This is a genomic window from Cytobacillus praedii (assembly GCF_001439605.1).
In the GTDB taxonomy this organism is placed as follows: Bacteria; Bacillota; Bacilli; order Bacillales; family Cytobacillaceae; genus Cytobacillus; species Cytobacillus praedii.
The window spans coordinates 348,825-406,495 of the sequence record NZ_LMBX01000001.1 but is presented as its reverse complement, the minus strand read 5'-3'; the positions used below and the strand labels follow the sequence as shown (position 1 = coordinate 406,495).

Annotated in this window: 52 protein-coding genes (2 of these 52 cut by a window edge); 12 read left to right on the top strand and 40 right to left on the bottom strand. The window is 39.4% G+C overall.

All coding sequences use genetic code 11. The features are described from left to right. The 14 genes from ASU02_RS01905 to ASU02_RS01840 all read right to left on the bottom strand — a co-directional run. On the bottom strand, positions 1 to 2,190 hold the 5' portion of the coding sequence (locus ASU02_RS01905; protein WP_057760390.1) for a M14 family metallopeptidase. It extends 756 nt beyond the left edge of the window; 2,190 of the gene's 2,946 nt are visible here — the first part of the coding sequence; the start codon lies at positions 2,188 to 2,190; its stop codon lies off the left edge, out of view. A 10-nt stretch (positions 2,191 to 2,200) separates the two neighbouring features. Then, positions 2,201 to 3,112 (bottom strand): ABC transporter permease, encoded by a 912-nt coding sequence (locus tag ASU02_RS01900; protein WP_057760388.1) that lies wholly within the window; start codon positions 3,110 to 3,112, stop codon positions 2,201 to 2,203. Next, positions 3,109 to 4,041: a nickel ABC transporter permease gene (gene nikB, locus ASU02_RS01895; RefSeq protein ID WP_057760386.1), complete on the bottom strand. Its 933-nt coding sequence runs from the start codon at positions 4,039 to 4,041 to the stop codon at positions 3,109 to 3,111. Before nikB ends, ASU02_RS01900 begins: the two co-directional genes overlap by 4 nt. Before the next feature lie 130 nt (positions 4,042 to 4,171). Continuing rightward, positions 4,172 to 5,752 (bottom strand): ABC transporter substrate-binding protein, encoded by a 1,581-nt coding sequence (locus tag ASU02_RS01890; protein WP_057760459.1) that lies wholly within the window; start codon positions 5,750 to 5,752, stop codon positions 4,172 to 4,174. A gap of 18 nt (positions 5,753 to 5,770) precedes the next feature. Continuing rightward, positions 5,771 to 6,580: an IclR family transcriptional regulator gene (locus ASU02_RS01885; RefSeq protein WP_057760384.1), complete on the bottom strand. Its 810-nt coding sequence runs from the start codon at positions 6,578 to 6,580 to the stop codon at positions 5,771 to 5,773. After that, positions 6,577 to 7,596 carry an ABC transporter ATP-binding protein gene (locus ASU02_RS01880; protein WP_057760382.1) on the bottom strand — a complete coding sequence of 340 codons (1,020 nt, stop codon included), beginning with the start codon at positions 7,594 to 7,596 and terminating at the stop codon, positions 6,577 to 6,579. Before ASU02_RS01880 ends, ASU02_RS01885 begins: the two co-directional genes overlap by 4 nt. Continuing rightward, positions 7,593 to 8,585 (bottom strand): ABC transporter ATP-binding protein, encoded by a 993-nt coding sequence (locus ASU02_RS01875; protein ID WP_057760380.1) that lies wholly within the window; start codon positions 8,583 to 8,585, stop codon positions 7,593 to 7,595. The genes ASU02_RS01880 and ASU02_RS01875 overlap by 4 nt, the downstream gene beginning before the upstream one ends. Positions 8,586 to 9,000: 415 nt before the next feature. Further along, positions 9,001 to 10,110, bottom strand: a complete 1,110-nt coding sequence (menC, locus tag ASU02_RS01870; protein ID WP_057760377.1) for an o-succinylbenzoate synthase — start codon at positions 10,108 to 10,110, stop codon at positions 9,001 to 9,003. Between the two features lie 38 nt (positions 10,111 to 10,148). Continuing rightward, a complete protein-coding gene (locus tag ASU02_RS01865; RefSeq protein ID WP_057760375.1) occupies positions 10,149 to 11,300 on the bottom strand; it encodes a M20 peptidase aminoacylase family protein in 1,152 nt (383 codons plus the stop codon). 73 nt (positions 11,301 to 11,373) lie between these two features. Next, on the bottom strand, positions 11,374 to 12,360 hold the full coding sequence (locus ASU02_RS01860; RefSeq protein ID WP_057760373.1) for an ABC transporter ATP-binding protein: 987 nt from the start codon (positions 12,358 to 12,360) through the stop codon (positions 11,374 to 11,376). After that, on the bottom strand, positions 12,335 to 13,360 hold the full coding sequence (locus ASU02_RS01855; RefSeq protein ID WP_057760371.1) for an ABC transporter ATP-binding protein: 1,026 nt from the start codon (positions 13,358 to 13,360) through the stop codon (positions 12,335 to 12,337). The genes ASU02_RS01860 and ASU02_RS01855 overlap by 26 nt, the downstream gene beginning before the upstream one ends. An 18-nt stretch (positions 13,361 to 13,378) precedes the next feature. Beyond that, complete coding sequence (locus ASU02_RS01850; RefSeq protein WP_057760369.1) at positions 13,379 to 14,281, bottom strand: ABC transporter permease; 903 nt, start codon at positions 14,279 to 14,281, stop codon at positions 13,379 to 13,381. Between the two features lie 16 nt (positions 14,282 to 14,297). Continuing rightward, positions 14,298 to 15,248: an ABC transporter permease gene (locus ASU02_RS01845; RefSeq protein ID WP_057760366.1), complete on the bottom strand. Its 951-nt coding sequence runs from the start codon at positions 15,246 to 15,248 to the stop codon at positions 14,298 to 14,300. 27 nt (positions 15,249 to 15,275) lie between these two features. Continuing rightward, the gene (locus tag ASU02_RS01840; protein ID WP_057760363.1) at positions 15,276 to 16,841 is read right to left on the bottom strand and encodes an ABC transporter substrate-binding protein; all 1,566 of its coding nucleotides are present in this window, start codon (positions 16,839 to 16,841) and stop codon (positions 15,276 to 15,278) included. 306 nt (positions 16,842 to 17,147) lie between these two features. On the opposite strand from ASU02_RS01840, the gene ASU02_RS01835 reads away from it, so the two are divergent. Continuing rightward, entirely contained in the window at positions 17,148 to 17,993 is an 846-nt protein-coding gene (locus ASU02_RS01835) for a MurR/RpiR family transcriptional regulator (RefSeq protein ID WP_057760362.1), read from the top strand. Between the two features lie 311 nt (positions 17,994 to 18,304). On the opposite strand, the gene ASU02_RS01830 is transcribed toward ASU02_RS01835, so the two are convergent. Then, on the bottom strand, positions 18,305 to 21,082 hold the full coding sequence (locus ASU02_RS01830) for a discoidin domain-containing protein (protein ID WP_057760360.1): 2,778 nt from the start codon (positions 21,080 to 21,082) through the stop codon (positions 18,305 to 18,307). Continuing rightward, positions 21,083 to 21,826: a phage tail protein gene (locus ASU02_RS26295; RefSeq protein ID WP_057760358.1), complete on the bottom strand. Its 744-nt coding sequence runs from the start codon at positions 21,824 to 21,826 to the stop codon at positions 21,083 to 21,085. Between the two features lie 222 nt (positions 21,827 to 22,048). On the opposite strand from ASU02_RS26295, the gene ASU02_RS01820 reads away from it, so the two are divergent. Then, complete coding sequence (locus tag ASU02_RS01820; protein ID WP_057760356.1) at positions 22,049 to 22,414, top strand: general stress protein; 366 nt, start codon at positions 22,049 to 22,051, stop codon at positions 22,412 to 22,414. A gap of 184 nt (positions 22,415 to 22,598) precedes the next feature. On the opposite strand, the gene ASU02_RS01815 is transcribed toward ASU02_RS01820, so the two are convergent. The 3 genes from ASU02_RS01815 to ASU02_RS01805 are packed head-to-tail and all read right to left on the bottom strand — an operon-like array spanning position 22,599 to position 26,042. Next, on the bottom strand, positions 22,599 to 24,206 hold the full coding sequence (locus tag ASU02_RS01815) for an N-acyl-D-amino-acid deacylase family protein (RefSeq protein ID WP_057760354.1): 1,608 nt from the start codon (positions 24,204 to 24,206) through the stop codon (positions 22,599 to 22,601). Between the two features lie 46 nt (positions 24,207 to 24,252). Continuing rightward, complete coding sequence (gene panF, locus ASU02_RS01810; RefSeq protein WP_057760352.1) at positions 24,253 to 25,746, bottom strand: sodium/pantothenate symporter; 1,494 nt, start codon at positions 25,744 to 25,746, stop codon at positions 24,253 to 24,255. A gap of 11 nt (positions 25,747 to 25,757) precedes the next feature. After that, complete coding sequence (locus tag ASU02_RS01805) at positions 25,758 to 26,042, bottom strand: YhdT family protein (RefSeq protein ID WP_057760350.1); 285 nt, start codon at positions 26,040 to 26,042, stop codon at positions 25,758 to 25,760. Positions 26,043 to 26,330: 288 nt separating this feature from the next. Between ASU02_RS01805 and ASU02_RS01800 the strand changes: the two genes are divergently transcribed. Together ASU02_RS01800 and ASU02_RS25610 are read left to right on the top strand one after the other, a co-directional pair. Continuing rightward, positions 26,331 to 27,173 carry an SPFH domain-containing protein gene (locus ASU02_RS01800; protein WP_057760348.1) on the top strand — a complete coding sequence of 281 codons (843 nt, stop codon included), beginning with the start codon at positions 26,331 to 26,333 and terminating at the stop codon, positions 27,171 to 27,173. Between the two features lie 12 nt (positions 27,174 to 27,185). Continuing rightward, on the top strand, positions 27,186 to 27,347 hold the full coding sequence (locus tag ASU02_RS25610; RefSeq protein WP_075209255.1) for an Arc family DNA-binding protein: 162 nt from the start codon (positions 27,186 to 27,188) through the stop codon (positions 27,345 to 27,347). A gap of 169 nt (positions 27,348 to 27,516) precedes the next feature. On the opposite strand, the gene ASU02_RS01795 is transcribed toward ASU02_RS25610, so the two are convergent. Next, positions 27,517 to 27,882, bottom strand: coding sequence for a hypothetical protein (locus tag ASU02_RS01795; RefSeq protein ID WP_057760346.1), 366 nt, complete (start codon positions 27,880 to 27,882; stop codon positions 27,517 to 27,519). Positions 27,883 to 28,212: 330 nt separating this feature from the next. Between ASU02_RS01795 and ASU02_RS01790 the strand changes: the two genes are divergently transcribed. Continuing rightward, complete coding sequence (locus tag ASU02_RS01790) at positions 28,213 to 29,283, top strand: C40 family peptidase (protein WP_057760344.1); 1,071 nt, start codon at positions 28,213 to 28,215, stop codon at positions 29,281 to 29,283. Positions 29,284 to 29,355: 72 nt separating this feature from the next. Here the strand turns inward: ASU02_RS01790 and ASU02_RS01785 are convergent, their stop codons facing one another. From ASU02_RS01785 to ASU02_RS01765, 5 genes are all read right to left on the bottom strand, one after another. Continuing rightward, positions 29,356 to 29,634, bottom strand: coding sequence for a hypothetical protein (locus ASU02_RS01785; RefSeq protein ID WP_057760342.1), 279 nt, complete (start codon positions 29,632 to 29,634; stop codon positions 29,356 to 29,358). After that, positions 29,631 to 30,422 (bottom strand): hypothetical protein, encoded by a 792-nt coding sequence (locus ASU02_RS01780; RefSeq protein WP_057760339.1) that lies wholly within the window; start codon positions 30,420 to 30,422, stop codon positions 29,631 to 29,633. Before ASU02_RS01780 ends, ASU02_RS01785 begins: the two co-directional genes overlap by 4 nt. A 123-nt stretch (positions 30,423 to 30,545) precedes the next feature. After that, positions 30,546 to 30,971 (bottom strand): hypothetical protein, encoded by a 426-nt coding sequence (locus tag ASU02_RS01775; RefSeq protein ID WP_057760337.1) that lies wholly within the window; start codon positions 30,969 to 30,971, stop codon positions 30,546 to 30,548. 80 nt (positions 30,972 to 31,051) lie between these two features. Further along, positions 31,052 to 31,603, bottom strand: a complete 552-nt coding sequence (locus ASU02_RS01770) for a cysteine hydrolase family protein (RefSeq protein ID WP_057760335.1) — start codon at positions 31,601 to 31,603, stop codon at positions 31,052 to 31,054. 164 nt (positions 31,604 to 31,767) lie between these two features. Continuing rightward, a complete protein-coding gene (locus ASU02_RS01765) occupies positions 31,768 to 32,325 on the bottom strand; it encodes a YitT family protein (RefSeq protein ID WP_082631661.1) in 558 nt (185 codons plus the stop codon). A 510-nt stretch (positions 32,326 to 32,835) separates the two neighbouring features. On the opposite strand from ASU02_RS01765, the gene ASU02_RS01760 reads away from it, so the two are divergent. After that, complete coding sequence (locus ASU02_RS01760) at positions 32,836 to 33,357, top strand: hypothetical protein (protein WP_057760331.1); 522 nt, start codon at positions 32,836 to 32,838, stop codon at positions 33,355 to 33,357. A 647-nt stretch (positions 33,358 to 34,004) separates the two neighbouring features. After that, positions 34,005 to 34,178, top strand: coding sequence for a helix-turn-helix domain-containing protein (locus tag ASU02_RS27320; RefSeq protein WP_157684472.1), 174 nt, complete (start codon positions 34,005 to 34,007; stop codon positions 34,176 to 34,178). A gap of 94 nt (positions 34,179 to 34,272) precedes the next feature. On the opposite strand, the gene ASU02_RS01755 is transcribed toward ASU02_RS27320, so the two are convergent. From ASU02_RS01755 to ASU02_RS01720, 8 genes are all read right to left on the bottom strand, one after another. Beyond that, positions 34,273 to 35,124 (bottom strand): alpha/beta fold hydrolase, encoded by an 852-nt coding sequence (locus tag ASU02_RS01755; RefSeq protein WP_057760329.1) that lies wholly within the window; start codon positions 35,122 to 35,124, stop codon positions 34,273 to 34,275. A gap of 17 nt (positions 35,125 to 35,141) precedes the next feature. Continuing rightward, entirely contained in the window at positions 35,142 to 36,035 is an 894-nt protein-coding gene (locus ASU02_RS01750) for an ABC transporter permease (RefSeq protein ID WP_057760328.1), read from the bottom strand. Between the two features lie 24 nt (positions 36,036 to 36,059). Further along, positions 36,060 to 37,007 (bottom strand): ABC transporter permease, encoded by a 948-nt coding sequence (locus ASU02_RS01745; protein WP_057760325.1) that lies wholly within the window; start codon positions 37,005 to 37,007, stop codon positions 36,060 to 36,062. Between the two features lie 71 nt (positions 37,008 to 37,078). Continuing rightward, positions 37,079 to 38,713 carry an ABC transporter substrate-binding protein gene (locus ASU02_RS01740; protein ID WP_057760323.1) on the bottom strand — a complete coding sequence of 545 codons (1,635 nt, stop codon included), beginning with the start codon at positions 38,711 to 38,713 and terminating at the stop codon, positions 37,079 to 37,081. Positions 38,714 to 38,737: 24 nt separating this feature from the next. Continuing rightward, positions 38,738 to 39,958, bottom strand: coding sequence for a dipeptidase (locus ASU02_RS01735; RefSeq protein WP_057760322.1), 1,221 nt, complete (start codon positions 39,956 to 39,958; stop codon positions 38,738 to 38,740). A 63-nt stretch (positions 39,959 to 40,021) separates the two neighbouring features. Next, positions 40,022 to 41,086: an ABC transporter ATP-binding protein gene (locus tag ASU02_RS01730; protein ID WP_057760320.1), complete on the bottom strand. Its 1,065-nt coding sequence runs from the start codon at positions 41,084 to 41,086 to the stop codon at positions 40,022 to 40,024. After that, entirely contained in the window at positions 41,076 to 42,101 is a 1,026-nt protein-coding gene (locus ASU02_RS01725; RefSeq protein ID WP_057760317.1) for an ABC transporter ATP-binding protein, read from the bottom strand. The genes ASU02_RS01730 and ASU02_RS01725 overlap by 11 nt, the downstream gene beginning before the upstream one ends. An 18-nt stretch (positions 42,102 to 42,119) precedes the next feature. Continuing rightward, positions 42,120 to 42,908, bottom strand: a complete 789-nt coding sequence (locus ASU02_RS01720) for an IclR family transcriptional regulator (protein ID WP_057760315.1) — start codon at positions 42,906 to 42,908, stop codon at positions 42,120 to 42,122. Between the two features lie 667 nt (positions 42,909 to 43,575). On the opposite strand from ASU02_RS01720, the gene ASU02_RS01715 reads away from it, so the two are divergent. Beyond that, positions 43,576 to 44,016, top strand: a complete 441-nt coding sequence (locus tag ASU02_RS01715) for a YtoQ family protein (RefSeq protein WP_057760313.1) — start codon at positions 43,576 to 43,578, stop codon at positions 44,014 to 44,016. Between the two features lie 382 nt (positions 44,017 to 44,398). Here the strand turns inward: ASU02_RS01715 and ASU02_RS01705 are convergent, their stop codons facing one another. Next, positions 44,399 to 49,114 (bottom strand): pectate lyase-like adhesive domain-containing protein, encoded by a 4,716-nt coding sequence (locus ASU02_RS01705; protein WP_057760309.1) that lies wholly within the window; start codon positions 49,112 to 49,114, stop codon positions 44,399 to 44,401. A gap of 245 nt (positions 49,115 to 49,359) precedes the next feature. Here ASU02_RS01705 and ASU02_RS01700 point away from each other — a divergent pair, with 245 nt between their 5' ends. From ASU02_RS01700 to ASU02_RS01685, 4 genes are all read left to right on the top strand, one after another. Beyond that, positions 49,360 to 50,172 (top strand): hypothetical protein, encoded by an 813-nt coding sequence (locus ASU02_RS01700; RefSeq protein WP_057760308.1) that lies wholly within the window; start codon positions 49,360 to 49,362, stop codon positions 50,170 to 50,172. A gap of 185 nt (positions 50,173 to 50,357) precedes the next feature. Beyond that, complete coding sequence (locus ASU02_RS01695) at positions 50,358 to 50,822, top strand: sigma-70 family RNA polymerase sigma factor (protein ID WP_332307605.1); 465 nt, start codon at positions 50,358 to 50,360, stop codon at positions 50,820 to 50,822. Positions 50,823 to 51,238: 416 nt separating this feature from the next. Next, positions 51,239 to 51,520: a helix-turn-helix domain-containing protein gene (locus tag ASU02_RS01690; protein WP_057760306.1), complete on the top strand. Its 282-nt coding sequence runs from the start codon at positions 51,239 to 51,241 to the stop codon at positions 51,518 to 51,520. 36 nt (positions 51,521 to 51,556) lie between these two features. Then, positions 51,557 to 52,006 carry a competence protein ComK gene (locus ASU02_RS01685; RefSeq protein WP_232426120.1) on the top strand — a complete coding sequence of 150 codons (450 nt, stop codon included), beginning with the start codon at positions 51,557 to 51,559 and terminating at the stop codon, positions 52,004 to 52,006. A gap of 227 nt (positions 52,007 to 52,233) precedes the next feature. Here the strand turns inward: ASU02_RS01685 and ASU02_RS01680 are convergent, their stop codons facing one another. From ASU02_RS01680 to ASU02_RS01655, 6 genes are all read right to left on the bottom strand, one after another. After that, positions 52,234 to 52,683, bottom strand: a complete 450-nt coding sequence (locus ASU02_RS01680) for a hypothetical protein (protein WP_057760301.1) — start codon at positions 52,681 to 52,683, stop codon at positions 52,234 to 52,236. A 51-nt stretch (positions 52,684 to 52,734) separates the two neighbouring features. After that, the gene (locus tag ASU02_RS01675; RefSeq protein WP_057760299.1) at positions 52,735 to 53,145 is read right to left on the bottom strand and encodes a hypothetical protein; all 411 of its coding nucleotides are present in this window, start codon (positions 53,143 to 53,145) and stop codon (positions 52,735 to 52,737) included. A 59-nt stretch (positions 53,146 to 53,204) separates the two neighbouring features. Then, positions 53,205 to 54,059, bottom strand: coding sequence for an HNH endonuclease (locus tag ASU02_RS01670; protein WP_057760297.1), 855 nt, complete (start codon positions 54,057 to 54,059; stop codon positions 53,205 to 53,207). A gap of 160 nt (positions 54,060 to 54,219) precedes the next feature. Further along, positions 54,220 to 54,537, bottom strand: coding sequence for a hypothetical protein (locus ASU02_RS01665; RefSeq protein ID WP_057760295.1), 318 nt, complete (start codon positions 54,535 to 54,537; stop codon positions 54,220 to 54,222). 261 nt (positions 54,538 to 54,798) lie between these two features. Next, a complete protein-coding gene (locus ASU02_RS01660) occupies positions 54,799 to 57,390 on the bottom strand; it encodes a hypothetical protein (protein WP_057760293.1) in 2,592 nt (863 codons plus the stop codon). Between the two features lie 245 nt (positions 57,391 to 57,635). Continuing rightward, positions 57,636 to 57,671, bottom strand: partial view of a PQQ-binding-like beta-propeller repeat protein gene (locus tag ASU02_RS01655; RefSeq protein ID WP_157684471.1) — the final stretch only. 2,064 nt of this gene lie beyond the right edge of the window; the window shows 36 of its 2,100 coding nt (coding positions 2,065-2,100); the start codon falls outside the window, past its right edge — the gene reads right to left on this strand; the stop codon is at positions 57,636 to 57,638.

Genomic DNA, 57,671 nt, shown 5'->3' with positions numbered 1-57,671 from the left:
AAGGACAAGATTCATTTCCTTCAGCAAATGATCAGAGCGTTCACAAGCTCGCTCCAGCAGCTGCAGAATAGCAGGCGTACTTGACACTTCGTTTGAATGATGTCCCGCCTCTATGAAAATCGTTTTCTTAAACAAGGTCATTTTTAAAGGAGAATCATATTCTTCACCTGTATCTAGGAAGCATTCAATAATCGGTATCGCGTGTCCCCGATAAGAATGATCTGGATATAACACCCGATGGGAAGGATGATTATTTAGCCACTCATTCACATCTGGATGGAGATGCCGGTCAGGCTTTTCAAATGCTTTTATTGGAAGAGTGATTTCCTCCGTGCCATTTGTCAGCGCTGCTTTAGAAAAATCCCCTGCCTCATTAAACGAAATAGCGGTTGTTACCCACTTCTCACTTTGTTTATCTTCCCATCCATAGACTCGAATTCGTGCTTCCGGCTTTTCCCCCACCCTCACATGCATAAAAGGGTGGACGCCGCCAGGTGCATCAAATGGCTTGCCTTCAAGCTTTTCACCTAAATAAGCAAAATAATCCAATGTATTAAAGTATAAATCTTCATGCAAAGCCTCTAGTGCAGAAACCCGTTCCTCATCTACTTGAAGCTTTACTTCCTCCTCACTCATCCACACATCCATTTCGATGCGGTCAAATAACGGTCTTGTATGCCCCTGTCCTGGTTGGTAATCAGATACAGTGTCTCTAAGCTTCGGCAGTACCTTATCCACATAAAAACGGTAAAATCGTTCTCTATCCGTTTGAATCAAGTGCTCTTCTGCCACTCCATTTTTCCAGATGCGAACAGCACTTGAAACCGGATAAACATCATGCTTCCCGTCAATATATGGCAGTCTTGATACAGGGACATCTAAAGAGCTAATAAAGTGCTTTTCCCCTTGTCCATTCAGTCCATACACTTCATATGTATGGGGGAGATTCCCCTCTAATTTGTATGTAACCAAACCTGCCTTCAAACCTATTTCCTTTTCGATCAATCGATCAGCAGGATATAGCTCCTGAATCCAGCGAATCGGCAGCTCAAGTCCCTTTTCACCTGCATCTTCTTGTACATTTATTTCAATTCCTTTAAAGGCCTGCATACTAGGAATCATTTCTTCCATCAGCCAGTGCAAGCCTGTTTTAAATGCGGAGCGAATGGTCAAGGAATGGACTTGCGGAAAGATTTCTCGCCATTTCCTTTCAAGTCTTCTCCGAACCTCCATTGGTTCCGATAAAAAGATTTCTACATCCGTACCGGCAAGATGTTCTTCCCTTTTTAAAAGATCAAAAGCCAAGTCTACTTCCCGCTCATCCGTCCATTCCATATCAAATAGAAGCGGTGGTTCCTTTTTTTGCGATAAGTGATGCTTCTGATCCCAATACCCAAATACCCCGCCTTCACTCCAGTGCTTAGCCCTTGCAAGCTGATAGGCGGCAGTTGTTATATTTTCTTTTCTTCCTCTAAGCTGCAAGATATTTGGTTTCACAAGCTCCAAAATAAGATCATCGGCTTCTATCACTTCCAACAGCAGACTCGCTTCCTTATTCCCTGTAACCGGAAATACCATTTCCGTCGAATACATAGCACTTCTTGCAGCGAAATAACATAGCTCCCGCAGAAGTTCTGCAGACAGGCATGACTTTTCTGCGTCTATATTCATATGAAGAAGCTTAGCTGGAGAGGCTTCGTTGTTTTTTCCCATCCCTGAAAAACTCCATAAATCACTTAAGCTATTGATTTCAGGTGCAGCAGCATGATTACTTTGGTAAACAATCGTTGAAATGGACGTTTGCCCCGCATATAGCCTTCCATTCCTTAATACAATTACATCGCTTTCTTTGCCCATCTGTTCAGGGTCCATCGCAGCTAGAAGCTTTAGCAGATTCGATAGCTCCTGCTCACTTTGATAACGGATAATTAGCTGATCCTTTTCCAAGCTAATATCCGTAGCTGTTTCCGAATACACAAAACTTAACTTTACCGCTTGCTCACACGGTTCAAAGAAATGAAAGGATAAAGCAGTCGTTTCAAATCCTAGACGGGCACAAAAATCGATAAGCCCTTCAGGTGCAAGGTTATCCGGCAGATCAATCCATACATTTGTGCCATCGATGACACCGTCCCCATTTTTATCACGCAGAAGGCCCTCTTTCGTCCAAATCGAGAAAATGTTTTCCACCTGTATTCACCTACAATTTCATATTTGGATCAAATTTATCCCGCAGCCAATCACCTAGTAAATTAAATCCTAATACCGTCAGCATAATGGCAATCCCAGGGAACGTTGCTGTCCACCACGCAGTTGTCACATAGTTGCGGCTATCTGCAAGCATGCCTCCCCATGATGGAATCGTTGGATCCACCCCTAAACCCAGGAAGGTTAATGAAGCTTCTAACAGAATAAATTCAGCAATATACATGGTGCCAAGAACAAGAATGGAAGACATCACATTCGGTAAAATGTGTTTCCTAATAATCGTAAAGGTGGTGCCGCCAATTGCTTTTGCTGCATGAATGTATTCCTGTTCTTTCAGAGAAATGACTTCCCCACGAATCAGCCGGGCAAAACCAACCCAATACGTTAAGCCGAGAATAATAATAATCTTCCATATCCCCGTACCGAGCACACTCATAATCACAATCGCAAATAAGATAAATGGAAAGGCTAATTGAATATCAGCTACACGCATGATAAAATCATCGAGCCATTTCCCAAAATAACCAGCTACTAGGCCAAGTATGGTCCCGATAACTAATGAGATTAAAACGCCAAAAAAACCAACCATTAATGAAATTTTTGCCCCATATATGATTCGGCTGAATAAATCACGCCCTACCTGATCAGCACCAAGGAAGAATACGGATTCACCCGTTTCATCTGCCCAGGATGGAGGTGCGAGCCGAGAGGTTAGACTCGCCTTTGAAGGATCAAATGGAGCAATCCATTGGGAAAAAAGAGCGGCAGAAATACTCAACAAGACGAGAATCATCCCCGCAACACCTGCGGGATTTTTCTTAATAAAACGCCAGATTCTCTTAAGAAGAGAAGGCTTTGGCTGGCTTATTTGCTGTGGTGTTTGTTCAAGCTGTAAAGATGTCATGAGCGACTCCCCCCGATTTTGATTCTCGGATCAATAAGCGTATAGCTTAAATCAATGACTAGGTTGACGGCTACCATGATCACGGCAAGGAAAATAACGCCCCCCTGAATCACTGGATAATCCCGCTGATTGATCGCATCAATAATCAAACGCCCAATCCCAGGCCAAGAAAAGATCTGTTCAACAATAACCGTCCCGCCAAGCAGCGCACCAAACTGCAACCCAAGGAATGTAACAGTAGGCAATAACGCATTTCGGAATGCATGCTTGATTATCACGGCAAAATCACTAATTCCTTTTGACTTCGCTGTTGAAATATATTGCTGATTCATAACCTCAAGCATCGAAGATCGAACAAGCCTTGCCAATATCCCAGATAAAATCATCCCGAGCGTGATGGATGGGAGTATTAGATGCTTGAAGCTTTCAAAACCCGAAGATGGCAGCCATTTCAAATTGACAGCGAAAATTAGAATAAGCATAATCCCTAGCCAAAAGTTAGGAAAGGAAATGCCAATTAATGAAAAAATCCGCCCAAAGAAGTCTACTCCTGTTCCTCGCTTAACCGCTGATACAATCCCTACCGGAAAGGCAATCATGATTGCAACCGCCATTCCCCCAAAGGCTAGAGCTAATGTGGCTCCTAGTTTTTCTTTGATTAAGTCAATGACAGGCATTCCGCTTCTGAACGATTCTCCGAAATCAAAGGTTACGAGACCCTTTAGAAAGATGCCGTATTGTACATACAATGGTTCATCTAATCCGAGATTTTTTCTTACCTCTGCTATCGCTTCCTTCGTTGGTTCCCCTGCCTGAAACATAACAGACACAGGATCTCCCGTTAACCGGACAGAAAAGAAGATGATTAATGAAATAGCAAAAACAACTAAAATAGTATGTAGCAGTCTACGAATAATATAAGCAATCATTTGGTTCCCCCCTTAGAAAAGCGCAAGGCTCTTTATCCTGTAAACATAAGCCCTCTGCGCAATAGAGAGCAGTTATATTTAAAAGAAAGAGATAGCATGAGGATCATACTATCTCTTTATGCCGATGTCTTTACTTCACCGTCACTTCTTCTAGTCGCATACGGTCTTCATGTGGCGGCTGGAAGTTTTGAACTCGTTTATTGACTGCGTATATATCAACAGCGGAATAGAGATTCAACTCAGGAGCCAAGTCATACAGCAATTCAGTCAGCTCCTTGAAGATCGCTTTACGCTCTTCTGGATCAACACTTGCCCGCTGTTTCTCAAGAAGCTCTTCAACCTTTTCATTTTTAAATGAAGGATTCCATTGTTCGCCTTCGTAATACATTAAGTAAGCCGTATTATCAAAGTCCAGTGTCCATCCGCCCCAGCCCTGACGATACATATGGCCAGCTTTTGCATTTGGAATTAAGTCTGAAGTTAATGTTGTACTGTCTGCCGTGTTAATGTTCACCTTGATGCCTACTTCCTCTAAATAGAAGGAAACTGCCTGTGCAATTTCTTTAAAGTTGCCATCATTCCCAGGAATGAATAGGTCAACTGCTGTTCCCTCTTTCACACCAGCCTTTTTCAATAATTCCTTCGCTTTTTCCGGATCATACGGATACGGCTCTAAGTCCGGATTGTTCCCGAAAGAAAGCTCACTTTGGAATGTGCTAATTGGCTTCCCATAACCGCCAAGAATTTCGTTAATAATTGCTTCCTTATCAACTGCATAGTTGATTGCTTGTCTTACTTCCTTGCTATCAAATGGCTTCTTGGCAACATCAAAGCGTAAAGAGAAGGCTGTTGGTGTTCCTACTTCCTGTAATTCAAGGAAGCCAGTTTCTTTTACTGTTTCCGCCTGTGATACTTCTACACGCTTCATAATATCAATTTTGCCAGTTTGTAATTCTGCCAATCTTGTAGATGCTTCAGGGATGATTTTATAGACAACCTTATCAAGCTTTGGCAATCCTTCTTTCCAGTAATCAGGATTTTTCTCTAAGACGATTTCCTGGTCACGTTTATAGCTAGTCATTTTGAACGGACCGGTACCAACAGGGTTGTTGTTAAAATGCTCATCCCCTTTTTCCGCTACATACTTAGGCGGTACGATTACAGCTCCGTACCCTGCAAGCTTCGTTAAAAGGACCGGATCCGGTGTATTTAATTTCATGTTTATCGTAAATTCATCTACAACTTCAACACTTTCAATGGACGTATAATTGGAATATTGCGGACCCTTTTGCCCTTCTGCACCTAGAAGACGGTCAAATGTGAATTTTACTGCCTCCGCATTAAACGGCTCTCCATTATGGAAGGTAACCCCTTGGCGAAGTTTAAATTGCAATGTTTTATCATCTAAATACTCCCAGCTTTCCGCTAGACCAGGCTGCAGTTCCAAATCAATTGTACGATCGACGAGCCCTTCAAATACAGAGGTTGCGACCGTACTCCAATCTAATAGGAACGTATCAATCGGATCCCAGTTTTGCGGATCACCTGAAACACCGATAACTATTTCATTTCCGCGGTCCTTCACCGGGTTCTCCTCACCGCCTTTGCTTGAATCTGTACTCGCTTTTTCTTTCCCGCCCCCTGAGCATGCGGATAATATGAGTGTAAAGATCACTAGAAGTGCGAATAATGACGATAGCTTCTTTTTCATCAACTTGTTTCCCCCCTGTTATTGTTTCGTTTCTATTTTTTCTCCATATGGATATGGCTGGCTGAAGCCAATTTCTTTTGAAATGCCTGAAGCCGCCTCCCAAAGCGCTCCTACTATATGATGGACTTTGTCCCTTGGCAAGGAGGTTGAAAATCCCGCGATGCTAATCGAATAAGGAACCGCTCCAAACCGATCATAAATAGGGACAGCAATTGAAACCGTACCTTCCTCAAGTTCAGAGTCGCTATAAGCAAACCCTTCTTTTCTTGTTTGTTCAATTAATGTTAGAACTTCCTCTTTCAGCTTTGGCGTTTGACTCGCATAAATGGTTAGGGGCGCTTTTAGGACTTCCTGCACCATCTCATCCGGCAAAAAGGAGAGAAGCGTCCGTGTACATGCTCCCGCATATAAGGGTGCATGGCGGCCAACCTTTGTATAAAGACGAACAGGTCTTGTACTTTCAACCTTTTCAATATAAACGCCTTCATGCTGATCGCGAATAACAAGCTGCACAGCTTCATTAAAGGTTTCCTGAAGCTTTTTCATAAATGGAAGAGCAACCCGGCGAATCTCGAATCTCGCAGCCACCCGTTCCCCCATTTCAAGAAATTTAAGACCCAATCCATAACTCTCTCCATCCACAACTAATCCATCCTGCTGAAATGTCATACGCTGCAAATAACCCATCTCAACAAATCCTCTTAATAAGCGGAATGCCGTTGCTTTTGGAATGCCTGAATGCTTTGAAATTTCATCTAATCGCCAGTAAGGCTTTTCTTCTGTAAAATAATCTAGTAAACTTAATGCTTTTTCTAATGTTTTACTCATTTCAATTCTCCCGCTGCGACTGCAAGTTTTTCCGTACTCTCATATAGGTGACAAGAGACGGCATGGTTATCTCGGAATACTTGTAAAGATGGCCTTTCGGTTTTACAAATATCCATGCAAGAAGGGCATCGAGGATGGAATGTACATCCGCTTGGCGGGTTAGAGGGACTTGGGACATCCCCTTTTAATATGATTCGATTCTTCATTTGCAATGGATGAGGACTTGGCAGTGCGGAAAGCAAGGCCTCGGCATATGGATGCAGCGGGTCATCATATAAACTATGTTTCTCCGCAATTTCCACCATTTTCCCTAAATACATAACCCCGATCCGATCACAGAAATGCTTTACTACACTTAAATCATGGGAAATGAATATATATGTAAGTCCAAATTCCTTTTGTAAATCTCTCATTAAATTTAGTACTTGCGACTGAATGGATACATCGAGAGCGGATACAGGCTCATCCGCAATAATTAATTTTGGCTTTGAAATGAGTGCTCTAGCGATGCCAATCCGCTGCCGCTGTCCACCCGAAAACTCATGCGGGAAACGTGAAAGCTGTGCAGCCGTTAAACCAACCTGGTCGGCTACTTCAAGCACTCTTTTCTCCCTCTCTCTTCGATCACTTACACCAAAGTTGATGAGCGGCTCTTCGATAATATCTCTAACTTTCATTCGAGGATTTAATGAAGCAAACGGATCCTGAAAGACGATTTGGATATCCTTTCTTAACCTTCTCATCTCATTTGGATTTAGTTCAGCTATATTTTTGCCTTGAAAGTAGATGCTTCCTTCTGTTGGCTCAAGCAATCTAAGAATCGTTCTGCCTGCCGTACTCTTTCCACAGCCCGACTCCCCCACGATCCCAAATGTCTCTCCCTCCATTACTTCAAAGGAAACGCCATCCACTGCTTTAACTTGCTTCATTGTTTTATTGCCAAAAATTCCACCTTTGATAGGAAAATATTTTTTAAGATTATCAACCTTTAGCAATACGTTTTCACTTTCCGTCACGTCGCAGCCACCTCCGCCTCACCATCTTCATAAAGCCAGCATTTTACTTTAGAGCCATTTTCCATTTCAAATAGAGGAGGAACTTCCTTGCAACGTTCATGTGCAAAGGAGCAGCGAGGGGCAAAACGGCAGCCTGCAGGCATTTTTCCTGGAGCTGGAACAACCCCCAATATGGAAGAAAGATATTCCTTTTGCTCATGAATGTCTGGCAATGAAGCTAATAAACCTTTTGTATACGGATGGCTTGGCTGATCAAAAAGATCAACAACCAGCGACTCTTCTACAATCTCCCCTGCATACATGACAATCACCCGGTCACACATTTCTGCAACAACCCCAAGATCATGGGTGATCAGCACAATGGACATATGAAGCTGATCCTGGATCTTCTTCATCAATTCCAGAATTTGCGCCTGAATTGTTACATCAAGAGCAGTGGTAGGCTCGTCCGCAATAAGAACCTCTGGATTACAAGATAGAGCGATCGCAATCATGACCCTTTGCCGCATTCCGCCTGACAGCTGATGGGGATATTCATTCAATACTTGTTCCGGTCTAGGAATTCCTACAAGCTTTAGCATTTCTAGTGCGCGGTTTCTAGCTTCCTTCTTCGAAACTCTTTCATGGTTCAGAATCATTTCATTTATTTGAGCACCGACTGTATAGACCGGATTAAGAGAGCTCATCGGTTCCTGAAAGATCATCGCAATCTTTTTCCCGCGGATTTGCCGCCAATCCTTCTTGTTAAAGCTATTAAAATTTAAATTTCCTAATCGAATATCCCCGCCATGTCTCTCTACACCAGCAGGCAGCAAGCCCATTAACGATAGAGACGTCATACTCTTCCCACAGCCTGATTCTCCAACAATTCCGAGCGTTTCCCCCTTATGGAGGTGAAAGTTTATTCCATTCACGATAGCGATCCTTCCGCCATCCTCGTCCTTAATCCCAACCTTCAATTCTTCCACTTCTAAAACTTTTTGAACCATTATGACACTCCTAACGGTTTCATATTGTGAAATGCAATTTCATTTTTTGAATTATTTTAATTTTAATTAAATATCTGAAAGTTTGCAATAGTTTTTTAGATAAAAACGTGATAAATATCACGATTATTATTCATTGTTGATTTTTGTGTAGATACGAGCAAAGCATTCATAGGCGAAGATTTTCCGATTAACTTTTCAACTTCAGACAAAATCCAACGATTTAGATACTATAACCGGAAAAACTCCCCTTATTTTTAAGGAAATATAGGTATTTCCCTATTTAAGCGGAATTTTTCCGTTTATTTTTCAAACACAGTATAATCAACATTCTGTAACAGAGCCTAAATAAAAAAACTGCTCGCAATGCGGCAGTTTTTTTTTTTGATATTAGTAATAAAAGTCATTCACAATCTTCTTATTTATAAACTTTAACATCTAACAAATACTTATCTACTTTCTCTTGAACAATTGAATAGCCAATACCGGCTTCTTTTGGAACGGCAACAATTCCTGGTTTGCTTAAGGTAACTTCTGGTTCAACAATGTCTTCGGCCCAATATCTTTTAGAGGCAGACGTATCTCCTGGAATGGTGAAGTTTGATAAGGAAGCTATCGCGATATTATGCGCTCGTCCTACTCCGGCCTCAAGCATTCCACCACACCATACCGGTATCCCGTGTGATTGACAAAGGTCATGAATTTTCTTTGCTTCCGTCAGACCGCCTACACGCCCAATTTTGATATTAATAATTTTACAGCTGCCAAGCTCGATTGCTTTTCTGGCATCCTCTACAGAATGGATGCTCTCATCTAAACAAATTGGGGTTTGTAATTCCCTTTGAAGTTTAGCATGATCCACAATATCATCATGTGCAAGCGGCTGTTCAATCATGATAAGCCCATACTGATCTAATTCTTTTAACGTATCGATGTGATCAAGTGTATAAGCAGAGTTTGCATCAGCCATTAGAGGGATTTCATAGCCAAAGGTTTCCCGGATTGCTTTGATCCGTTCAACATCTATACCAGGCTTGATTTTCACTTTAATTTTCTTATAGCCTTCCGCTAAGAAGTTTTCCACTTTCTTCAATAGACCTTCCACCGTCGGCTCAATTCCAATGCTTACCCCTACTTCAATTTCTTCTTTTTCTCCTCCGAGTGCTTTTGAGAGTGAAACTCCTTTTTGTTTGGCATACAAATCCCAAAGAGCGCCCTCAATCGCTGATTTAGCCATGTTATTTCTTCGGATCCAAGAGAACATCTTGGAAAAATCAGCTGGGGATTCAAGCTCTTCCTTTAGAATCTGCGGGATGATAAACTGTTCTGCCACATGCCAGACGGTATCAATGGTCTCCTCATTATAAGCAGGAGACTCCATTGCCACACTTTCAGCGTATCCAACATGGCCATCTCCATAGACACTTATAAGAATAAATTCCCTTTCTGTTTCCGTGCCAAAGCTTGTTTGAAATGGAGACAGCAAGGGCATCCTTAATCGTTCTAATTTCACCTTATCAATTTTCATAATAGATCCTCCTTCTATCCTATGAATCTAGTGTATTTTTAATTATCTTTAATCGTTAGGCCATTATCTTCAAATGTTTTAAGAATGGTTCGGGTTAAAATTTCAATTCCAGTCAATAAAGCGTCGTGATCAAAGGTCATATGTGGGTGATGCAATCCTGGTTTCAGTCCACAGCCAAGGCCCAGCATTGTTGCTTTCACTTCAGGACGCTTTACACTATAAAAGTGAAAATCCTCCCCGCCAGATGTGACACTAGGCGGCACTATATTCTCATCTCCGATTACTCCCTTAATTGCTTCAGCCATGATGGTTTGGGCGTCCTCACTGACTTGGGCTGCCACGATTTTCCCCTCGGTCTGATATGTAATTCTAACTTGGTAAAAATCTGAAAGGTTCCCGATAATTTTCTCCACTCTTTCCACTAGCTGATCCATCACTGCATTAGACTGTGCGCGCAAGTCAAGACCAAACTGAGCAGAACCCGGTATAATATTGCCATTATCTCCACCAGCGATAAACTTGGTCATCTTGATTGAATACGGAACCATCGGATCAAGATAAATCCCTTTCATCTGCTCAACTAAAGCGGAACCAACCTCAATGGCATTCACTCCTAAATGAGGACGGCCGCCATGAGTGTCTTCCCCGATAATTTCACCTGTAATGAATTGCCCTGCCCCATGGACAATAGCTGGTGCGGCCTTCCCATTTGGAACTTCCAATTCTGGTCTTAAATGTACGCCGAATAAGTAATCCACATCATCAATTACTTTTTTCTCAAGCATTTTTAATGCGCCATTCCCTTTTTCTTCAGCTGGCTGAAAGATAAACTTCACTTTGCCTGGAAGCTTGACATTCATTTTCTTCAGCGTCATCATGACACCCAATCCCATTGTCATGTGGGCATCATGTCCACATGAATGATTTGCCTGCCAGATCCCGTCTACCTCCTGCCATAAGGCATCCATATCGGTACGAAGACCAACCGTAAAGTTTCCTTCTCCGATTTCGGCTACAACCCCTGTACAGTCTTCAAATGTAGTCACCTTACATCCGAGTGCTTCTAGCAAATTAGCAAGATATTGAGTCGTCTTATACTCTTTCCAGCTAACCTCTGGATGTTGATGGAGATAATCAAAAATCTCATAGATTTGGTCTTGCAGTTTGCTATCATCTAAAGTTTCTAGCATGCTACTTCCTCCTTAGCGATGCTATTCTATATTCTTTATTCATTTCATAATTTTCCCTTGACCTGCCGCTGGCTCATTCATAAAGATGACATGCGACAGCATGGTTTGGTGCCACATTCCTTTTTACAGGGACATTCTTCTTACAAATCTCGGTTGCATGCGGACACCTAGTATGAAATACGCACCCTGAAGGCGGATTAATCGGGGATGGCACTTCCCCTTTTAGTGTAATCCGCTCCCTCTTAATCATTGGATTTGGCAGTGGAACAGCTGATAATAAAGCCTTTGTATATGGGTGCAGCGGTTGAGCAAATAACTCATCTGTCGGAGCTTCTTCCACCATTTGCCCTAAATACATTACTCCTATGCGATCGGCTATATGGCGAACAACACTTAAATCATGGGAAACAAACAGATAGGCTAAATTAAATTCATCCTGAATTTCTTCTAAAAGATTCAGCACTTGTGACTGAATGGAAACATCTAGTGCCGATACAGGCTCATCACAAATAATCAAACTCGGGTCAACCATCAATGCCCTCGCAATTCCAATTCGCTGTCTTTGACCACCGGAAAATTCATGCGGATAGCGGAAATATTGCTCAGATTGGAAGCCAACCTTATTTAACATGTCCATCACTCGGTCCATCCTCTCTTGTTTACTGCCGATGCGATGGATTTTCAATGTTTCTTCTAAAATATGGCCGATTCTTTTTCTTGGATTAAGAGAAGAGTAGGGGTCCTGAAAGACCATTTGTAATTCCCGGCGCATGTCCATAAGCTTTCTTCCCTTAAGCTGATAGATATTCTCTCCTTTATATATCGTTTCTCCCTCTGTAGGTTCAATCAAGCGCAGAACTGTCCGTCCAGTTGTACTTTTCCCACATCCGGATTCACCTACAAGGCCATAGGTTTCGCCCTTTTTCATATTGAAAGAAACATCATTTACCGCTTGTACATGTCCTGTCACCTTGCCAAGCGAATTCGTTACAGGGAAATATTTCTTTAGATTTCTTACCTCTAAAAGCGGCTGTTCAATAGGAATCTGCTGCACTGACATATGGACTCTCCTCCCCCGCCTGGAATATTTCCTTGTAATGCCAGCACCTAACTTTACGGCTAGTATCTGCTTGTACAAGTTCAGGCATCTCATCATGGCATTTTTCATTTGCAAATGCGCATCGAGGAGCAAATCGGCAGCCTTTTGGGACTTGATGCAGAGTAGGAACCTTCCCCTCGATGACATGCAGTTTTTTAGAACGATCCCCAGTTAATTGCGGGATTGATTTAAGAAGCCCATCCGTATAGGGATGATAAGGGGAAGAAAACAATGATCGAACATCTGATTCTTCAATGACTTGCCCTAAATACATCACAACTACCTTTGTACAAACTTCTGCAACTACCCCTAAATCGTGGGTTATCATGACTGTACCCATGTTAAACTTCACTTTTAATTCATTTATCAAATCCAGAATTTGTGATTGTGTCGTTACATCCAGAGCTGTTGTTGGTTCATCAGCAATAAGCAGCTTGGGCTGGCAGGAAAGGGCCATCGCGATCATTACCCGCTGTCTCATCCCTCCAGATAACTCGTGCGGGTACTCATGAATTCTTTTCTCTGGTGAGGGAATTCCCGTTAACCTCAGCATTTCTATTGCCTTTTCATATGCCTCTTTCTTATTTACATTCTGGTGAAGCATAATGGATTCAACAATCTGATTCCCGACAGTGTATACAGGATTTAATGAGCTCATCGGATCCTGAAAGATCATTGAGATATCATTTCCCCTTACTGCCTGCATTTCATTAATAGTAGAGGTTAACAAATTCTTTCCTTTATATAGGATTTCCCCTTCGTACTCTGTTGATTTCTCATCAAGCAAGCGAAGAATAGACTCTGCTGTTACACTCTTTCCGCACCCGGATTCCCCTACCACACCAACTGTTTCTCCAGCATGTACAGTGAAGAATACCCCATCCACTGCAGTGACACGTCCTCGTTCGGTATTGAAATGGGTTTTTAAATTTTTCACTTCTAAAAGTTTTGTTTCCACAATTGCTCCCCTCCTCTCCCGTTATTTTTTCGCTTTATTATTATGAGGGTCTAATAAGTCACGAAGACCATCTCCAAACAAGTTAAGCCCAAATACAGTAAGCATGATGGCAATTCCAGGGAAAACGGTCATCCACCACGCATTAAAAATCACCATTTTTCCATCATATAAAAGATTCCCCCAGCTTGGCGCAGGTGCTGGGATTCCTGCACCCAGAAAGCTCAAAGCAGCTTCCGTAATGATTGAATCTGCGAAGATAAATGTGGCTTGAACAACTAAGGGAGAAATGACATTTGGAGCAATATTCACCCAAATAATTCTTGTTGCTCCTGCCCCCTGTGCCTTTAATGCTTCGATATATGTTTGTTCTTTAATGACAAGCGCGGAGGAGCGGACCGTCCGGGCAACGTATGGTGTAAACACGATGCTTAGAGCAATAATGACATTCTCCACTCTTGGCCCTAAAGCAGCCATAATGGCAATCGCTAATAAGATGGCAGGAAAAGCCATGAGGCCATCACAAAGCCTCATTAAAATATTATCCAGCGAGCGATAGTAGGCTGCATAAAGACCAATGATCATTCCCAGGATTGAGGTAATAATGGCAACAAAAAAACCTACGCCTATTGATACTTTCGCACCATGTGCAACCCTGCTGAATAAATCGCGTCCGTAATTATCTGTACCAAAAATATGTGCAGCACTAGGCTCTAATAGCCGCTGCTTTGCCTCCAGTTCATATGGATCATGAGAGGCAAACAATGGACCGGCAAAAGTGAATAACAATATAATGACAATAATGATACTTCCAGTTACCGCTAGTTTATTGGAAAGGAAACGCCTAATTAGCAACTGCCTGCGTTCTTTCTTTATATGACTTTTCACATTCGATAGTTCTTGTTCCCTCACCACTGTTGTTTGCATAATGAGCGCCTCCTTTCTATTTTCGATTTAGACGAACGCGTGGGTCTATCACCCCGTATAGCAAGTCAACAACAAGATTAATCAATACATAACTAATTGCCACAAGAAGGATGGTCCCCTGAATAACCGCAAAATCACGCCGTTCAACAGAATTGACAATTAGCTGGCCGATGCCTGGAATATTGAAAACTGTTTCAACAACCGCCGCTCCTGCTACGAGCGTTCCAAACGTTTGGCCGATGACTGTTAAGATTGGAATAAACGCATTTCTCAATGCATGCTTATAAATGATGATTTTTTCCCTTAAACCTTTTGAACGCGCTGTTTTTATGTAATTAGCGTTAAGGATATCTAGCATCGATGATCTCGTCATGCGGGCAATAAGTGCAGCCTGCATAGCCCCTAAGGCAATCGCAGGCAGGATTAAATACCGTATATGCAGGAAAAAGCCAGCATTTAACGGTTTATAGCCTGCTACAGGCAGCCATCGCAATTGAACGGCAAAGAGGAGAATTAATAAAAGTCCTAATAAAAAACTTGGGACAGAAATGCCGATTAGTGATCCGCCCATAAACGTCTGGTCAATAATCGTGCCCCTTCTTTTTGCCGCTATGACACCAAATGGAATAGCGAGCATTACCGCAAGCAATTGTGCAAAGATTGCTAGAGACAGTGTTGGGCCTAAATGGGAGAAAAACGATTGAAGCACAGGCTCGTTCATAAATATGGACCATCCAAAGTCACCCTGCACGACTCCAGCAAGCCAACTCGTAAATTGCTGGTACAGAGGGAGGTTGAGGCCGAGCTCCTCGCGCAGCTCGGCTACCTCACGTGGACTTGCTTCCGGACCCAGCATAACCGAAGCCGGATCACCAGGAGTGATATGGATTATCAGAAACACAACAACAGCTACTACAAAAAGCACTGGTATTAGTGATAATAGCCGTTTTAGAATATATCCTTTCACAGGTAACTCACCCCTCTATCAATCTAGTTACTTTTTCTGCACATTCCACAAGGTAATGCCTTGCAAGAAGCCCATCCCTTCGATGTTCGAACGAGTAGAAGTAATCGTTGTTTTATTGCCGAATTTAATCATTGGCAAGTAGTTGTAAAATTCCTCTTGAAGCTGTGCAAAATATTCTTGCGCTTCCTCTTGTGAAGAGGCTGTATTAATTTGATCTAGCAATTGATCCATTTCGGGACTATTCGTCCATCCCGGCCATTGGTTAGCAGAATCTAAGAAAACGTACTTGGCAGGAATAGGCTCTGTCGGAAAGCCCGTTACGAAAATATCATAGGCTTTTTCATCTGCACGTCTTTGCAGGACTGTCGCCCAATCATAAACATCCAGCTTCGTTTTCATCCCTACTTTCTCAAGCTGCTGCTGAACGACAACGGCTGCATTGTAGTGATCCTCATAATCTCTGCTTGCCAGAATGACAATCTCTTCTCCGTTATAGCCAGCCTTTTCTAATAATTGCTTTGCTTTCTCTGGATCATTTTGGTTGTATTGATCTTTTCCCGCTTCGCTGTACCATTCAACTTGGTCCTTAATCATTAACCCATGCTCTAATTCATAGAAGTTTTCATTTGTAAAAGAAGCCATTAAAATCTCTTCTTCATCTAAAGCAGCATTCACCGCTTGACGTGCATTTACATCTGCAAAGAAGCCTGTTTTCTTATTAAATACCACTCCATTAAATCCATTGTGGTCAATGTGGTTAACAACATCTTCATTCGCTTCCAATTGCTCCGCATTATCAAATGGGATCGCATTCGCAATGTCATATTCTCCTGTTTGGATTCCTGATAAACGAGTGGATGCATCGGCTACAAATTGGAAATAAATATCATCGACAAAGCCTTCCTTTTTCCCAGCCAAACCACTGCTCTCTGAATCTAGCGATTGGTACTCTGTGAATTTATCCAAATGAACATATTGATCTGTTTTCCATTCTACAAACTTATATGGGCCAGTCCCTATATACTCGGTAATGCCCTGCTCAGTAGCTGCTTCATTGATTTCCTTTGGCGTAATAATTGCTGCTTGGCCTGGATCAGCAAGCATCGCTAAGGCTGTAGACAAGGGCTGCTTCATTTCTAAAACGATTGTTTTTTCACCTGAAGAGGAGAAGACTGCATCAGCAAAATACGATTTGCCAAGTGTTGTCGACTCCTTCCATCGGTTCATGGAGGCTACAACATCCTCAGGCAGCATCTCTTCCCCGTTATGAAATTTGATTCCGTCTCTTAATTCAAAAGTAATTGTCTTCCCATCCTCACTTACTTCATAAGACTTTGCCAGCATCGGCTTCACTTCAAATTTTTGATTAACCGTTACCAGCGTCTCATAGACATGTCTCATCACATCTCTTGTTGCTACAGCTGTCGTTAACAATGGATCAAGTGTGGGAGGCTGAGCATTATAAGCAACCTGCAATTCTCCTCCTACCGCAGTCTCCCCATCTTTATTATCTGTCCCTGACTCCTCTGAGGAACATGCAGCTAAGGATACTGCCAAAATTAACATTAAAAAGAATAAACCAACTTTCTTCATTTCTAGACCCCCTTATTAATATTCCAGCTCTCAAACAACCAGTGAAAAAATACAGAAAAACATGGCTCTTAACCCCAAGAAATAAAGCCTATACTTCTAATTTAAACACTATGAAGTTTATACTTTGGACAAATTTATCATATATTCTGTCTATTTGCAATAATTATTATTTTAAAAATCTTGATTGCCAGCTATCCCCTAAAAATGATAATGTTAAGGAAAAGCGGCCTATGCTTAAATAGGGCTTATTCTATTAAAAGGCATCGAATATTTTATTTAATGAATCGTTTTAAAGGAGTCATATATATGATTAATTTTAAAGAGAGAATAAAAAACAAGTATTCTTCTTTATCAGCAGGGATGAAAAAAGTAGGGAAATATGTACTAGATAACCCGCAAGCTCTCGCCATGAAATCTGCGAGCCAGCTAGGACAAGAAGTTGGCGTAAGTGAAACAACCGTTATTCGGTTCTGTTACTCATTAGAGTATAGCGGCTATAGTGAATTACAAAATGAGGTTCGAAGCTTTTTAATTTTCCATAAGAGCAGCCTGCATGAATATCAAGCAGGCAAAGAAGAATTAGTCAATAAGCCTAATTTTTTTGCACAAAACTTTCAGCAGCATCAAGAACATATTCAGAAAATGAAAGAAAATATAAAAGAGGAGGACCTTCAGCTCACGGTAGATAGAATCTATCAATCCAACAAGGTTTTAGTCACTGGTATGAGAACCTCATTTGCCGTTGCTCACTGGCTGTCCTTCACACTCAATATTGTTCGAGGGAATGCCCAGCTTATTCAGCCAGGCATTGATGATATTAACCATTTGATCACAAAGCTCAATAGTGAGAGCACACTAATTGCGATCGCCTTTCACCGCTATACTCCCTCTACCCTAAGGTTAGCTGAGGCAGCAAAGAAACAGGGTGCTTTCGTCATTGGCATTACAGACTCCGACCTTTCACCACTCTCGGAATACGCAGATGTCCTATTTCCCATCGGTCTCTCACCAAGGTCGACGATTGATTCAGCACCCGCTGTTTTCTCACTAGTCAATACCATTGTTGCGGGGGTATCTGTCATTGATATAACAGAGTTTAAGAAAAGACGAGATGACTATGACAGATTTAACTCGGAGAACTTTTTTATTTAGNNNATAATTGGGTAGAAGTTGATTTGCGCTCCAGGATGGCAGCGACCCGCGGGGTGGGCGCTGAGCCTCCTCGTCGCTAACGCTCCTGTGGGGTCTCATCTGTCCCACTCCTCCCGCAGGAGTCTCGCACCTTCCGCTCCAATCAACTAGTCTTTTTGGTAAACGGAAAATTTCTCTAAAGCAACAATCTTTTAGAAACAGCCTTTATTTAATATAAGATAAAAAAAAGGAGAGTGATCTTGGGATCCACTCTCCTTTTCTATTCAAATTCTTCTGCTTCATACAGAGCCCATTTTAATGTTAACGGAGCATTACTGTACTGTAAATATCATCCTTACCGGAACTTTTAATGGTTTGCCTGAAGGTGTTTTTAACTCTTTGCTTAATGTTAAGAGGTATATTTCCCCGCTTTTATATAAATCATTTGGGATAAGTGTGATTTTTTTATTATCCTCACTGACTCTATACCGTAATTGAACAGCTTCTCCCTTTGAACTTACAACCGATAGACTGTCACTATTCACTAATTTAGGATCAATCGGAATATTCATTTCAATCATCCATTGTCGATCTTGAGAAACATTGAAGCTAGACTGAAAATATTCATATGGCTGATCATCATAGAGAACAACCACTTTTTTCACTTGTTCTTTCAGCTCTATGATTATTGGGGCATCTGTTTCATTTGCAGCTTTTTCAGCAAGTGCATAACGAATGATAAATACTTCCCCATTAGCAATAGAGTTTTCAATAACAATTTTTTTGTTTTTTAATGCGGGTAGATCGCTTTTATTTAAAAGCAGCTTATTTCCATTTATCTCAATCGATACTCCTCTGCTGCCTTCGATCGGTGAGACAATATTTATGAAAGTATCGTCTGGAGCTGGAACAGGATCTGGCTTAGGGCCAGGATCAGGCTTTGGATCGGGATCTGGTTTCGGATCAGGGTCAGGCTTTGGATCGGGATCTGGCTTCGGATCAGGATCTGGTTTCGGATCAGGGTCCGGCTTCGGATCGGGATCTGGTTTCGGATCAGGGTCTGGCTTTGGATCGGGATCTGGCTTTGGATCGGGATCTGGCTTCGGATCAGGATCAGGCTTCGGATCAGGGTCTGGCTTCGGATCAGGATCTGGCTTCGGATCAGGATCTGGAATCAGTTCAGTCACTTCCACATCAATAGTGGCTGACTGTATACCAAACGCTGCGACGATCTTGGCTTTCCCAGCAGTTATCCCTTTTAGCAATCCATTAGAATCAACCAATACCTTTCCCCCATCGACCGGTTGAACAAGATATTTCACAAATCTTGTGATATCTTTCTTATCACCAGTTTGTGTCACTGCAAACACATGCAGCTGAATGGTTTGATCCTTTAAAAGCTTGTATGCTGTCTGTTCGAATGCAATTTTTTCAATTTGCATAGAGTAGTCAATGATACTTCTAAGCAAAATCCCACTACTTGCGGTAAGTTTATCTCCGGCAATCGGATGAATAAATTCCTGACCTGCTATACTCACACTTACATTTCCAATATCAGCATCATAGGCTTGAACGGCCTGCCCTTTAAGAACTACCTCAACAGAATGGGAACCCGTTCTGACAATTTGATCAACAGAAACGCCCGAAGGCAAATTTAGAACCTCCCAATTTGAAGCATTTAAATCATCCACAAATAAATTGCCATCTACAGTGACAATAATGCTTTTTCCGTTTTCCTCCCCCTCCCATATCTCTTCATCTTGGGATAACATTATGGAACTCGATACTTGGAAAGCAGTAATTGTCAGGGAGTTACCTGAGAGTAACTCTTGACCGGATATTGTCGCTGTCCCTAAAACTTTTACTTTTAATTGATAGTCTTGACTAAAATCAGTTCCATTAAAGGACAACAGCAGCTTTACTGTCTTATTATCAATCCTCTGAATACTTTCTACTTTTAAACCAGCAGGGCCATTAACCAGTTCAAAATCATCTCTGCTTAGCCCTTGGCTTTTAAAAGAAGAATGAAGTAATTGTACAGTCATTTCACTTTGATCAAGTGTATTTTCTGCTAATGGAAGAGTAGATGAAATGGATGCCCTTCCTGATGGAAATAATAGATTGGTTTTAGAAGCTAGTGTCTTTTCAGTTGCCGCTACTCTTACCATGACTCCTTCTGAATCCGAAGACAGCTTGATTTTTTCAATACCGGAAGCTAATTCTGCTGTCACTTTAATCCAGCTTTGTCCTTGATCAAGACTATATTCCATCCGCTCAGTTACATTTTTCAGTTCATATTCATCTTCTCCGCCACCTTCTTCTAAGATAACGTTTGGCGGACTGACTGTCTCAGGTATATCTAAAAGAAGCTTGTATGATTGAGGATTTGCCTTTTCACGGATATACACTTTACCTGGTGTAAAGACGATCCCAGACGTTTCTCCATCCTCTGCATCAATCCACTCCCCATCTAGCCCATTAGAAGAATTCAGGCTATATTGGAATCTTTGTGAAGTATTTAATATTTTCCCTTTCCCTACATCTATCTTAGGCGAATCAATCTCCTGCGTTCCGAATATCTTTAATTCTTTAATCGATGTCCATAAATGATTCACATTATTCCCTTTGGTGATCGTTAGCTTTACATATCGTGCTTTAGCCGCCGGAAATGTTTTGGTATGCGTCGACATCGTATTGCCATTCATCCGGTCAATTTCCAGCCAGTTCACTCCGTCTGTGCTTGCTTCAAGCTTAAAGTCAGCTGGGCTTACAATGACACCATTATTCATAAGATCATCGGTCATTAAATTAGTTAGCTCCCAGCCAGTTATTATGGAAGAGTATTGTAAATCCACCTTAATCCAGTAGGTTTTTTCTCCTGAGGCGTACCACCGGCTTGTATAATTCGTTTGATCATCTACAACTCTTTCAGGACTGTAAGGAGCCACAAAACTACTCGCCTCAACTGGTTTTCCCTTAGCAATATTTTCTGTGCTTGCCATTGCTGCTGGCAAATGGACAGCAAGAAGAATACTTATTAAAAATAGTCCTAGAAATACTACTTTAGCTGTTAATTTTTCTATTAAATTATTCCTTTCTCGTGTCTCCATTTATTTAGCTCCCGGAAATTTCCCATTTATTGAGATGTAATAAGAAACATCTGCTGAGGGTTCTGCATCTATTAAATTAGGAATATTCATGTATTGCCCGTTCCTTTCGCCAAATCTATTCCCTATAAGTGAAAATAATGCTTTATGCTCTGATATCTTTAGTTCTGCTCCATCACATCGCAGCCAGCCTGTTGTGTCTTTCATATCTTCCTTCTTAAATAGTCGAATTTCTCCTATATACACATTCGAGTCATTTGGACTATCTGAGTAATAATAGTTTATCCCTGGGAAAGGGCTGGCGTTACGGAGGTCAGGTGTACGGCCATTCCCATTTGCTTCCATGAACTCATTATTTAGTATTCCAGGATAGAGCATCATCCCTGCATGGGACTTAATATCAGCTGAACCAGGCAATGAGCCCTTCACCGAAATCATATAATTTATATTTGGCAACGGATTTGCCCCTCTTAAATCAGGCAAAGAAAAGGAGAAATCATCACCGCCAAATGCTGTTCCAATAACTGAATATAAATCTGAGTTAAATTCCTGCACCTTCTGCATGCCATTTAACTCTTCCCAGCCATCTTCAATAATCCGAAAGTCTCTATATGGAAATAGCCGAATTTCCCCCACATACCGTTCAATCGTTGAACTTCCATCTGCTGCAGCGATATGCTTCAGTTCATTTCCGTTTAAAAATAATAAAATTCCCATTACGGCTGCTAATAATAGTTTCCTTTTCAACCTTTCACATCCTCTCGTTTATTTCACCTTCCATTTGCCGTTTTATACAAATTACGACATTATTACTCTAATTATATTGTTAATTATATTACTTTCAAGTATTATATTATATTTTTATGTAAATTTTCTTTATTCTATTAAAAAATGTTTCAAGTCTATCAAAAAAGGTAAGTACATAGAAGACAACTGAATAATAAAAAATAATTTCGGAGGATGATCGTTATGCGTAAAGTACTTGTTGCCAATAATGTTCTAGATGTACAGGAAAAAATATCTCAACTAGCTGCTGATGGATATTCTAAGGAACAAATATATGTTTTTGCACATGATAAAGATTTCTCCAAAGAATTAACGGATGATACACTTACTCAAAGCATGGATATAGAGGAAAAAGGAGTTATGGACACCGTTGCAAACATATTTAAGTCACGGGGAAATGAGCTTCGCAGCCATTTTGAAAATCTCGGTTTAACTTCAGCAGAAGCGGAGCAATACGAAGAAGAACTTGATAGAGGAAAAATCGTTATCGTTGCTACGTTGAATAAGTTGTCAGAATCTGAATACGTATCGAATACTAGAACTATTTGAAGAAATAAAAAATAAGGCTCTGCGGGGATTTTCCCTGCAGAGCCTTTATACAATCAATACTCTATTCCTTTTATGTGTTTAACGCTTTTCACACAGAGTTTTTTGACTCTTATTTATCCGCACATAACAAAATAATGATTTTAATAGCGTAACCACTTGCTAGACAATCTAGGTATGGTAGCTATTATATTGAAGCATTTGTAGTATATTCATGCTCTCTTCTTATCACTTGACCAGCTGTTACTCCTAAAAACTTCCCATCTTCAACAGCCAATTGGCCGTTAACAAATACATAATGAATGCCTGATGGTTCCTGCAGCGGCTCCTCATATGTGGCGTTATCTTTAATCGTTAGCGGATCGAATATAACAATATCTGCTGCAAATCCTTCTTTCAGCAATCCTCGATTCTTTAGACGAAGCAATTGTGCAGGGGCCCCTGTCATTTTTCGAATAGCCTGTTCAAGCGTAAGGGCTTGTTTGTCTCTTACAAAATAACCTAATACTCGTGGATACGTGCCATATAGACGTGGATGTGGCTTCCCTCCAAAAATCCCATCAGAACCTACAATTTGTAAAGGATGCTGCATTCCTCCAGTAATTACCTCTTCCTCTCCCCAGTGGATTAGCATGGTGATCCCAGCGTTTTCCTCTAGAAGAAGCTGAAATGCTGCATCAGCCGGTTCAACTTCTAGTAAATTTGCAATCTCACCCATATTCTTTCCTTCAACCCAGCGATTTTTTTCAGTCGATACAGAGGTAAGCGTAATATTTTCCCATCCACAGTTTAGCACCCAGTTTTCATAATCAGTGTTATTCCTAAAATCTTCTTTAATACGTGCCTGTGTATCAGTATCCTTTAACTTCTCCAGAAGTTCGGCTGTTCCGCCAGAATGCATCCAAGGAGGTAAGATCGCATGAAAAATAGTAGAGCCTGCAGTATATGGATATTGATCAAAGGTTACTTCGATTCCTTCTTTTCTCGCCTCGTCCATTCTGTCTAGTGCTTTTTCGTATTTTGAACGATTGATCTTTCCTGCTACTTTAAAATGGGACACATGTAACCGTACCCCAGATTGTCTAGCCACATCAATCACTTCCTCTAACGCCTCAAGTGATTGATTGCTCTCATTACGAATGTGAACAACAAAACATCCATCATATTTTGCTGCTCCTTTGCAAATCTCTATTAATTCCTCTTTGCATGAGAAAACGTTAGGCGGATAGACAAGACCTGATGATAACCCAACAGCCCCTTGTTTCATGCCTTCTTCTACAAGCTCTCTCATTTTTGCCATTTCTTCTTTCGTGGCATTTCGCCCATCAAACCCCATCACCAATGTCCGGACAGCTCCATGTGGGACAAGATAGGCAGCATTTCCCGCTATATCTGAATCTTCCAGAAACTCAAGATACTCTTCAATTGTATTCCACGGCCAATCGCCAATATCTCCATTCAATCCTTTTAATTGCTTCTGCCATAGCGGTTTTGTTGTTTCTGATACGGGGGCAACCGAGATTCCATCCTGCCCGAACAATTCTGTTGTGACTCCCTGTAAAACTTTAATTTTATGAATCTCTGGTTTAATGCAAAGCAGATCAGAATGCACATGGGTATCAATAAACCCTGGACTTACAGCTAGTTTATCTGCATAAATGACTTGCTTTGCCTCTTGTCGGCTTAAATCGCCAATTTTACTTATCACACCCTCTTTAATGCCAATATCCGATTTCGTCCAAGGATTTTCCGTTCCATCATAGATTTGTCCACCTTTAATAATCGTATCAAACATGAGGCATCCTCCTAATAAGTTGATTTTTCTCTTAAGAAAATAAGAACTAGCTTATAGATCTATCCCCACGATTTGCTGCAGCACTTTGCGACCCCCAAAATTTAATAATGACTTCCTGTGATGGTCTTTTTGACAAGTAACTGACAGCAATCATTAAAAAGATTGAAACAGCTGTCGAGGTAACGATCGTTTGCATCCCAAATGGGTTTGGAAATAATTCTCCCAGCAGGATATAGCTTATTAAGCCTGCGTACATTGAAATAATCGCACCCCATGTGGTCGCTCTCTTCCAATAAAGGCCAAAGACAATTGGAGCAAAGAAAGTTGCTTCAAGCCCGCCTATTGCATACACTACAATAAATTGCAGATAATCCGGAGGCGTTAAAGCGAATAAGACAACGCCAACCCCAATAATAAGAGTCGTAAAATATGATAGTTTAGCAATCTTTCTTTCACTGGCTTTCGGGTTAATATAATTCAAATAAATATCCTTCACAACAGAGGCGCTAGTTACAAGCAGCATGGAGTTAACCGTCGACATAATAGCAGCGAGCGGAGCTGATAATACGATGCCCGCCACCCAGCCAGGCATGATATCCAGGATAAGTGTCGGCAACGCCATATCAGGTACGGATAAATTCGGATATAGTACTTTTACAAATGGTCCAAGAGTCGCAAAGAAAATGGTAAACAGCGCCATGATCAGCCCGCTGTAAATAATTGATTTATGCATGGATTCCGTATTTTTAAAGGTCATTCCTCTGACAGATGCATGCGGCAGCCCAATAGCAGCAATCCCAAAGAGCATAAAATAAGAAAACAGCATTAATGGGGTTGCCCCTGAAGGTCCAGGCAGCTCTACCATTTCTGGATGCTCTGTTACGAGTTGTCCGATTAACCCGCTAAAACCCTCTGTCTTAATAAAAAAGAAGATCCAAAGCAAGACTCCGCCTAAAATCATAATGATCCCCTGAATAGCGTCCGTTATTGCAACAGCCCTAAACCCGCCATATACTGTATAAAGAACAACAGCCAGACCAAATATGATTAACCCCGTTTTATAAGGCAATCCTGTAATGGATTCTAAAATCCGCGCTCCCCCTACAAATTGGGCTACCATGTATGCACTAATAAAAATAATAATCCCAATCGAGCTTCCCAGCACGACAGCTTTACTTTGATACCTTTCTTTAAAAAAGTCTGTTAATGTAACTGCATTAATTTTTCTTGCTACAATGGCAAACTTTTTCCCGAGTATTCCTAAAATATATACACCCATCCCTACTTGTGTCAGAAGAATAAGAATCCAGCTAAAACCTGAATTATAAGCAACACCTGGCGAACCAATAAATGTACCCGCACTTGCTGCCGATGCTAGGAGAGTAAATGTTAATACTAATGGACCGAGAGATCTGCCGCCGATGAAGTAATCCTCCTGAAAGTTTGCATTCTTAACCTTTAAACGCTTATGCAGTAAAATCCCGATTGCAAAGGTAACAATTAAAGCAAGACATATCGGTATGAGAACATCCCATTTCATTAAACTGTCACCTACCCTTCATCCTCTGCTTCAATAGACATATCCTTGTAAAAAAACTTCACCATGAAATAAGGAAGAATACAGAAAATCACATTCCCTACAAGTCCACCCCAGAAGAACCAAGCAGGAAAGCCAAGAATATAATTCATGGACGCTGCTGGTTTGTTTAGGCCAATCCATAGGGATACCCCACCTACAAGAAAAATGTTAATCACAAATAACCACATCGTCACCCGCATTTCCTTATCACATTGAGCAAACCTGCTATCCTCGATGAAATCCACTTGATCCTTCAATAAACTCTGCCTCCTTTGATTGATGTTTCAACTTCTCCATTGATTTTTTTGCAGTCAACACTTCTTTTAAAAGTATAGGTCTTGCCTTCGTTAGAAGTCAATAGAATATTATGAATTTTTGTACTATTATAAAAAATAGTCAAAAGGATAGATCGATCCCCTTTTTAATCCCTCTTAATGACCTAGTTATCCTTACTTAACATCATTTTTTCAGAAATATCATTTTACAATTTTTCCTAAAAGTGATATCATAATAATATAAATTAGATATTGTGAGGAGTGATTAGAATGAAAGAAAACAACGTCTTTCAGGTGAATGGATTTATTGGAATTTTATCAATCATCGTACTGCTCGGACTTGGTGTATGGCTTTTAATCAGTGAGCTATTTGCCGTTGCTATTCCCCTGCTTGCTATAGCCGTCCTTTTGGCAAGCGGAATTACAATCGTTCAGCCCAATCAGGCTGCCGTCGTTACTTTCTTCGGTAAGTATTTAGGTTCGATTCGTACCAATGGGCTATACTTGACTGTCCCGCTTTCACTAAGACGCAATGTATCACTAAGGGTTCGAAACTTTAATAGCAAGCGCTTGAAGGTAAATGATGTGGAAGGGAATCCGATTGAGATTGCAGCGGTCATTGTTTTTAAAGTAGTGGATTCTGCTAAGGCTGTGTTTGATGTAGACAATTATGAGGAATTTGTTGAGATTCAAAGTGAAACAGCGATTCGCCACGTGGCAACAAAGTATCCTTATGATACGTTTGAGAATGCAGATCTTACATTAAGAGGGAATGCAGAAGAGGTTTCCAATGAATTGACAGCTGATTTACAAGATAGACTGAATGTAGCAGGAGTTGAAGTAATAGAAGCAAGACTAACTCACCTTGCTTATTCAACAGAGATTGCCCAAGCGATGCTGCAGCGTCAACAAGCAACTGCCATCATCTCTGCCCGTCAAAAAATTGTTGAAGGTGCGGTTGGAATGGCACAAATGGCGATTAGACAGTTAGAAGCGGATAAAACGATTGAATTAGATGATGAACGCAAAGTGCAAATGGTTAATAATTTATTAGTAGCCATTGTAGCAGAGAAGCCAGCCCAGCCTGTTATTAATACGGGGACACTATATTAATGAGTGGGCAATATGTCTAAGAAAAAAAGTTTTCCATTACGATTAGACCCTGAACTGTATGAGATCTTACAAAAGTGGGCGGCTGATGATTTTAGAAGTGTAAATAGCCATATAGAATTTCTTCTTCGTGATGCCGCTAAGAAAGCTGGAAGGCTGAAGAAGTCGCAGGAGTAAATTCAATATGATTAATGAAATGACAAAGGAGAGAGATCGTGACAGGATCGACTCTCCTTTTATGTTTTATGAATTTTTCACCGGAGAGTGATTGGCATTTAGGTAGATACTAGATTTACATAAGAAGAAAAATCATTCTGTGGAAAACGATGAGGATACAAAATGGAGTTTATTGATTTATTTGCCTCTTAATATTTGCTAGGTCCCGTTCATTCCTTGCAGTTTTCTCCCATATAAAGTCATGATCATTTTCCAGTGCTTTGAAACGGGCTACTATTTCTTGATGACGGTCTTCGCTTTTCGTCTCCAGCTTTTCTATTTTTAAATGAAGTTCTTTTTGGTCTTGTTTCATTTCTTGCATGTCCTGTCTCATCTCTCGTTGATCCTGTTTCATGTCCAGCATGTCTTGTTTCATCTCTTGATAATCCTGTTTCATGTCTTGCATGTCTTGTTTCATCTCTTGCTGATCTGAACGCATGGTTCCTACCATTTTTATTAATTGAGATAACATATTTTCTATTTTTTCTTCGTTCATTTTTTCTCACCTCCTCTATACTCATTATTATACATCAATGACTTCCTTGTCGAATCAGTCGTTATGTAAAAAATACAAAAGTAGTTCACATTTACTGAATGCTTACTTTATAGGCCATACATACGAACACATCTGCTAATCAAACGTTTGATTAATAGGTATGTTCGTTTTTAATAAGGGATTTTCTATCATTTTCCACGAAAAAAGTAGGGCGACTTTCGTCTCCCGAACCTTTCTTACCAGTAAATTTTGTCTAGAGATGGTGCCAGATGTCGTTTTGTATGATAGAATATGCATAAAATAGATTATTTTAGGAGGGTTGAGAGAAGAATGAAGAAAAAAGTCGTGACTTTAGCCACAGCTGCTCTTTTATCAGCGAGCTTTACAACGAGTGCCTTTGCTTCTACCTACACGGTACAAAAAGGAGATACCCTCTCTAGCATTGCTAAAAAGCACAATACGACAATTGGTGAGCTTAGGTCATTAAACAATTTAACATCTGATTTCTTAGCTAATAACCAAACGCTAAAGGTTGCAGCCGTACAAACCGTTGCCCCTATTGCTCAGAAAACAGCAGCAGCCGCTTTGACTCAAAATGTAAAAGCCTACACAGTCGTTCAAGGTGACAATCTTAGCAAAATTGCTGCTAAGCATGGAATCAAATTGGCTGATCTCATCGCTTGGAATAGCTTAAAATCAGATATTATTTATCCAGGGCAAAGCTTGAAAGTATCTGCTTCATCTGCAGCACCACCAAAAGCACCTGTAGTGGAGGAATCCTTACCTGCTCCCACTCCTGCCCCTTCGGTAAATAGCAATCAATCAGCATACATAGTAAAAAACGGTGATAGCCTATCAAAAATCGCTTCTCAATTCGGAACAACGGTTCAGCAGCTCCAGAATATAAATAATTTAAAATCTGATTTAATTTACGTCGGGCAAAAATTACTCGTTAACGAGAATGGAAAGCCTGCTGGCAATGGCCAGGGGAATTCCGTAACCGAGACAAAGCCTGATAGCAGTGACCAGGTTACGAATACAGATATGCCTTTATTAAGTGAAGCAATCAAACTAATCGGTACACCTTACGTATATGGCGGTACTAGCGTGAGTGGCTTCGATTGCAGCGGATTTATTTATTATGCTTTTAACAAAGCCGGAAAAACGATTAATCGCCTTTCCTCTGAGGGCTATTATAGCCGTTCCTATTATGTGGATACCCCTCAGCCTGGAGATCTGGTCTTTTTTGAAAATACGTATAAGCCAGGAATCTCCCATATGGGTATTTACTTAGGCGACAACCAGTTTATTCATGCCAGCTCGTCAAAAGGGGTAATGATTACGAAGCTAAGTGATGCTTACTACCAGAAGCATTTTGATGGGTTTAAGAGATTCTATTAATCTGCCTACATGAAAAAGGATCAATCTTCCTGAAGGAAAGGTTGATCCTTTTTTTGTAACATGCACCCCTATTTAAAAGTCATCATTCCAAATATATTCTTCATTTTCATCCGTATAAATCATTAAAACAGCTGCATGTTCAAGTTTTATCTCATCTTTTAAATAAGTAACCAAATTAGAAAAAACTTCCCTGTCACTTTTCTTTTTCTCTTTACCCAGACGAACATTGATAGCTGCTTTTCTTTCACTGATTGAGTACTGAATGGAAGCTTCGGCTGTATCACCAAACTGTTCGTGAATGTAAGGCAATAATGCCGGTCTAACCTCATTATTTATCCCCTTAGCCGTCATTTTGAAGTATTTTTTTTACCCACATAAAGATAAAGACTTCCCTCTAGGTCATTAGCAGTAGCCTTTACGCTTCTTCCATTTGCAGTGAAATGATCGGGAATGTTACCTGTATTAAAGTACTTCCAAACACGAGTCGCATCATTACCAAAATATAATTTAAACAGTTCTTTAGCAACAACTGGAATTCGATAACCCTGTTCCATGGAAGGCGCATTCCACATATAGAACTTAATGGTTACCTCATTTCCCTCTGAACCACCATTAACTACGATTGCCTGCGGCTTTTCCTGAATATCGAAGAAATGTCCATCACCTGTAAATCCAAGTTCATTTTGAAGGGTTTCAAAGTTTGTTGCTTGATTTTGACTCCAAGCAGATTTCAATACGGGTGCTGCCCATCCGTCTGGATAGACCTTCCCTGCTGATTCTGGATGTGATTGTTGCTCTAATAAGGTCAATTTATATTTAGAAGGCGTTTCATATTTTACAGCATTTGATTTTTCCACGAACAAACCGCCGCCTAGACCATAATATCCGGCATCAAACTCTTTCATACTGTAAACTCTATATTCCTCACTCTTGTTAAGCGTTCTATCCAATTTACTTAAGAGGTGATCTGGATTATATTGGTAGATTGGTGTTGGACTTAATACGGTTACCTTGCCAATTTGGCCCTGCTTTAATTCCGTCTTCCCCCACATCACTTTCTGAGTAACTGCAGAAGTGGATACGGTCGATAAAAGTAATACAGGAATCGTTAATACTGTAATAAGCATTTTTCCCTTCATGCCTAAGCCTCCGATGTTCTTCTTTGAAACATGATATATATATCGGAGGAAAACGGGGCATGTTAACTGGATAATTTTACGTAAAATATATCCGTTCTATCATTTTCATGTCCCCACTGACACTTAGACTCCAACCGTTTGGATATGTGTCTCTTTGCCATTTTTAAATACGCGAAGGAACTCGTAGTCTTTCAGTCTGTTAATTTCGTATAATTTATACGATACTTGATCTTCCTGTCCTATATCGGAGCTCTCATTCAAGTAAATAGTAAGTGTATTCTCTTCTTCTTTCACATCGATTGAACCAAAGCTCTTCCCTTTATCAAGAAATTCCTGGCTTAAGAATAAGTAAAACTTATCCTTCTTACCATTTAGAACATATATCCCATTCCCTGTTCCATCTTCATTTATTTCCATCTGCGTAATAAAGTCTTTCACTTTGGCACTTGCCTTTTCCAGATGAATCTCTGAAAATGTCAATTTGCTATCGTTGCCGTTACAGCCCACTAGCAGCAAAAGCATAAATGACAAGAGCATTAATTTCTTCACTGCTTCACCCCGTTATGGTTTTGGAATTCAGGAATCACTTTTTTCTGATATTCATAAATTTTAATTAGCACGCTACACAATTAAATAACCGTTGCTCCAAGTGATCCTTCAAAATGGCTTAATGCCCACTCATGCCCTGCTTGATTAAAGGATGCTACTGCCTCTTGATGAACAACAATTTTAAACCCTTTGTTATAAGCATCCACCGCAGTGTGAAGCACACAAATATCGGTGCAAACCCCTACTAAATGAATCTCTTCAATTCCACGCTCACGCAGTTTCATTTCTAGATCTGTTCCTGCAAATGCCGAATATCTTGTTTTGTCCATAAAGTATACATTTTCCGATTCTTTATTTGTTTCATACAGTTCTTTTAAGGCACCGTATAAATCTCTGCCTCTTGTATGACGGATATTATGAGGAGGAAACAGTTTTGTTTCTGGATGATACGGGTCTCTTTCCTCATGGACATCAACTGCAAACACGGTATAGTCCCCTTTTGAAAGAAATTCCTTTGTTAATTCAACCATTTTATCCTCTAGCGCCTGCCCTGGCTCTCCACATGTTAAAGCTCCATTCGTTGCGACGAAATCTTCAGTGTAGTCAATATTAATTAATGCGCGTTTTGGCATATTTGCTCACCCCATTTAGTTTATCATTACTAATTAAATGGTAATTCAGGGGTGGATTTTTAGCAACTTTCTTCCAATGGCTAGAAAATATACTATGTATATTTTTAAGGTTTTAATTTTAATCATAGGAAACTCCGATTCATAAAACCCTAGTCGTTTGTGTTTTAGAATCCTTCATAACAGATATTTGCACAGACACCCGCAGTTAATATGGTGATGCTGGAAAACATAACACTCTGCAGGCCCAAAACCTGATATCCTAGACCGACTATGCAAACATCCATTAACACGATAAGCAGTCCAATATTTATCGGCCTTTTTTGGGCTATGAAATAAGCGATCAAGTCAGTGCCTCCAGTGCTTGTCTTATAACGGAGCATCATTCCAACTCCAATTCCGCAAATCACCCCTCCTAAAATAGCACTCGCCCAGATCGGCAGGGTAAATTGAATGGGGGAAAAAATATCAATAAAGATCGCTGTCACGATCATCCCGTAAACACTGCCGTGAAATTGAGGTCTATCTTTCACCCATGCATAGAGAATAAGAGGGACACTTAACAATGCCGACCACAGTCCCGCTTGAAAATCAAAATAATAATGCAAAATGAGGGCAAGGCCGATAATTCCACCATCGAGTAAATGATGCGGAATTAAGAAACCATTAATTCCAATTCCCAGCAGCATGCTTCCAAGCACAACTGCAGCTATTCTACCAAACATTTCGACCACCCCATATTTTCAGACAAAAAACACTCACTTATCCATATGAGGATTGTCCAGAGAACATGCGAAAAACATAGGGATGATTCTGCGAATGTTGCTTAGTTTTTAGCTAATTTCCCTTGAATAGAGAGAACAGGGAAACTATCCTTATTTCACAGCTATCTGAGTTTAGGCTATAAAAAAACTCTGAAGAGAATCTATTTTCTACAGAGTTTTCTTCATTTATAAAGGTATGCTTATACAATTCACCTTAAATTGGCGGGACAAGATTAAGTTCTTCTTAGATAGAGTTTTAACCAACATATATGTTGAATTTTTTCCAATGACTACCCTCCGCCAACTTCATATAAAAGTGCAGATTATTTTTCACCACAGGCAAAAATAACTCCTAAATACCCCCAATAAAATCAACTATTTATAAACTAGCTTAATATATTAATTTGGATTTACAAATTTTAGTCGCATTTGGTACTCTATTAAATGGATCTAAAAAGGGGGGAATTAACTTTGCTTAAAAAATTTGTTGCAATCTATTTTATTATCATATTAAGTGTAATACCAGGATGCTCAAATTTCTCTGACAAAACTCAAAAGAAAGAGGAAATCAACAAAGGAATAACCGGTATTGATCCATATACGCTAGAAAGGGACTACATACTAGTATCTAGCAATTCCGCAAATACTATGGAAGCAAGTATAGACAGCATGCTGACATTAGTTGAAGAAATTAATATTAATGATATTGATTGGAGAAGTAACATTCAAGATGCTGTCTCAGAAATTAATATGTCTGCTTCCTTATATTATAGAAATAGGAACTTTTTAACCCCAGAATTGCAGAAGAAGTTTGCTGGGTCCATAGAAAGTTATACCAAGTGTTTTGAAATAATGACTTCTATTTATAAACAAGTTCAACTTGGCATCGAAAATAATAATGAGGATATATTCACAAATATGAGTTCCAATTTAACTGAAGCAAGTACTTTATTGCAACAAGGAAATGACTTTTTAGAGATAGAAAAGGAGTAATAAGCTCAGCAGCTAATAAAAGGAAAATGATACTTGCAGAAACTAGACTAGGTCCACGAATAAACAAGATTATTATTCCCAAATTGGCATTTTATGAATGAATGGGTCAAAGTTGATTTCTCATCAATAATCCGTATGAAGGATTTCTCGAACTAACTTTATAAATGCCTCATTTTCCTCTTACTAAGGGGATGTGTGCTATTTTCAAAGATTACGAGTTTTGAAATTGGTACCTTCTCAGTAATGAGCTCTTAGCAAACCACTAGTGTAACCCAGTCATGTCTGCCGCCTCAATGAAGGACTCTTTCATTGGTTTCCAACCCAGTTTGGGCTTTCATTCAACCAATGAAGGATCTTTTCTATGGTTTCTGATCTAGTTTGGGCCTTTCATTCACTCGATGAAGGACCTTTTCACTGGTTTCCGATCTAGTTTGGGCCTTTCATTCACTCGATGAAGGACCTTTTCACTGGTTTCCGACCCAGTTGGGGCTTTCATTCTACCGATGAAGGACCCTTTCATTGGTTTCCGACTCAGTTTGGGCTTTCATTCTACCGATGAAGGACCCTTTCACTGGTTTCCGACATAGTTTGGGCTTTCATTCTACCGATGAAGGACCCTTTTACTGGTCTCCGACCCAGTTGGGGCTTTGGAATCCATACATAATATAGCCTTAAAGGAATCATTAAGGGCGGTTGAAAAAGAACAAATCGTGGAGATGATTGAACAAGCGAAAATCATCCGTTCCGCTGCTTTACACCTTGGCTTAGATCATGCGAGTTTAATTAGAAAAATGAAATGTTTAGGCAATCAGAAAAAATAATTAATAACACAAAAAAGTGGAGAAAAACAGATCATTTTTCTCCACTAGAATACTAAACTACCGTCACTAATATAGTTAGGTTTAATTAATTGCGTCAAAGTTTTTTCTCCATTAAAGAATCCGTATTAAGAAATCCCTGAACCAACTTTATATATGCTTCATTTTCCTCTTGCTGAGGGGAGTGTCCGCTATTTTCAAAGATAACTAGTTTTGAGTTAGGCACTTTTTCTGCAATGAGCTCTGAGCAAACTACTGGTGTAATCCAGTCATGCCTGCCGACGGTCACTAATGTAGGAACAGATATTTTGTGCAAATCAGGAACTAGATTAAACGCTGGTTTATTGTAGCGAAAAGCAAAATTATGCGTCTCATATCGATAGTAGATAGAATCCAGGCGTGCTTGGACTGCTTCTGCGTCAAATTCGACTGTATAAAGCGGTTGGATAGCAGTAAACATCTCCCTTAGTTCTTCATTCGAGGCGACTTTCCCATCGAATAATCGGCGGATGCCTTCCTCTGTTATGCCTGGCAAATTACTTTCTAAAGCGCGGTCAACGGATAGATGGTCAAATTCACTATTGGCAGAAGTATCCCTTAATAAAACATGGGTGACATTTTCTGGATAGCGCAGCACATACTCAAGCGTTAGAAATCCACCATAGGATCCACCTAGAATTTTAATCGGTCCGCCGACTAAGGTTTTCCTCATTTCTTCAATATCTGCTGTCCATTGCTCATGTGTAAATGGCGGATTTCCGCCTGATCGGCCAGATCCCCGCATATCCATAAATACAAGACGATATGTATCACCTAGTGGGAAAAAGGCTTTAATATCCCCGCGGCAATCACTTAAACCCGGAGCTCCATGGATAAAAAATATAGTCTCTCCATCAGGGTTCCCATGAATTTCATAGTAAAGCTCGTTATCGTTAATCGTAATAAACATTGTCGCAGCTCCTTTCATTATTTTTTAACAAATCGTGGATCAAGTGCATCACGCAGGCCATCCCCTAAGAAATTATAAGCAAGTACTGCGATGGTAATGGCAGCCCCTGGCAAAATCCCAAGTACAGGTGCCGTCCAAATATATTGCTGCGAATTTTGCAGCATATTGCCCCATGTTGGAGTCGGAGGCTGTATTCCCAATCCTAAATAACTGATGGCACTCTCCGTTAGAATAGCTGCGGCAATTGTTAAGGTACCTGATACAATAATAGAAGGAATAATTTGAGGAATAATGTATCTTGTTAAAATTCTCATCGACTTTGCACCAGATGCATTAGCTGCCTCAACAAATTCATACTCCTTCCATTTCAGGGTCTCCCCGTATACAACTCTCGCAATTTCCATCCAGCTAGATAAAGCAATGACTACAATAACCATAATCGGGCTTGTACCAAGAACCGTTAAGGCAACAAGAACAAAGAAAAAATTCGGAATCGCCATCATAGCCTCTGTAATTCTCATAAATATCGATTCTACAACTTTCCCAAAAAATCCAGCACATGCGCCAACAAAGGTGCCAATGAGTAAAGAGAACAGCATGGCTGCTAAGCCTACTAGCAATGTCACCCTTCCTCCATGAAGCATTCTGGCAAATACATCACGGCCAAGGTCATCTGTACCGAATGGATGCTGCAATGACCAGCTAGCTAGTGCCCCTACTTCTTGCAGCTCTTCAGGATTTGCCGTCCATATGAAAGGACCAATAAATACAACTACATGTAAAACAATCAAAAACCATAAGGAAAAATAGGCTACTTTATTTTGGCGCAAGCGATTAAGCAGCGTGTTCTTCCTCTTTTTAGCCTTCACCGCTACTCCGCTCGTCACATTAGTTTGAGTAGAAGCCTCCATTTCTTCTCACCTCCCAAGATCTGTTTATACATTTTTCACTCTTGGATCAATTCGAGAATAAACAAGATCAACAAATAAATTACACACAACAACCACAATCGTAATCATGACCGTTACACCCATCACAAGCGGATAATCTCTTCCTCTCGCCGCTTCAATTATTAACGTTCCAATTCCTGTCCATCCAAAAATCGCTTCAGTAATGACTGCGCCGCTTAACAGACGGGGAATGAGAACACCTATGATTGTAACGACAGGGATTAAAGCATTACGCAAAGCATGGACATATAAGACAATTGATTCTTTTGCTCCCTTTGCCCGAACCGTTCGAATATAGTTTTGAGAGATAACTTCAAGCATGGATGAACGAGTAAAGCGAACAATGTTCGGCAGTACCGTCGTAGTTAAAATCAGTACAGGCAAAATTAAATGAGAGATCCAGCCCCATAAATCAAAATCTGCACCACGAGAGCCAACACCTGATGAAGGCAGCCAGCCAAGGGTAATTGAAAACAGCAGGATTAGCATGAGTCCTAGCCAAAACGCTGGTACAGACAAGCCAATGACACTCATAAAGTTAATGATATGATCCTGTGCCTTCCCTCGTTTAATGGCAGATAATACCCCCAAAAGTATGCCAACAATAACAGAAATGACAATAGTGAAAACCGTTAATTCAATTGTATAAGGAAGACGTTCTGAGATCCGCTGGATGACTGGCTCACTTGAAGTGAAGGATATACCAAGATCGCCTTGAACCGCATGTGTAATCCAGTCTATATACCGTACATATATTGGCTGATCCAATCCTAATTTCTCGATCATTGCTTGACGTTCTTCCGGAGATGCTTCCATTCTCATCGTGCTTGCTGGTCCACCGGGGGCGAGGTTAATTAGAAAAAAGGTGATGACTGTAACAATAAGCAGCAGCACAACACTTTGTCCCAATCGATTAAGCAAAAATCTTAGCACTTCATCTCCTCCTTACTTTCCCGCTTAGTAGGAATGGAAGTGTGTTAATCACACACTTCCATATCCATCAACTATTCCTCGATATACCATTCATGGATATAATGAAGAGCATCCCCAAATGATAGTTCCGGAACACCTTTAAGCTTGTCTACTCGCACTTGTGCTTCTTGCGGATACCAGAGGAACATGTATGGCAGCTCATCTGCCATTAATTTCTGTGCATCCAAGTAGATTCCTTTCCGTTCTTCCACGTCACTTGCTTGTGCGCCTGCATCCAGCAGCTTATCTAACTCTGCATTTTGATAAGCAGGGATATTCATTCCTTTAATACTATTCGAATGCATATAAGCTGATAAATCTGGATCGGCAGGATATCTCCACCAGTTTAAGCTCATTTCATAATCGCGATTAACAACAACATCTTGAATCATTGTGTTCCATTCCATTGCATTTAATTTTACATCAAGGCCAACCTTAACTAGATATTGCTGGACCATTTGAGAAACAGCCTCTAGATCCCCTTGGATTCCAATTTCAAAATCAATTTTGAAAGGTTCTCCGTCTTTATCGACAATGCCATCTCCATCCGTGTCTTTCCATCCTGCTTCAGCAAGAAGTTCTTTCGCACGTTCCGGATCATACTCATATCGCGTAACATCATCGGTGTAATATTCCTTCAATGCTGGGGCAATCCCCGCATCTGCAATTGTTCCATATCCCTTAAGCACAGTATCAATGATGTTTTGACGGTCAATAGCATGAAGAAGGGCTTGTCTAACACGTACGTCCTGATATTTTTCAACTTGCTGATTCACGATCAGCCAGAAGAAGCGGGTAGTCTCTCTTCCCTCAACAGTTACACCTTTTGCTTTCTCAATTCTGTCAAGTGCAGCAAGATCATCCAATGCAAAGATCGAGAGCTCTCCACTTAAAATTTGGGCAACATGCGTATTGGCATCAGCCAGAACCTTATACTCTACCTCGTCAAGAAGTGCAGTTTCTCCATAGTAGTCATCATTTCTTTCAAGAACGACACTCTGACCTGAAGTATAGCTCTTTAGCTTAAAGGAACCGGTTCCGACAGGGGTCTTCTTATTAAAAGAGGTTAATTCCCACGGATCATTCCCTTCAAAGATATGCTTCGGAACAATCTCTGTATTAAAGCTTAAATAAGCTGGTAAAGCTGCTACTGGACTCTCCATCATGAACTTTACTGTGAAGTCATCCACTACTTGGACTTCTTTTACCTTTTGGAAATAAGATGCATTATTTGCCCCTAATTCTTTGTTTAATGCAATTTCATTAAATGTATAGGCGACATCTTCAGCAGTAAATTTCTCCCCATCATGCCAAAGAACATCGTCCCTTAAATAGAAGGTCCATTCAAGGCCGTCTTCAGATGCCTCCCATTTTGTGGCTAAGTCAGGTGAAGGTGCCAAATCCTTTCCTGGCTGTGTTAACCCTGAGAATAATACTCTGTTGATGACATTTGATTCTGCGTATGCGTTCGGATGCCAGGGATTAAATGTCGGATCTGCTACAATCGGAATGGAGACCTTACCACCTTTCTTTGGTCCACTCGCCGAACTACTTCCGTCTTCTTTTTCTCCACTTGTAGTCGTACTTTCTCCTCCGTAGGAGCATGCAGCAAGAAGAACAACGGAGAGCAATAGGGTACTTAAAAATTTCCATTTGCTTTTCTTCATTTTCATCTACCCTCTCAAATTAAATTATTTTGCCCAAGTGGCCTCCAGCACACGGAAGATATTTCCGCCAACAACTTTACGAATTTCTTCACGGCTATAACCTTTCTTCACTAACCAGCGAACAATATTAGGGAAGCATTCTGCTGGATTTTCAAGCCCTTTCACATACTCAACCTTTTGCAGGTTTGCCATTTGAGCACTCTTGATGGAAAGCTGGCCAGCTAAGAGATCGTGAATACCTACGTGATCCCCAAATAATGTATCAGGGCCGAAAGCCACATGGTCGATCCCCACTAAATTGGCTGTGTACTCAAAATGCTCCATGAATGATTCAATATTATGTTCGGGATGATTATGAGTAATTGTCGAATGTGGAGCAGCTTCAATCGCAATAACCCCGCCTTTTTCCGCACAAGCCTTAATTACATCATCTGGTTTCAAGCGTTTTGTATCCCAGAGTGCACGAGCTCCTGCATGGTTGATCGTGACAGGCTTTTCACTCGCCTCGATCGTATCTAATGATGTCTTATCCCCTGCATGTGACACGTCAATCGTAATTCCAAGCTTATTCATCCGACGAACAGCCTGCTTACCGAATACAGTTAATCCGCCATCATTTGGTTCTCTTAAACCTGCTCCTAATTGATTGGCTTCAGAGTAAACAATCCCCATCGTACGGATACCAAACCCATATAAAACATCTAATCGATCAAGCTCGTTTTCAATCATTGTTGAAGACTCCAATGCCCCAACAAAAGCAATTTTCCCTTCCTTTTTCGCGCGATATAAATCCGAGATGCGCTCTGCCTTAATGACCATGTCTTGATGAGCAATATCACTAAAACGAATACCCAAATCATGAATGACATCTGACCATTTCCATCCTGCCTGAGAAGTAATCATCGCTGTTCCATCCATGAAATTTTCGAATATCACATCCAATCCGGATTGGCTAAGCGCTTCAAAGCCTGTCCAATCACGCCCTTGACGTCTGAATTCATAGAACTCTTGTAAGTTTTCCGGCATAACAAATGTATGTTCATGCATGGAAACGATATAATCCTGTTCCAGAATTTCTTGAACGGTTTCTTCTTCATCTGCCGATACTGGATAAACATAAGGTTCCACTCGATCATTTTCCTTCGATAATTTATACTCTTTGTAATCGACACCAGCTTCTAAATACTGAAAAGATTTGTATCCGTCATAAATTTTCTTGTTTCCTTGCTTAGTCGTTTGTGTCATGTTAAAAACTCCTTATTTTGTATTTTTTGACTGATTATTCAATTAACAAAAACATTCAGATAATTAAAGGGATAATTGTCCTGTTTTTCTAGAAGCAATGGCTTCTTTTAGTGTTTGTCCTTCTTCTAGTGGGTAATGGCAAGCGACGTGGTGTTTGCTGCGTACTTCTACTAATGGCGGCATTTCATTCTTGCATCGTTCTGCTGCGAGTGGACATCTTGTTCGAAAACGACAACCAGATGGAGGATTAGCTGGAGAAGGGACTTCTCCTTTCAAAACAATTCGCTCTTTTTTCAATCGTGGATCTGCCTCAGGGACTGTTGATAAAAGTGCTGCTGTATACGGATGAGCTGGACTTTCGAAGATATTATCCGTTTCTGAAAGCTCAACAAGTTTTCCTAAATACATAACACCCACACGATCTGATATATGTCTAACAACATTTAAACCATGTGCGATAAAAAGTAAGGTGAGACCTAATTCCTTTTTTAGCTTCATTAATAAATTGATTACTTGTGATTGAACTGACACATCAAGTGCAGAGACTGGTTCATCCGCTACAACAAATGTCGGATTTAACGCAAGCGCTCTGGCAATGCCTACTCTCTGCCGCTGCCCCCCAGAAAATTCATGCGGATAGCTATTGTAACGGCTAGGATCCAGTCCAACTAATTCAAGCATTTCTTTTACTTTCTTTTCCTTTTCAGCTCCTTTCGCAATGCCATGGATTTCATACATTTCGCCTATAATTTGTCCTATTGTAAAGCGAGGATTCAAAGAGCCGAAAGGATCCTGATAGATTATTTGCATCTGTTTTCGCAGTTTTCTTAATTCATGTTTGTTATGTAATAAAATATTCGTATTATTAAAGAAAACCCGACCTTCTGTTGGCTCCTGCAGCCTCAAAATATTTCTGCCAAGTGTTGATTTCCCGCAGCCTGACTCACCGACTAAACCTAATGTCTCCCCTTTATAAATCGTAAAAGATACATCATCAACAGCCATCACTGCCTTTTTTTCTTTTCTAAAATAACCACCTCCTTTGATTGGAAAATGTTTTTTCAAATTTTCAATTCTTAGAAGTGGCTCTAAGCTGTCAGAGGAATAGCTCTCTTGATTAGAATTCAATAGATACACCCCCTTCTTCCTCAATTTGAAGCAAGTTATTTTCAATCAGGTAATCTACATGCCAGCATGCAACTTGTCTATCGCCTCTCATTTCTAAAAGCGGTTCCTCTGTATGGCATTTATCTGTTGCAAATGGACAGCGTGGTGAAAAACGGCAGCCGCTAGGAATTTCATTTAAGCTAGGAATCGATCCTTTAATCGATTTCAATGGAACCCCGCGTTCTCCGTTCATTTTTGGAACGGACTCCAAAAGGCCTTTTGAATAAGGATGGAATGGCTGATCAAAAATATCCTTCGTATTAGCAATTTCCATCACTTTTCCTGCGTACATAATGATTATTCGGTCGGCCATTTCTGCAGCCACACCAATATCATGTGTAATGAGCAGAATGGACATATTACGTTCTTGCCGTAATTTTCGTAAAAGCTCTAGTATTTGTGCCTCAATGGTAACGTCTAAGGCAGTTGTTGGTTCATCAGCAATGAGAAGGTCCGGCTCTGAAGCTAAAGCAATGGCAATCATTACCCTCTGCCTCATCCCGCCTGATAACTCATGTGGGTATTGCTTCAAGCGAGCCTGAGGATCTGAAATTCCAACAAGGCGAACAAGTTCTTCCGCCCGCTGCCAAGCTTCCTTTTTGCCTAACGAGTGATGAAAAAGAATAGCCTCTGAAATTTGTTTGCCGATTGTAAATACAGGGTTAAGTGCTGTCAGAGGTTCCTGAAAGATCATGGATATTTTCGACCCTCTTATCCTTCTCATTTCCTCGGTATTTTTGGTTGTCAGTTCCTCGCCATTGAATTTAATTTCACCATCAATGATTCTTCCATTCTCATATTCTACTAGCCGCATAATACTCATGGATGTTACACTTTTCCCACTGCCTGATTCACCTACAATACAAATGGTCTCGCCTCTATTAATATCGAAAGAAACACCATCTACAGCTCTTACAAATCCCTCCTTCCCTTGATAACCTGTGACAAGACTTTTCACTTCAAGAATCTTATCCAACTAACTCCCTCCTCTCCATTAAGATAGTTTATTCATTAAATAATTTCTTCTAGATGGAAAAAAGACTTTGCTTAAAATGAAATTTAAATTATCCTGATTCTCCTTCAGTATCGGAAGAAATTTTTTCGCCTGATCTTCTGTTAATCGGTAGCTTGGGCCTGCAACAGATAAAGACCCTAGTATGTTTCTCTTATTATCAAACAAAGGGATAGAAACAGCGGCAACATCCTCAAACGTTTCACTTGAAGTATAGAACCAGCCTTGTTTTTTTATAAACTCAAGCAAATCAAGGAATCCTTCTTTTGTATCAATCTGTTTAGCCTTATTACTTATCCCATGATCGACAATTTTACTTTGAATCTCATCTGGAAGATAGGCCAGGATCACTTTGTGTGAAGCCCCAATGTACAGTGGACTTCTTTTTCCAACGGATTCTGAAAATCGAACACTTTTTTCACTCTCAACTATTTTCAGATATAATCCTTCCTCATTATCAACAATCGTCAGAACGACACTTTCTCCTGTTTCTAAAGCAACCCGTTTCATAATGGGCTGTATCATTTCAGTAATCTTCAGATTGTCCTCAACCACACTGCTTAGCTCTATAAATTTAATACCTAATTCATATTTGTTTGTTTCTGCGTTTTGAACAATATATCCCTTCTCCTCAAAGGTAGAAAGAATACGATGAACAATCGTATGACTCATATCTAAATATCTCGCAAGATCCCTCAATCCCCACGATGGGGTTTCAGCAGTAAATGCATCCAATATACTAAGGGCTTTACTAACCGTTTTCGAACTCAAATTCACACACCCTTTGCGGTTCGATAATCGAACCACTATATTAAATTTTGCAACGTTTTTATAATAATACCACGACAAAAAATATTGTAAATACATTTTTGTGATTTTTTATAAATATCTGACTATTAAAAGACGAGTAATCTTATAAGGCGAATATAAGCTATGCAAATATATGATTCAGTCAAAGTTATAAAAATACAAAATCCCTGTAGATCCATCTACAGGGATTAGAGATTTTTGCTGATTCAATTATTCTTGTTCACCAAACCCAAACCGTTCGCTTAAAAGTTTGGGCTTTCTTTGACCGATGAAGGACTCTTCCCCTGGTTTCCGATCATGTTTGGGCTTTCATTACCCCAATGAAGGACTCTTTCATTGGTTTCAAACCTAAATTAGGCTTTCATTCACCTGATGAAGGACTCTTTCATCAATTTCCGACCCAGTTTGGGCTTTCATTGCCATGATGAAGGACACTTTGCTTGTTTTCCGACTAAAATGAGGCCTTCATTGCTGCGATGAAAGACAATCTCTTTGTTTTCTGAACAAGATTGGGCCTTCATAATACTCATCTTGACGGAGATAGCAGTTCCTACCACACATTAATTTTTGAAAATTCCAGCAAAGTTTTATAAGATAAAGTAGAATAATTGCACTTGGAGGGATATTAATGGAATTAACCGTTTATTTAGCTGGACAGATTCATGATAATTGGAGAGAAGAATTAGAGAAAAAGTCAAAGAAAAAAAATCTTCCGTTAATATTTGTGGCACCTCAAACAAACCATGACCGGTCAGATGATATCGGTGAAGAGATACTAGGGAAACAACCTAGCAACCTTTATAAGGATGAAGCTGCGTCCGATATAAACAACTTCCGAACACAAGTATTAATGCAGAAGGCCGATATCGTAATTGCCTTGTTTGGCGAAAAGTATAAACAATGGAATACAGCGATGGACGCCACAACGGCCATTATGATGAATAAGCCAACTATTATCATTCGGCCGGAATCATTAATCCACCCGTTAAAGGAACTTTCAAATAAGGCAAATGTAACGGTTGAAACTGTTGAACAGGCGTTGGATGTGATTGGTTATATTTTTGAATAAAACTATTTTATTAAGTAACAATACTTGTGAAATGCTCTGGAATGTTGAAATGAACCCCAAAAGTTAGACTCAAAATCTAGCTTTGGAGTTCATTTTTATAGCTAACTATAGGCGACAATTTAATTTAGAACTTTTTGTGTATTAAAACCAAGAGATGTATTATAGAGAGGCATTGTGCTCATTTGAAGAATTAAATAGGAAAATAGAATCTTAAATCGATTATTTGAATAAGAAATGTATAAAGCAAAAATTGGCAAGTATGAGTCCGGTTCAAAACCAAACTCACACCAGCCAATTAGTACCTTAAATAAAATTCTAAATTTTATATTTAGCACAAGAACGAATTTCTCTACAAAGCTTTTCAATTAGCTTTTTAATTAGTTCATTCTGTTGAATGCCCTTCCTTTACAACAAAACTTGCTTTCTGTGCAGCTACAACATTATTAAGATTTGCTGCTTCACGCATATTTACTGTAAAATCATACTCTCCTGCAGTCTTAAATGTAACCCTAAAAGTACTTGTGGCATCACTCAATGGAAATCCACCTGCTGGACCGAAGTCTCCAACTAGTGGACGCCATGTATTATTACTAGTTTCAAAATACTCTAGTGTTTCAATTGCTTCCGCATTCTCAAATGACGAATTACCTATAACTAACAATCCAGCTTTATCCCCTGCTATAGTTGTTACTTCAAATTCAGCAGGTACTCCTACTGTAAATCCATTTGGCAGTAGAAAAATAGAAACAGATGCTGGATTTATTTTAACTAGTTCATTAATTGCTTGTTCAATTGCAGCTGTTTTTTCAATTTTTTGTTGATCTGTTTGTACCTCCATATTTAATGCATGATCTAATGCTTCCAAGCTCGCTGCAGTATAATCTCCTCTTTGTAACTCCTCTGCCTTTTGGATGGCGGCGGCTAAATCAAGATCTACTTGTCTTTCACCAACAGTAAAACTGTACTCTACTGAATCCAGAACCGTTAATTCCTCTTTATTACTATGTTTAACAAATTGGCCATCTGATCCCTTAACACCACTACGTATAGGCGCATTCATTGTTACAGTAATTTTATAGTTCCCTACCTCTGCTATATTCAATAATTCACCAGACATTTCAATAAATGCTGTATCTCCCTTTTTATAGTTTACACCAGCAATTTGCGAAGGAGTTCCATAGTATAATGTTCCTTTGTCATTAGAATTATCAGCATATATCTTTGTACGATTTGTTGCACCTTCAATACCAAAGTCTCCAGCTAACCTTGCAGTTCTACTTAATTCTTGATGATAATCTTGGCTTGCTGTGCTTCCTTGCGTTTGAATTTTAAAAGATTTGAAAACCTTCACAAAGTCAACTGCTTCTCCAGCTTCATCTGTTAAAGCAATTGTATAAAAAGCTCCATCACTAGTGTACTGGAATCCACGATCATTGCTATCCGGCCATAACTGACCAGTAAAATGAACTCCCTCTATCCCTTTGGCACCTATTTTTGAGGTAGCATGCACCTTAATAGAATTAGTAGTTCCGATTTCAAAGATTCCTCCACCAGTTAAAGCAGCAGATAGTGGTGCAAAAAATTCAATTGCAAGATCTAACTTTTCCATACGCTTTGTTCCTATTTGACTGTCAGTTATATGAAGTTGTCTTGCTGCATTTAACTTTTCATTAGCAGCATTCACTGCTTCTTTATCGTTTGTACTGATATTTTTAAGATCAGGTAGTAAATCAATTGCGTCGCGTACAGCTATTAAGGCAATTCCTTTTTCAGATAAATCATAGTAGGTTTGATTGTTATTCGTCCCTTGGTTTTTATCTGTAACGACATACTGATCAGAAATTAATTCTCCTTGGTCAGAATAAACCCAGATTGCTGGTTTTCCAGGATAGTCTTCATGTGTAGAGTTTCCTTGGATAGTAAGTTTGCTCTTTATTAGATTGGCAGCAGAACCTTTAGAGACTTCTATTCCACCAAATTCATTATTTAGCGTTTTAATATTATTAGCAGTAACTTCAGACCCATTTACAAGTAATCCAGCATCCCCGTTTTTCATCGTTACATTATCAAGTTTAGCGTTCTTGGAATTGTATACCTGAAGTGTATAAATGCCGTTCCATTTGTTTTCCTCATTTATCTCCTTAGCATCAATAGTTAGATTTAGAATTGAAACATCGTCGACTCCTAAAACAGTTATGACCGATTTATTAGGTTCTGCATATTTGAATGATGACTGCGCAAATAAAGTATACCCTGCCCCATCAATTATTTTATTCGCCTGTTTGATAATGAGCTGAGCGCTAATAGTAATGTCGCTAGCCAATTTTATGTGAGTAACCTTTTCACTATTTAAAGCCTGTTCTAGATCTGTTTGATTTTTGACAAATACAACTCCCGCTTCAACATCTTCAGTCGCAGCATCAATTTTTTTCTTTTCAACTTCAATCAATTTCTCCAAAACAATTTTAATTTCATTATCAGGTAGTGAACTTACATTACCCATTGCTGAGGTAAGCTTTCTGTTTATTTGTGCTAAGTTTTCATTCGTAATTTTTTTTGTAGCCAGCTGTAACCCGTTTACAAAATCAGCTGCTGTTGCAATATTATGTGCAGCATCCAATCGTTTTTGAAGGTTAGCTTTTTCCTCACCAGATAGCTTTTGAATGGCATTTACTGCTGGTACAAATGATGAAAGAAGCTTCTGAAGCTCCGCGCTATTTCCTACAAGCTCTTCTACTTTATCAGGAGTATTTACTGCAGCTTCATAATTCTCTACCGCAATTGTTGCTTGTTCCAATTGTGTTTGCTCGCGAACCACTATTTTATATTCTTGTGTATTCTGTCCATCCTTTGCAGTTACAAGGATACGATGGTCTCCATTCTCTGGACTATCCTTCGTATTTACTACTAATTGAGACAGATTTATAGCCTTTGACCAGACACCCTCAATATATTCCTGCACTTCAAATATCGCATCAACTGGGGAGCTTAATCCATCATATAATTCTTTTACAGTTATACCGCTAACAACTGTAATTTCACCAGTACTAATATTCACATTGGTTACCTTTGATTGATCCGCAATCCGGTCAATAATTGTATAAGATTGTGTGGTATAAACCTTTTCTGTCCTAGTACTTTCTTTTTTTCCTGCACTTGTTACGGTTACGTATACTTTCCCACCATGAGAGATTAATTGTAAGTTATCAATTATGACAGAAGTTTCCCCTTGTTTAACCGTTGCTGTGCCAAGTAGTGTTCCGTTTACAGCTGCATCATAGACTTTTACAACATCATCAACTCTCAATCCATCCACCTTAATTGTATCTGGATTATTATGATTATTCGTTACTGTAATTTTTGTTGCATCAGGAGCAGGAGTTTGCTGGGTAACAGGAGGCGTCGATCCACCACCACTAGAACCAGATCCCCCACCAGAGCTAGGAGGTGTCGTACCCGTCGGAGGATTATTCCCTACCGTAACACCAGTAGCCGTTTCAATTGTTCCGTTGTTTACAATTGACACGTTTCCTGTAACACTTGGATCTTTTCTTACTTCTTTAATTTGTGTGTCTTTTGCTACTCGAATATCGGCATTAGCGTTCAAAATATTTACCGTAGTTCTAGACATATCTCCTCTTAGTTCGATAGCTTGTCCTGCTTTTTGTGCGGCCAAGTTAAGAGTTTCGATGTTGGCACCTTTTTGCGCTTCAATAGTCGCCTGTATACTTACTAGAATTTCCTTTATTCTTGCATCGGCAGCTGCTCTGATTAGGGCGTCTTGTCCTGTAACATTTACTCTTGACTCAGAGAAATCACCTTTTAAGGTAACGCCTTTTGATTCCTCCGTGCCTTTCGAGGCTATGTTAACCTGGCCGACTGCGCCTTTAAGTCTTGATTCAAGTATAATCGCGCCTCTTGCACCAGATTGTTCTGCCATGTTAACTGCATTTACTCGCCCGGAAATAAACGCAATATTCGCACCATTGGAATCGTTTACATTTAAATTAGCTGCAGTTGAATTAATAAAGTACAAGCTATGTTCAGCAACATCATTAACGATTATATCTCCACCGTAATTGTTGACTTTATTTACTTTTACATTTTCTAAATGGACTGTTCCTGCACCTGTATGGTCACCTTTTACAACAATATTGCCGTTAACTTCCGCATTTGCTAATTTAATATGCTGGCCCTTACCTGCCGTAATTACAATTGTATTGTCGTACTTTTGAACAGCATTCCCTGTACCTCCGACAACTGTTGGGTTATTAATATTGCTAGAATCTGCTTTTAGAACTGTCGCTAATTTAGTGAAGTTATTATACGAAGCGTTATAGCTATCAGACAGTTTCTTGTATAGCTCAGATCCTTCTGTTAAATGACCTTTTGAAGTACCATCAATAAAGTACTTTTCTAAAAGTGATGTATGATGGATGGACTTGTCCGTATCCTTCTCAGTTAACGCTTTATTTAATCGGTCGATCTCAATTTTAATTGAAACAGGATATAGTGCATCATCCTTTGTTTGATAAGCAGGTCCTTGATAATGTTTGACTAACGCGTCTCTTGTTGATTTTCCATATGTTTTGTACATAATTGGAGAGAGTCTTTTAATCTCGCGTGAAAGAGCGTGGTACGCATTTTCTGTCGAATCATCAATAATATTTGCTGCCAACTTCTCTTTTAGCACATCGCTTTTCGCTAGAATCTTCTTTCCAGCTGTGACTGAATCTATGTATCTAACTGCACGGTCGTAATGTGTTTTTACATTCTGGTCAAGTCGTGCCTTTAATATTTGCTTTTCACTTCCACTTGCATTGTTTAATGCTTTTTCAGCTGCGAACATAGCCGCTTTTGTCTCATTAAATAATTTCATGTTTGGATAATCGAAAACATTTTTCGGATAGGCGATTTTACGATGATCATAGGAAATTTCCCATTTTAAAGCGTTTGCAAAACTTTCCGCATTTTTCACTAATGTTTCGGCATTAGAGCTTGCCTCTGCCTTTCCAGGATTTGCGGCAACAAACGAACTAGCGAACATTGCCCCAGAAACCACCAATAGTTTAGCAGATTTTGATTTTTTTGAAGTCATAACTTTCCCTACCATTATTAGATCAAGACTTTTCTATATCCCCGTTGAAAAACTAGTACAATATTCCTATATCCACCATTACCATCCTATCATTTCCAAAATTGGTATTCAAGGGAAGAAGTGTTTTTATTTTTACAATTATTAGACTTTTATATTCCTAACTAGAAAACCAATTGAATCTTTCACACACCCTATCCTTTTCCACCCCAACTAGATATATAGCAATTAAAGGGTGGTGCATGAAAATGAATATAAAATCAGGCAATGTAGAACAGTTTGAGTCATTTTCACAATTCAGGAATCTTCAGGCGTTTAATACGCATATCGAAATGTGGCTAGCTGTGCATAAGGACAAGCTTACGAAAGGAGAGTTAGTTGGGCTGAAACGGCTAATCCGCTTTGCTGCGAAGGTGCCCGGCGTATGTAATGCGAAGATCGGTACTGTGTTAAAGGCCATTCATGAAGAGTATGGCGGAAACGGAATTTCCCGCTCTACGTTCAAACGGATGGTTGCCAAGGTGTCAGCAATAGGCATCCTAACGGTCTATGAAACAGAAAGGAAAAATGGGTCACAGTCTAGTAATTTGTATGTATTTAATCGTTTTCCCAGCAGTGAACCACCTAAAGAGGAAAAAATGAACTCCCTTAATAAAACTACCAATCTTTCTAAAACAATCATAAAAGATAAAAATAAACGTAAAGAGACTGAACTTGACCATACCTATACAAGTGACCGTGTTCCTCATGCATTCGTCCAACTGATGAAATGTTTCTTTCCTGATGCCAAATTAATTGAAGAGTTTTGGAGAATGACCACCATCGCCGCTTACCAGCATAACAGGGAGCGTGAAACCGACCTGATAACGACTTTAGCTATCCATTCCTTTAAGCAGCTAATTCGAAAAATGAAATCAGCAGCCAGAGTAGCAAACCCGATTGCTTATTTCTATGGAATCTTAAATAAGAAATTGACAGAGCTTTATTTTGAGGAGTTATTTGAGCTGGGCTTTTCAACTAAACAGGAGCAATTGAGCTTTAGAAGGAAACATCAAGATTGATTCAAAAATATCCTAAATTCTCGTTTTCTCGGTCAATTTTCAATTTTGATGTCCCTTTCTCCATCTTTCCTGCTTGTTCTGTTCTAAATCTAGCTTTGAGCTGTTCGCTGAAAATTAAGCATTCCATTATGGTGTAGATAACCCGGGAATACACGAGCAAAGCGCGCTTTCTGAAGGGATTTATGATGGAAAGCTTTGAACAGGTCAAGGAGCAATATACGCCGATGATTTACAAAATTATTTCGTCCTTAAATATTTATATGAACAAGGAGGAGTTCTTTCAAATTGGACTTATCGCCTTATGGGAGGCTTATGGACGGTTTGATCCCGAGAAAGGGAACTTCACTAATTATGCTTACACCTTTATCAAGGGAAAACTTCTTACGGAAATGAACCAATCGAATAGGCACATCGAAAATACTTGTCCGGTTAATGAGGAGGTCTTAGATTTCATAGAGGATGAGTTCTGCACCTGCCCCTTGGAAGAAGACATTCTTCTCTCCTATTGCAAGGCGGGGGCCCTCACTGAAAATCAGACAAAGTGGGTTCTTTATACATGCTTAAAAGGCTTTACTGTAAAGGAAATAGCCGCTATAGAGAAGGTATCCATGTCAGGCAGTGAAAAACTGGAGAACCGCAGCTACAGATAAACTTAGAAAGGCAATCAATGAAAATAAGGTATTTTAAGTTTTTATGGGAAGCAGGAGGCTAAAAATCACAACCTTTTCCTGCTTCTTCCTATAAACTATTTATTAGCATTTTCTCTTTCTCCTGATTATTTTCATACGATAATAGCAACTTTACACATGCAAAACTCTACTATCCTTATTATTTTTATCGTAAAAAGACAATTGTTCATGAGAATGTAACAATTTCTTTTTTCTGCTCCAACTTCATCTCCAGCCTTGTAGAGACTAGGAACTTTTCACCATACTGCAAACAAACTTTTGTCTAATTTAATTTCTCACTCTGGAAAAAGTTTACCTATAGAAACATTTATGTACTACCCTACATGTAAGAAATATTCCCAATATTATCTAATAATTTTGAAAGGAGGAAATTGCTGGTGCATACCTTTAAACTAAAGTATATCGGTGTCACTTTAAAAAGATGGAGAAAGATAAAGTTGTTATCACAGGAGGACCTTGCTTGGGAGAGTGGTCTTGACACAAAAACTATTAGTTTGCTTGAGAATGATCAACAAGAGCCCCTTTTCAGCACGATTAACTCACTTGCCGCAGCCCTTGGTATGAATGCTTCTGAATTTATGAAGGAAATTGAGATGGATGCAGAAAGAGCACGGATTCGTGAGAAGGATCCACATTGGTTAAATGTTCAAATGGAGTAGTGAATATCTTACATAAAGGAGTCGATTCGCTTGTTTATGGAAAGCCGCTATACCATCAACAAACAGTTCATGGAAATGACAGGTTATTATGACCGCAACGGAAAATTGTGCACCATCGTAACAGAAACAGGAATGACCTTCTTCGTCGATAAATCACCTCTTGAAATTATCAGAGACAACATTGTATGCATTGGATATGATCTAAAGGGCGCCACGAAGACAGCCAGAAGTCTGCTGGGCAATATCTATAATTGCCCCATTCTAGTCAATCCAATTGATCGAATTGTTATATTTCCCACCCTATCACCTAAGCATAGTGAGTGCGTCTGGTACAACCCCGTTCACATCAAAAGAACAAGAAGCCTCAACCGACAAACCATCATCCTATATAGCAATGGCAGAACGAAACTCATCAGAAACAAACTAGCAGCCTTTAATTGTAAAATTAAGCAAGCGGAACAGCTTGAAGACATGACAAAGCTATGAAATCATTAATTTTTAACAAAAGAGATGAAAGTGGATTAGGCTACAAGCTGGTGGACTATTTTTATACATAGAAAAGATCCTAATCCGAGAGAATATATTCCATTTTATCGCTGCTTTTTCTGCGGCATAGGTATAGGCGGTTGCTTATCTTGCAACCGCCATGCCTTCTATTACAGCTAACTCAGTAATAGGAAATTAGTTAGACTAAATAACTTGTAAAGCAATTATCATTTATGCTTTTTTGCTAGTATCACAATTCTTCTTATGTATTCTATTAATAACTCCAGATCGGAAACAATCAATGGCTTTTTGCTTTTGGTAACAATATAATAATCGAAACAATAGGCCTCGTTTGAGTCCTTATGATTGTAGAAAGGGGATTTTAATTTATACTTTTCAAATACACTTCTCAATCCCTTATAATGATCAATATTTCGTTTATAAAACCTGAGACGTATTTTGTCTTTATCCCTTTGTATCGCACCAAAGGTATATTTTTCATGATTAAAATCAATATCCTTCTTCGATAATAATGAATGTAATGGCGGACTTAAAAATATATGATCACATTCACCTTGATCCGAAGCTTCGCTTTTGACAATAAAGTATTTTTGACTCGAAAAGAACCTAGAAAGCTCTACTCTAAGTGTATCTAGTTCAACATCTTTTTCATTCATTTTACTGGTACCTATCCTCCCTTCAATATATGGCGGTTTCCAATCATAACACTAACATCTTTTATTAAAGACTGGCCTTTCAAGCTTTTCAATAAGGTAATGTTCTAATGCAGAAATAAAATGCCATTGTTCAATTTCATTGAATATAATTACCCCAATTTCAGTATGTATATCTTTAATGACGCAATCCCATTCTTTATCACCAAAGGCATTTATTTGGTTAAGAATTCTTGACTTTAATCCTACAGATGGCAATGCTCGTCCCACATATTTAACTTTGTTTTCCTGAACAAAATAATAAATCCCACAATCTTTCCTTATTTCTTTTACGAATCGATCATCTTTCCTAATATTGTCCAGTTCTTCTTTGCGGAAAGTTAGTGATAATCCATTTACAATTTTTGAAGAAAAGATATCAACCCAATCGATTAAATTCTTTTCTGTATATTCCTTTTTCTGCAAAAGTTAGCCCCCATACATTTTTTAAACTCTATTCAACTCTGAAAATAGCGAAATGCCTGTCACTTAAAAATCTTACTTCGATGAAAAGCCATGTACTTTTTATTATTTTTGGATAGTTTTATTTTACTGCTCGAGTCAATATTCATTAACCTTTTAGTTGCTTCGTCCAGTCTCGAGGAAATCACCATTTTTCCATCGTTACTGAATGTAATATAGCCTTTATCAAATAATGCATCATGAGCAGGGCAAAGTAGAAGACCGTTGTTTTCATCCAATCTTTCATTTGATGTACAGTCTTTCCATGGTTTAATATGACTGGCTATTAGTAAACTCATTTCTGATAGGCCGCAGATACAGCATTCCTGAGATTCCAATAACAGCTTTTGCTTAAATAGTCCTTGTCCAATTCTTGTTTTCACCATACGTTCGGCAACTGTATTTGGTATCCCTTTTGGTACCAAGGAATCGATCGTATCCATCTCTATCTTTTCTTCTACTTCATATATGTATTTTACTAGATCAGGCTTATTCTCTAATTTTCTCGTATCCCGAACATAAGATTTTGCCATCCCATTTGCAACCAGTTCATTTAGAGAAAGCTCATTACCTAGGGATCTTTCTAAATTGATTATAGGCTGTAGTCGAATATACTTTTTTGATACTCGATTTGAAACAGCGGAAGACGATAAAGGAACACGATAGAACTTACTATAATCTGTTAGCTCCTTTTCGGATAAATCATCCCTGACACACTCCGTCTTATAGATAATTTTTTGTGTAGGCTTTCCCATATAAATATAAACAATATCGCCAGCAAAAATATGATGATTCGTTCCCCAATCAATAAACCCAATCTCTTCAATTGCAGAGCTTACATCAAAATCACTAATTGCTGATTTTAGCCAAACCGTCATTGGAAGTCTCCTTTTTTAGTTATATTATTACTATAGCTTACATCCGTAATCTCTACAAAAATTCATCTATCCATTATAGTTTACAAATGCTTTTAGACTCACCCTATTTACTAATCAATTAAAAAAGCCGCCCTGCATATTGAGGACGACTACTCTTTAATTAGGCAATATATTCATTTACCGCAGATTTTTGGTCCTTTTTTGAAGCATCAATCATAAGGAATATAGCAGATAATATATGCATGATCATTCCAACAAACGGGATCCAAGCTACACAGGAAGTTACAATTCCTAGTATACTGCCTGCTGAAGCGCCGCCATCTTTTTTAGTTAAAACTAAAGTAATAATATGTAATACTAGCATGATTGCTAAAGGAATCCATAATAGACCGACAACGATTGTAGCACCTAAAACAGGAATTCCTAAAATGGCTTCAAGAGCACCAGTTAGCCACTTCAATATTCTTGAAGGAGACATTGTAAAACACCACCTTTTTTATAAATTTTTAAAAAATTCATACTAATTATACCACTATTCACCTAATATGTCTTACATTAATGTGAAATTTTACCTAATGAAATTCTATTAGTATTTTCTTTTCCTCTATTATATGTATAAATGACCAATCTGCAGAAAATGATAGAATACAATAAAAGGGAGCTACCGCATATTACGGTAGCTCCCTTTCTATAAAACCCATCCACATACAAATGTGCTCATGGATCTTTCAATTAATTATTAGTTAGATGCAGTACCATTCTTCACTTGGTTGCCATTAACATCTGTTAATTCAGCATCTTTAAATTCTACAGTTACTTTATCTGTAAGTGTAATTGCGTTTGTTAATTTAACTGTTAACTTGCCGTTGTTTACTGCTGGTGTAAATGCAGCAGTTGAGCCGTTAACTTTTACAGAAATACCTTCGAAGAATGTAGCATCGCCATCGATATCAGTTGAAACAACTGATTCAGAGAAGCTAACTACTGCTTCATTGCTGCTGTTAACTGTTAATGCTGTGTTTACAGTAGGAGCGATGTTTTCAGTTAAATCAACTTGAGCTGTATTTTCTCCATCAGCTAAAGTGTTTCCATAAGCATCAGTTAAGTTTGAAGCAGCAAAAGTAAATGTTCCGTTCACTGTTACAAATCCTTCTGGTAATGTAATCATTACTTTGTTCTTGTTGTCTACAAACTTAATGTCTGTGTTAGCTGGAAGAGCTTTTCCGCCAACAGTGTAGTTAGCTGGAGAAAGAACTGAATCAGTCATTCCATTTACATGTGTGTTAGCAAATACTACAGAAATAACATTTTTGTCCTCACTGATCGTAGTTGTTACAACTTTACCAGCTTGTTGTTCAGCTGTTTCAGGTCTTACTACATTTAGAGTAATAGCCTTATCGTTTTTATTTGTATAGCTGTCAGCTACTTTATCTGCAGCTACTTCAAGTACATAGTTCTTGCCAGTTGCAAGTTGTGTACCAGCAGCTAGTGTTAGCTCAAGCTTGTTCTTTACAACTTCTCCATCAACAGTTGGGTTGATTGCAGAATCTACAGTTAGGTTCGTATTGCTTTGGAAAATTCCATCAATAGACTTAACTGTAAGAGCTGAAAGACTAGCAGCAGAAACTTCTTCGTTAAACTCAAGCACTAATTTACCATCTGCTTTTGCTTCTGCACGAACTAATGATGCAGCCGTGTTATCAGCAGTAAATGTAGAATTGAATTTAACTTCTTTCATTATATTTGGAGTTGATGCTTTATCAGCAAATCCGTTAATTACTACTTCTGAAGTAAAGAAGTTAGCATTGTTAGCGAAGAATGCACCAGCATTTGCTTTTTGAACATCAACAATAAATGTTTTGTTGTCAGTTGTTGTAATATCATTAGCTGCAACAGCAACGCCGCCAATAGATACACTGCCTTTTGTTACTTCTTCAGAGAAAGTTAAAGCTAATTTATTTCCATTTGTTGAAGTAGATACAGTTGGAATTGTTGAATCAACTTGTTGAGCTGGAACAGTTAAAGATAGAGTAATATGCTCTGCTTTATTTGTTTTCACAGCAGCATCTGTTGCACCTACAACGTCAATTGTATATGTTTTTCCAACTTCTAAACCACGAAGTACAACTTCACCTTTAGCTAAATCGATATCTGCAGGAGCTGGAGTAACTTGAGCACCATTTACAGAGATCGTTCCAAAAGAAGATAATTCTTCAGAGAATTTTAACGTCATATCAGCAGAAGTTGCAGAAGTGTAATTGAATTTTTTATCAGCTACTTCTGGAGCTACTACATCTTCAAATGAGAATACTGCATTGTATTCAGCTGTTTTGATAACAGTATTATCAGCCGCTTTTTTATCTGTATCAAGAGCTTTAACCGTTAATTTTGCATTTTTAACTTCAGTGCTGTCTAAAGTATAAGTAACAGTCTTTCTATCTTCAGACAAAGTTGCAGCTGAATCAGCTTTCGTTTCTAATGATAAAGCAGCTAATAATTGTGCTTCAGTCGTACCTTTAGCTAATGCAGAATTGAATTTTACCACTAATTGCTTTGCATTAATTGCAGTAACTGATTTAACTTCAGGAGTCAATTGAGCTTCTAACTCGTCAAAAGTTTTTACAAGAGCTGCCTTCATTGTTGCATTTTTAACATCTTTCATGTACTTAGCAGCTTCAGTTAAGTGCTTTTCAGCTGTTGCAGCATCATTTGCAGCAATAGCTTTTTTAGCTAAGTCTAATTCGATTTTTGCAGATACTTCGTATTTCACGCTGTCACGTACAGTTTCAGCCGCTTTTTTGTAGTTTGCACGGATTTCGTCACGTGTCGTTTGTCCATAAACGCGGTCTAATAGGATCGCTTGCTTACGGATTTCAGTTGAAAGTGCATGGTATGCAGCTTCAGTGTTATCGTCGATTAAGTTTTTAGCGATTTGTGCTTCTAGAGCAGCTTTTTTCACATTGATTTTTTCACCAGCTGTGATTGCATCAATGTAAGACATTGTACGGTTAATGTGAAGGTTTACATTTTGCTCAATATCAGCAAGGTATCCAGCTTTTTGAGCAGCAGGTAATGTGTTGATTGCAGCTACTGCTTTGTCACGAGCAGCTTTAGCAGCGTTGTATTGTGCCCAAGGACGAGTTGTTCCGTCAGCAGAACCTTCCGTTGAGATCGCCCATTTTAATACAGTACCAGCATCTTTCGCTTTTTTCACTAAAGATTGTACATCTTTAGCTGATGCAGCGTCTGCACCTGATGGTGATGTTGCTACGAATGCAGATGCAGCGATTGCAGATGCACCTAGTACTTTAATTGCTTTCTTTTTATCCAATGTAAAATCCCCCTAGAAGAATGTTTATAAGATTAATAACTCATAAGTATGTAGGCATTTGTATGTCCTTGTCGCCCCCACGTTTTTAATCATAAATCATCTCTAAAATTAGTTAAATGCCAAAAATCTTCCTTCAAACTAGTAAAATTGGATAAACAGGAAAAGTATTCAAGAAGATTACTAGTTTCTTCTATTATTTATAGCAAAAAAAAATCAACCTATATGCTAGGTTGATTTTTAAAGGTCTATTTCTTTTCTGCTTCTTCCGTTGGGAATGTGTA

What these genes read in the sequence shown, in the direction of transcription:
- ASU02_RS01900 (WP_057760388.1), bottom strand. Translation starts at nt 3,112, where the DNA reads ATGACATCTTTACAGCTTGAACAAACACCACAGCAAATAAGCCAGCCA.
- nikB (WP_057760386.1), bottom strand. Translation starts at nt 4,041, where the DNA reads ATGATTGCTTATATTATTCGTAGACTGCTACATACTATTTTAGTTGTT.
- ASU02_RS01890 (WP_057760459.1), bottom strand. Translation starts at nt 5,752, where the DNA reads ATGAAAAAGAAGCTATCGTCATTATTCGCACTTCTAGTGATCTTTACA.
- ASU02_RS01885 (WP_057760384.1), bottom strand. Translation starts at nt 6,580, where the DNA reads ATGAGTAAAACATTAGAAAAAGCATTAAGTTTACTAGATTATTTTACA.
- ASU02_RS01875 (WP_057760380.1), bottom strand. Translation starts at nt 8,585, where the DNA reads ATGGTTCAAAAAGTTTTAGAAGTGGAAGAATTGAAGGTTGGGATTAAG.
- menC (WP_057760377.1), bottom strand. Translation starts at nt 10,110, where the DNA reads ATGAAAATTGATAAGGTGAAATTAGAACGATTAAGGATGCCCTTGCTG.
- ASU02_RS01865 (WP_057760375.1), bottom strand. Translation starts at nt 11,300, where the DNA reads ATGCTAGAAACTTTAGATGATAGCAAACTGCAAGACCAAATCTATGAG.
- ASU02_RS01860 (WP_057760373.1), bottom strand. Translation starts at nt 12,360, where the DNA reads ATGTCAGTGCAGCAGATTCCTATTGAACAGCCGCTTTTAGAGGTAAGA.
- ASU02_RS01850 (WP_057760369.1), bottom strand. Translation starts at nt 14,281, where the DNA reads ATGCAAACAACAGTGGTGAGGGAACAAGAACTATCGAATGTGAAAAGT.
- ASU02_RS01840 (WP_057760363.1), bottom strand. Translation starts at nt 16,841, where the DNA reads ATGAAGAAAGTTGGTTTATTCTTTTTAATGTTAATTTTGGCAGTATCC.
- ASU02_RS01835 (WP_057760362.1), top strand. Translation starts at nt 17,148, where the DNA reads ATGATTAATTTTAAAGAGAGAATAAAAAACAAGTATTCTTCTTTATCA.
- ASU02_RS01830 (WP_057760360.1), bottom strand. Translation starts at nt 21,082, where the DNA reads ATGGAGACACGAGAAAGGAATAATTTAATAGAAAAATTAACAGCTAAA.
- ASU02_RS01820 (WP_057760356.1), top strand. Translation starts at nt 22,049, where the DNA reads ATGCGTAAAGTACTTGTTGCCAATAATGTTCTAGATGTACAGGAAAAA.
- ASU02_RS01815 (WP_057760354.1), bottom strand. Translation starts at nt 24,206, where the DNA reads ATGTTTGATACGATTATTAAAGGTGGACAAATCTATGATGGAACGGAA.
- panF (WP_057760352.1), bottom strand. Translation starts at nt 25,746, where the DNA reads ATGAAATGGGATGTTCTCATACCGATATGTCTTGCTTTAATTGTTACC.
- ASU02_RS01800 (WP_057760348.1), top strand. Translation starts at nt 26,331, where the DNA reads ATGAAAGAAAACAACGTCTTTCAGGTGAATGGATTTATTGGAATTTTA.
- ASU02_RS25610 (WP_075209255.1), top strand. Translation starts at nt 27,186, where the DNA reads ATGTCTAAGAAAAAAAGTTTTCCATTACGATTAGACCCTGAACTGTAT.
- ASU02_RS01795 (WP_057760346.1), bottom strand. Translation starts at nt 27,882, where the DNA reads ATGAACGAAGAAAAAATAGAAAATATGTTATCTCAATTAATAAAAATG.
- ASU02_RS01790 (WP_057760344.1), top strand. Translation starts at nt 28,213, where the DNA reads ATGAAGAAAAAAGTCGTGACTTTAGCCACAGCTGCTCTTTTATCAGCG.
- ASU02_RS01785 (WP_057760342.1), bottom strand. Translation starts at nt 29,634, where the DNA reads ATGACGGCTAAGGGGATAAATAATGAGGTTAGACCGGCATTATTGCCT.
- ASU02_RS01780 (WP_057760339.1), bottom strand. Translation starts at nt 30,422, where the DNA reads ATGAAGGGAAAAATGCTTATTACAGTATTAACGATTCCTGTATTACTT.
- ASU02_RS01770 (WP_057760335.1), bottom strand. Translation starts at nt 31,603, where the DNA reads ATGCCAAAACGCGCATTAATTAATATTGACTACACTGAAGATTTCGTC.
- ASU02_RS01765 (WP_082631661.1), bottom strand. Translation starts at nt 32,325, where the DNA reads ATGTTTGGTAGAATAGCTGCAGTTGTGCTTGGAAGCATGCTGCTGGGA.
- ASU02_RS01755 (WP_057760329.1), bottom strand. Translation starts at nt 35,124, where the DNA reads ATGTTTATTACGATTAACGATAACGAGCTTTACTATGAAATTCATGGG.
- ASU02_RS01750 (WP_057760328.1), bottom strand. Translation starts at nt 36,035, where the DNA reads ATGGAGGCTTCTACTCAAACTAATGTGACGAGCGGAGTAGCGGTGAAG.
- ASU02_RS01740 (WP_057760323.1), bottom strand. Translation starts at nt 38,713, where the DNA reads ATGAAGAAAAGCAAATGGAAATTTTTAAGTACCCTATTGCTCTCCGTT.
- ASU02_RS01735 (WP_057760322.1), bottom strand. Translation starts at nt 39,958, where the DNA reads ATGACACAAACGACTAAGCAAGGAAACAAGAAAATTTATGACGGATAC.
- ASU02_RS01715 (WP_057760313.1), top strand. Translation starts at nt 43,576, where the DNA reads ATGGAATTAACCGTTTATTTAGCTGGACAGATTCATGATAATTGGAGA.
- ASU02_RS01705 (WP_057760309.1), bottom strand. Translation starts at nt 49,114, where the DNA reads ATGACTTCAAAAAAATCAAAATCTGCTAAACTATTGGTGGTTTCTGGG.
- ASU02_RS01700 (WP_057760308.1), top strand. Translation starts at nt 49,360, where the DNA reads ATGAATATAAAATCAGGCAATGTAGAACAGTTTGAGTCATTTTCACAA.
- ASU02_RS01695 (WP_332307605.1), top strand. Translation starts at nt 50,358, where the DNA reads ATGGAAAGCTTTGAACAGGTCAAGGAGCAATATACGCCGATGATTTAC.
- ASU02_RS01685 (WP_232426120.1), top strand. Translation starts at nt 51,557, where the DNA reads ATGGAAAGCCGCTATACCATCAACAAACAGTTCATGGAAATGACAGGT.
- ASU02_RS01680 (WP_057760301.1), bottom strand. Translation starts at nt 52,683, where the DNA reads ATGAATGAAAAAGATGTTGAACTAGATACACTTAGAGTAGAGCTTTCT.
- ASU02_RS01670 (WP_057760297.1), bottom strand. Translation starts at nt 54,059, where the DNA reads ATGACGGTTTGGCTAAAATCAGCAATTAGTGATTTTGATGTAAGCTCT.
- ASU02_RS01665 (WP_057760295.1), bottom strand. Translation starts at nt 54,537, where the DNA reads ATGTCTCCTTCAAGAATATTGAAGTGGCTAACTGGTGCTCTTGAAGCC.